Annotated in this window: 48 protein-coding genes (1 of these 48 running past the window's edge); 15 read left to right on the top strand and 33 right to left on the bottom strand. The window is 72.5% G+C overall.

Annotated features, from left to right (window positions below; all coding sequences use genetic code 11):
- Positions 1-75: 75 nt before the first annotated feature.
- Together ACFCXS_RS24730 and ACFCXS_RS24725 are read right to left on the bottom strand one after the other, a co-directional pair.
- Complete coding sequence (locus ACFCXS_RS24730; RefSeq protein WP_376645506.1) at positions 76-1,077, bottom strand: methyltransferase; 1,002 nt, start codon at positions 1,075-1,077, stop codon at positions 76-78.
- A gap of 93 nt (positions 1,078-1,170) precedes the next feature.
- Positions 1,171-2,745, bottom strand: coding sequence for an FAD-dependent monooxygenase (locus ACFCXS_RS24725; RefSeq protein ID WP_376645505.1), 1,575 nt, complete (start codon positions 2,743-2,745; stop codon positions 1,171-1,173).
- Positions 2,746-2,870: 125 nt separating this feature from the next.
- Here ACFCXS_RS24725 and ACFCXS_RS24720 point away from each other — a divergent pair, with 125 nt between their 5' ends.
- Positions 2,871-3,359, top strand: coding sequence for a MarR family winged helix-turn-helix transcriptional regulator (locus ACFCXS_RS24720; protein WP_376645504.1), 489 nt, complete (start codon positions 2,871-2,873; stop codon positions 3,357-3,359).
- A gap of 84 nt (positions 3,360-3,443) precedes the next feature.
- Here ACFCXS_RS24720 and ACFCXS_RS24715 read toward each other — a convergent pair whose 3' ends face one another.
- From ACFCXS_RS24715 to ACFCXS_RS24655, 13 genes are all read right to left on the bottom strand, one after another.
- Entirely contained in the window at positions 3,444-5,102 is a 1,659-nt protein-coding gene (locus ACFCXS_RS24715; RefSeq protein WP_376645503.1) for an FAD-dependent oxidoreductase, read from the bottom strand.
- A gap of 40 nt (positions 5,103-5,142) precedes the next feature.
- A complete protein-coding gene (locus ACFCXS_RS24710; protein WP_376645502.1) occupies positions 5,143-5,982 on the bottom strand; it encodes an ester cyclase family protein in 840 nt (279 codons plus the stop codon).
- 66 nt (positions 5,983-6,048) lie between these two features.
- Positions 6,049-7,011 (bottom strand): GNAT family N-acetyltransferase, encoded by a 963-nt coding sequence (locus ACFCXS_RS24705; RefSeq protein ID WP_376645501.1) that lies wholly within the window; start codon positions 7,009-7,011, stop codon positions 6,049-6,051.
- Between the two features lie 91 nt (positions 7,012-7,102).
- Entirely contained in the window at positions 7,103-7,312 is a 210-nt protein-coding gene (locus ACFCXS_RS24700) for a ferredoxin (protein ID WP_376645500.1), read from the bottom strand.
- A gap of 23 nt (positions 7,313-7,335) precedes the next feature.
- Positions 7,336-8,562 carry a cytochrome P450 gene (locus tag ACFCXS_RS24695; protein ID WP_376645499.1) on the bottom strand — a complete coding sequence of 409 codons (1,227 nt, stop codon included), beginning with the start codon at positions 8,560-8,562 and terminating at the stop codon, positions 7,336-7,338.
- 115 nt (positions 8,563-8,677) lie between these two features.
- Complete coding sequence (locus ACFCXS_RS24690; protein WP_376645498.1) at positions 8,678-9,451, bottom strand: SDR family NAD(P)-dependent oxidoreductase; 774 nt, start codon at positions 9,449-9,451, stop codon at positions 8,678-8,680.
- Positions 9,448-10,896: an FAD-binding oxidoreductase gene (locus tag ACFCXS_RS24685; RefSeq protein ID WP_376645497.1), complete on the bottom strand. Its 1,449-nt coding sequence runs from the start codon at positions 10,894-10,896 to the stop codon at positions 9,448-9,450. Before ACFCXS_RS24685 ends, ACFCXS_RS24690 begins: the two co-directional genes overlap by 4 nt.
- Positions 10,896-11,264 (bottom strand): hypothetical protein, encoded by a 369-nt coding sequence (locus ACFCXS_RS24680; RefSeq protein WP_104783758.1) that lies wholly within the window; start codon positions 11,262-11,264, stop codon positions 10,896-10,898. Before ACFCXS_RS24680 ends, ACFCXS_RS24685 begins: the two co-directional genes overlap by 1 nt.
- A complete protein-coding gene (locus tag ACFCXS_RS24675; protein WP_376645496.1) occupies positions 11,264-11,590 on the bottom strand; it encodes a hypothetical protein in 327 nt (108 codons plus the stop codon). The genes ACFCXS_RS24680 and ACFCXS_RS24675 overlap by 1 nt, the downstream gene beginning before the upstream one ends.
- Before the next feature lie 94 nt (positions 11,591-11,684).
- Entirely contained in the window at positions 11,685-12,245 is a 561-nt protein-coding gene (locus tag ACFCXS_RS24670) for a class I SAM-dependent methyltransferase (RefSeq protein WP_376645495.1), read from the bottom strand.
- Positions 12,246-12,426: 181 nt separating this feature from the next.
- Positions 12,427-12,837 carry a hypothetical protein gene (locus tag ACFCXS_RS24665; RefSeq protein ID WP_376645494.1) on the bottom strand — a complete coding sequence of 137 codons (411 nt, stop codon included), beginning with the start codon at positions 12,835-12,837 and terminating at the stop codon, positions 12,427-12,429.
- 64 nt (positions 12,838-12,901) lie between these two features.
- A complete protein-coding gene (locus ACFCXS_RS24660; protein WP_376645493.1) occupies positions 12,902-13,609 on the bottom strand; it encodes a TIGR03943 family putative permease subunit in 708 nt (235 codons plus the stop codon).
- Positions 13,606-14,649, bottom strand: coding sequence for a permease (locus tag ACFCXS_RS24655; RefSeq protein WP_376645492.1), 1,044 nt, complete (start codon positions 14,647-14,649; stop codon positions 13,606-13,608). The genes ACFCXS_RS24660 and ACFCXS_RS24655 overlap by 4 nt, the downstream gene beginning before the upstream one ends.
- Before the next feature lie 182 nt (positions 14,650-14,831).
- On the opposite strand from ACFCXS_RS24655, the gene ACFCXS_RS24650 reads away from it, so the two are divergent.
- On the top strand, positions 14,832-16,721 hold the full coding sequence (locus ACFCXS_RS24650) for an NAD-binding protein (RefSeq protein WP_376645583.1): 1,890 nt from the start codon (positions 14,832-14,834) through the stop codon (positions 16,719-16,721).
- Positions 16,722-16,844: 123 nt separating this feature from the next.
- Here ACFCXS_RS24650 and ACFCXS_RS24645 read toward each other — a convergent pair whose 3' ends face one another.
- Positions 16,845-18,710, bottom strand: coding sequence for a prolyl oligopeptidase family serine peptidase (locus ACFCXS_RS24645; protein WP_376645491.1), 1,866 nt, complete (start codon positions 18,708-18,710; stop codon positions 16,845-16,847).
- Between the two features lie 103 nt (positions 18,711-18,813).
- Here ACFCXS_RS24645 and ACFCXS_RS24640 point away from each other — a divergent pair, with 103 nt between their 5' ends.
- The gene (locus ACFCXS_RS24640; RefSeq protein WP_376645490.1) at positions 18,814-19,638 is read left to right on the top strand and encodes a class I SAM-dependent methyltransferase; all 825 of its coding nucleotides are present in this window, start codon (positions 18,814-18,816) and stop codon (positions 19,636-19,638) included.
- Between the two features lie 99 nt (positions 19,639-19,737).
- A complete protein-coding gene (locus ACFCXS_RS24635; protein ID WP_376645489.1) occupies positions 19,738-20,532 on the top strand; it encodes an SURF1 family protein in 795 nt (264 codons plus the stop codon).
- Positions 20,533-20,658: 126 nt separating this feature from the next.
- On the opposite strand, the gene ACFCXS_RS24630 is transcribed toward ACFCXS_RS24635, so the two are convergent.
- The 4 genes from ACFCXS_RS24630 to ACFCXS_RS24615 all read right to left on the bottom strand — a co-directional run bounded on the left by ACFCXS_RS24630 (position 20,659) and on the right by ACFCXS_RS24615 (position 25,356).
- Positions 20,659-21,696: a hypothetical protein gene (locus ACFCXS_RS24630; protein ID WP_376645488.1), complete on the bottom strand. Its 1,038-nt coding sequence runs from the start codon at positions 21,694-21,696 to the stop codon at positions 20,659-20,661.
- A gap of 128 nt (positions 21,697-21,824) precedes the next feature.
- On the bottom strand, positions 21,825-22,400 hold the full coding sequence (locus ACFCXS_RS24625; RefSeq protein ID WP_376645487.1) for a SigE family RNA polymerase sigma factor: 576 nt from the start codon (positions 22,398-22,400) through the stop codon (positions 21,825-21,827).
- Positions 22,401-22,981: 581 nt separating this feature from the next.
- Entirely contained in the window at positions 22,982-24,067 is a 1,086-nt protein-coding gene (locus ACFCXS_RS24620) for an aspartate-semialdehyde dehydrogenase (protein ID WP_376645486.1), read from the bottom strand.
- Positions 24,067-25,356 carry an aspartate kinase gene (locus ACFCXS_RS24615; protein WP_376645485.1) on the bottom strand — a complete coding sequence of 430 codons (1,290 nt, stop codon included), beginning with the start codon at positions 25,354-25,356 and terminating at the stop codon, positions 24,067-24,069. The genes ACFCXS_RS24620 and ACFCXS_RS24615 overlap by 1 nt, the downstream gene beginning before the upstream one ends.
- A gap of 235 nt (positions 25,357-25,591) precedes the next feature.
- Here ACFCXS_RS24615 and ACFCXS_RS24610 point away from each other — a divergent pair, with 235 nt between their 5' ends.
- Positions 25,592-26,308: a response regulator transcription factor gene (locus ACFCXS_RS24610; RefSeq protein WP_376645484.1), complete on the top strand. Its 717-nt coding sequence runs from the start codon at positions 25,592-25,594 to the stop codon at positions 26,306-26,308.
- Entirely contained in the window at positions 26,305-27,666 is a 1,362-nt protein-coding gene (locus ACFCXS_RS24605; RefSeq protein ID WP_376645483.1) for a sensor histidine kinase, read from the top strand. Before ACFCXS_RS24610 ends, ACFCXS_RS24605 begins: the two co-directional genes overlap by 4 nt.
- A 6-nt stretch (positions 27,667-27,672) precedes the next feature.
- Here ACFCXS_RS24605 and ACFCXS_RS24600 read toward each other — a convergent pair whose 3' ends face one another.
- Positions 27,673-28,197: an SgcJ/EcaC family oxidoreductase gene (locus ACFCXS_RS24600; RefSeq protein WP_376645482.1), complete on the bottom strand. Its 525-nt coding sequence runs from the start codon at positions 28,195-28,197 to the stop codon at positions 27,673-27,675.
- A 171-nt stretch (positions 28,198-28,368) separates the two neighbouring features.
- On the opposite strand from ACFCXS_RS24600, the gene ACFCXS_RS24595 reads away from it, so the two are divergent.
- Positions 28,369-29,205: a PhzF family phenazine biosynthesis protein gene (locus ACFCXS_RS24595; protein WP_376645481.1), complete on the top strand. Its 837-nt coding sequence runs from the start codon at positions 28,369-28,371 to the stop codon at positions 29,203-29,205.
- A gap of 3 nt (positions 29,206-29,208) precedes the next feature.
- Here ACFCXS_RS24595 and ACFCXS_RS24590 read toward each other — a convergent pair whose 3' ends face one another.
- Positions 29,209-29,409, bottom strand: coding sequence for a DUF397 domain-containing protein (locus tag ACFCXS_RS24590; protein WP_376645480.1), 201 nt, complete (start codon positions 29,407-29,409; stop codon positions 29,209-29,211).
- Positions 29,406-30,221 carry a helix-turn-helix domain-containing protein gene (locus ACFCXS_RS24585; RefSeq protein WP_376645479.1) on the bottom strand — a complete coding sequence of 272 codons (816 nt, stop codon included), beginning with the start codon at positions 30,219-30,221 and terminating at the stop codon, positions 29,406-29,408. The genes ACFCXS_RS24590 and ACFCXS_RS24585 overlap by 4 nt, the downstream gene beginning before the upstream one ends.
- 78 nt (positions 30,222-30,299) lie before the next feature.
- On the opposite strand from ACFCXS_RS24585, the gene ACFCXS_RS24580 reads away from it, so the two are divergent.
- Positions 30,300-30,707, top strand: a complete 408-nt coding sequence (locus tag ACFCXS_RS24580; protein WP_376645478.1) for a hypothetical protein — start codon at positions 30,300-30,302, stop codon at positions 30,705-30,707.
- A 25-nt stretch (positions 30,708-30,732) separates the two neighbouring features.
- On the opposite strand, the gene ACFCXS_RS24575 is transcribed toward ACFCXS_RS24580, so the two are convergent.
- The 3 genes from ACFCXS_RS24575 to ACFCXS_RS24565 form a co-directional block, all read right to left on the bottom strand.
- Positions 30,733-31,392 (bottom strand): DUF5063 domain-containing protein, encoded by a 660-nt coding sequence (locus ACFCXS_RS24575; RefSeq protein ID WP_376645477.1) that lies wholly within the window; start codon positions 31,390-31,392, stop codon positions 30,733-30,735.
- On the bottom strand, positions 31,385-31,984 hold the full coding sequence (gene recR / locus ACFCXS_RS24570) for a recombination mediator RecR (protein WP_003991835.1): 600 nt from the start codon (positions 31,982-31,984) through the stop codon (positions 31,385-31,387). Before recR ends, ACFCXS_RS24575 begins: the two co-directional genes overlap by 8 nt.
- 93 nt (positions 31,985-32,077) lie before the next feature.
- On the bottom strand, positions 32,078-32,437 hold the full coding sequence (locus ACFCXS_RS24565) for a YbaB/EbfC family nucleoid-associated protein (protein WP_344461247.1): 360 nt from the start codon (positions 32,435-32,437) through the stop codon (positions 32,078-32,080).
- Positions 32,438-32,712: 275 nt separating this feature from the next.
- Between ACFCXS_RS24565 and ACFCXS_RS24560 the strand changes: the two genes are divergently transcribed.
- Positions 32,713-33,471: an SLATT domain-containing protein gene (locus ACFCXS_RS24560; RefSeq protein ID WP_376645476.1), complete on the top strand. Its 759-nt coding sequence runs from the start codon at positions 32,713-32,715 to the stop codon at positions 33,469-33,471.
- 210 nt (positions 33,472-33,681) lie between these two features.
- Here the strand turns inward: ACFCXS_RS24560 and ACFCXS_RS24555 are convergent, their stop codons facing one another.
- The 3 genes from ACFCXS_RS24555 to ACFCXS_RS24545 all read right to left on the bottom strand — a co-directional run bounded on the left by ACFCXS_RS24555 (position 33,682) and on the right by ACFCXS_RS24545 (position 36,969).
- Complete coding sequence (locus tag ACFCXS_RS24555) at positions 33,682-35,811, bottom strand: protein kinase (protein WP_376645475.1); 2,130 nt, start codon at positions 35,809-35,811, stop codon at positions 33,682-33,684.
- Between the two features lie 79 nt (positions 35,812-35,890).
- Positions 35,891-36,367, bottom strand: a complete 477-nt coding sequence (locus tag ACFCXS_RS24550; protein WP_376645474.1) for a MarR family winged helix-turn-helix transcriptional regulator — start codon at positions 36,365-36,367, stop codon at positions 35,891-35,893.
- The gene (locus ACFCXS_RS24545; protein WP_376645473.1) at positions 36,364-36,969 is read right to left on the bottom strand and encodes a DJ-1/PfpI family protein; all 606 of its coding nucleotides are present in this window, start codon (positions 36,967-36,969) and stop codon (positions 36,364-36,366) included. Before ACFCXS_RS24545 ends, ACFCXS_RS24550 begins: the two co-directional genes overlap by 4 nt.
- Positions 36,970-37,137: 168 nt before the next feature.
- On the opposite strand from ACFCXS_RS24545, the gene ACFCXS_RS24540 reads away from it, so the two are divergent.
- From ACFCXS_RS24540 to ACFCXS_RS24530, 3 genes are all read left to right on the top strand, one after another.
- Positions 37,138-38,493 carry an aspartate aminotransferase family protein gene (locus tag ACFCXS_RS24540; RefSeq protein ID WP_376645472.1) on the top strand — a complete coding sequence of 452 codons (1,356 nt, stop codon included), beginning with the start codon at positions 37,138-37,140 and terminating at the stop codon, positions 38,491-38,493.
- A 224-nt stretch (positions 38,494-38,717) separates the two neighbouring features.
- Positions 38,718-39,419, top strand: a complete 702-nt coding sequence (locus ACFCXS_RS24535) for a GntR family transcriptional regulator (RefSeq protein WP_376645471.1) — start codon at positions 38,718-38,720, stop codon at positions 39,417-39,419.
- Positions 39,420-39,539: 120 nt separating this feature from the next.
- A complete protein-coding gene (locus tag ACFCXS_RS24530) occupies positions 39,540-40,190 on the top strand; it encodes a hypothetical protein (RefSeq protein ID WP_376645470.1) in 651 nt (216 codons plus the stop codon).
- A 29-nt stretch (positions 40,191-40,219) separates the two neighbouring features.
- Here the strand turns inward: ACFCXS_RS24530 and ACFCXS_RS24525 are convergent, their stop codons facing one another.
- Together ACFCXS_RS24525 and ACFCXS_RS24520 are read right to left on the bottom strand one after the other, a co-directional pair.
- Positions 40,220-40,513, bottom strand: a complete 294-nt coding sequence (locus ACFCXS_RS24525) for a hypothetical protein (protein WP_376645469.1) — start codon at positions 40,511-40,513, stop codon at positions 40,220-40,222.
- 135 nt (positions 40,514-40,648) lie between these two features.
- Positions 40,649-41,932 (bottom strand): adenylosuccinate synthase, encoded by a 1,284-nt coding sequence (locus ACFCXS_RS24520; RefSeq protein WP_376645468.1) that lies wholly within the window; start codon positions 41,930-41,932, stop codon positions 40,649-40,651.
- Positions 41,933-42,115: 183 nt separating this feature from the next.
- On the opposite strand from ACFCXS_RS24520, the gene ACFCXS_RS24515 reads away from it, so the two are divergent.
- Positions 42,116-42,997 (top strand): diacylglycerol kinase family protein, encoded by an 882-nt coding sequence (locus tag ACFCXS_RS24515; protein ID WP_376645467.1) that lies wholly within the window; start codon positions 42,116-42,118, stop codon positions 42,995-42,997.
- Position 42,998: 1 nt separating this feature from the next.
- On the opposite strand, the gene ACFCXS_RS24510 is transcribed toward ACFCXS_RS24515, so the two are convergent.
- Complete coding sequence (locus ACFCXS_RS24510) at positions 42,999-43,598, bottom strand: Uma2 family endonuclease (protein WP_376645466.1); 600 nt, start codon at positions 43,596-43,598, stop codon at positions 42,999-43,001.
- A gap of 53 nt (positions 43,599-43,651) precedes the next feature.
- On the bottom strand, positions 43,652-44,149 hold the full coding sequence (locus ACFCXS_RS24505; RefSeq protein WP_376645465.1) for a GbsR/MarR family transcriptional regulator: 498 nt from the start codon (positions 44,147-44,149) through the stop codon (positions 43,652-43,654).
- A 74-nt stretch (positions 44,150-44,223) separates the two neighbouring features.
- On the opposite strand from ACFCXS_RS24505, the gene ACFCXS_RS24500 reads away from it, so the two are divergent.
- Both ACFCXS_RS24500 and ACFCXS_RS24495 read left to right on the top strand, forming a co-directional pair.
- A complete protein-coding gene (locus tag ACFCXS_RS24500; protein WP_376645464.1) occupies positions 44,224-45,138 on the top strand; it encodes an ATP-binding cassette domain-containing protein in 915 nt (304 codons plus the stop codon).
- Positions 45,135-46,251: the 5' portion of an ABC transporter permease gene (locus ACFCXS_RS24495; protein ID WP_376645463.1), read on the top strand. The gene runs 482 nt beyond the window's last position; 1,117 of the gene's 1,599 nt are visible here — the first part of the coding sequence; its start codon is at positions 45,135-45,137; its stop codon lies beyond the right edge, outside the window. Before ACFCXS_RS24500 ends, ACFCXS_RS24495 begins: the two co-directional genes overlap by 4 nt.

The raw sequence follows: 46,251 nt of genomic DNA, 5'->3' as shown, positions 1-46,251 counted from the left end.
GCCCGGGGCGATGAGGAGGGTCGCGGCGCCCGGGCCCGCGGGGGGCCCCCCCGGGGGGGGAGGGAGCGGGCCGGTTCAGGCCCGGGTGAGTTCGACGAGCGAGCGCACCGGTCCCAGGTCGACCACGCGGCGCAGGGCGAGGCCGGCATCGGCCGCCAGCCCGCGCAGCTGCTCGGTGGTGCGCATCCGCCCGCCCAGGTAGATGAGCATCCGCAGGTCCAGATCCGTCTGGTCGGTCTGCACGTCGAGCAGACCCTCCAGGACCATGATCCGGCCGCCCGGACGGACGGCCTCCGCACAGCGCCGCAGGATCTCGACCGCCCGCTCGTCGGGCCAGTTGAGCAGGACGTTGGAGAGCAGGTACACGTCGCCGTCGGCGGGCAGCGGATCGAAGAAGCTGCCGACCACCGCCCGGCAGCGCTCCTCCAGGCCGGCGTCCGCGAAGTCCCGCTCGGCCGCCGCCGCGGGCGCTTCCAGATCGAGCAGGGTGCCTCGTGCGCCCGGGGTGGCGTCGACCACGGCCGCGAGCAGGTCACCGCTGCCGCCGCCCACGTCCACGACGTGACGGACGTCCTGCCAGTCGCCCCGGGCCAGCAGTTCGGGGACGACCCAGCGCATGCTCGACGCCATCCGCCGGGCGAATGCCTCCGCGAGCGCGCCGTCGGACTCGACGTCCGTCCAGAACTCCTGTCCGTACAGCGCGGAGTAGACCGGTCCGCCGGTGCGCACCGCGTCGAGCAGGCGGAACACCGCGGCCTCGCCCCGGCCGGTCGGGCCGTCCAGGCGGAGCCAGTCCCGGCCCGACTGCGGGACGTCGTCGCGCAGCAGGACACCGAGGTCGGTCGGTTCGTAGCCCCCGTCGGGGAGGGTGCGGTAGATCCCGGCGTTGACCAGGTGACCGAGGAGCCGTCCCAGAGCGGTCGCGTCCACGTTCACCTCCCGGGCCAGCGACTCGACCGTGACCGCACCGGCGGCCATGTGGTCGGAGAGTCCGAGGGTGGCGGCCACTCTGATGGCCATGGGGGTGATCAGATCGCTCTTTTCCAGCAACTCCTGCGACCAGGGGGGATTGCTCACTGCTTCCTCTCACGTGCACAAGCGATGTGGGGGGGTGGGGAAAGTGCCGTGGCGGCCGGAGGGAGGCGCCCCCTCCGGCCGGGCGGCCCTTCGTCAGACCGTGCCGAACCAGGTGGTGACGGCCGCGGTCAGCGATTCGCGCAGCTCCGGCTCGGGCATGTCCCGGTCCGCGGCCCAGGCGACATAGCCGTCGGGGCGGACCAGCAGACCGGCCAGCTGCGGCTCTTCGGCGCACTCGGCCCGCACGTGCTGGAGCCGGCCGTCCCAGGAGACGCCCGCGGCCCACTTCTCGTGGACCTGGCCGATCAGCGAGTCCCCGGTCAGGTCGAGCAGCAGACCGGTGCCGCGCTTCAGGTACTTGGGGAGGGGCCGGACGCCGTCCTCAATCTTCAGTTCCAGGTCGCGGGCGAAGTCGCCGAGCAGCCGGTGCTCGGGGCCGTCGATCGCGTAGCGGACGGTGACGCCGCTGAGCATCTCGGCGAGGTACCGGTTCACCTGCTCGGTGCGCATGAGGTCGGTGAACAGCTCGCGCAGCGGGGTGACGTAGGGGTCCGGGTTCATCAGCGCGATCTGGGCGCGGGTGTTGGCCAGCACCTTGCGGGCCGGGGCCTGGCGTTCGCGGTCGTAGCTGTCGAGCAGGTCCTCGGAAGCCCAGCCGTGCACCGCGGCGGCGAGCTTCCAGCCGAGGTTGAAGGCGTCCTGGAGGCCGAGGTTGACGCCCTGGCCGCCGACCGGGAAGTGGGTGTGGGCGGCATCGCCCGCGATCAGCAGCCGCCCCTCGCGGTAGCGGTCCGCCTGGCACGCGGAGTCGGTGAAGACGGAGAGCCAGCGCGGTGCGTGCGCGCCGAGGTCGTCGCCCCAGATCTCGCGCAGGCTGGCGGTCAGCTCGTCCAGCGTGAGCTCCGCACCGGGCTCCCGGTCGGCCTCGAAGTCGAACGTGGAGACGCGGTGGTAGGTGTCGTCGAGCGGGACGCAGAACAGCAGGCCGCGCTCGGTGCGCTCCATGCCCATGGGGGCGTTCTCGCGGTCGGCGAGGATCACGTCGCCGAGCCGGGCGGTGACCCGTCCGCCGGTGCCGGGGAAGGCGATGCCGGCTTCCCGCCGCACCAGGCTGCGGGCGCCGTCGCAGCCGACGGCGTACCGGGCGCGCAGCGTGTAGGTGCCGTCGGGGCCGGTCACCTCGGCGTCGACGCCGTCGGCGTCCTGGCGTATCGCGGTGACCTCGTGACCGCGCCGGATCTCGGCGCCGAGCTCGGCGGCACGCTCCTCCAGCAGCCGTTCGGTCCGGGTCTGCTCGGAGAGCAGGGCATAGCCGTGCGCGCTGTCGAGGGTGGAGAAGTCGACCCACTCGTCGAGGCCGGCGAAGTGGCCGTTGTTCCAGGAGCGGGCCCCCTCGCGGAACCTCTTGAGCAGGCCGCGCCGGTCGAGGGACTCCAGGGAGCGGGCGTGCAGCCCGAAGGCCTTGGAGTGTGGGGTGCGCTCGGGCAGCCGCTCCAGCACCACCGCCCGTACGCGGGAGATCCGGAGTTCCGCGGCGAGCAGCATGCCGACGGGGCCGCCGCCGACGATCAGCACGTCGAAGTCGACGTCGGTGTCGTGGGCGATCTCGACGCCGCGATCGGAGTGCTCGGAGGGCCCGGAGTGCTCGGGTGGCACGGACTGGGACATGAGGTTCCCCCTCGGTGGATGCGTGAGATAGATGTTAGCTCACAGGTATATGCTTAATGTCATGCAGTCGATTGTGAGCATACAGATGCTCGTCTGTCGTAATCAACTCGATTAGAATGTGGGCCATGGACACTTCGACTCAGCCCCCGCCGCGGGCGGCGGATCTGCTCGACGCCGTCGGCCCCGCCTTCTCCCGGCTGCGGCGTGCGCAGGCGCTGAACGTGGAGAAGCAGGTGTCCCGCAAGGACTTCACCAGGACGCTGGTGCTCAACATCGTGCAGGACGGGCCCGACCAGGAGGGTCAGGAGATCACCGTCGGTGTCGTGGGCGAGCGGCTCGCCGTGGACCCCTCCGTGGCGAGCCGGATGGTCTCCGACTGCATCTCCGCCGGCTATCTGATCCGCGCGGCCTCACAGCGCGACGGCCGTCGTACGATCCTGCAGCTCACACCGGAGGGGCACGAGACGCTCGCCCGCTTCCGCAGCCACCAGCGGGCGGCCTTCGAGCGCATCACGCAGGACTGGCCCGAGGACGAGCGGCTCGAGTTCGCCCGGCTGCTCATCAAGTACGTGGACTCCGTGGGCGAGTTGCAGCACGAGTCGGGCTCCGCCTGACCCTCCGGCGCCCCGGCCGGGTTCGCGGCCCGGCCGTCCGCACGGAAGAGGTCCGCGGCGGTGACCGCCACGGACCCCGGCCCGCTACCTCCCGCCCGTGCGGGAACCTCGTGCGAGGACGCCGCGCAGCACCGCTGTCAGCACCGGGGTCTCCTCGCCTTCCGGGTCCGCGCCCGGCGACCGCCACGCGACGACGCCGTCCGGCCGTACCAGCACGGCCCCTTCGGGGCGCAGACCGCCGTAGCGCTCGGACCAGGTGCCGTCCGGATCGGCCAGGGTGCCCGCCCCGGCGTCCGTCCCCGGCACCACCCGGCGGGCCGTGATCTTCAGGCCCAGTGCGGCGGAGACGGCGACCGCCGCCGAGATCCACTCGCGGCCGTTCTCTCCGGTCAGCAGGACGAAGTCCCGCCCGAACAGGTCGAGTGTGGACACCGGTTCACCGCCGCGCACGAGCTCCACGTACGGCGCCCGGGTGCCCGGTGCCCCGCGCAGCGCGCGCGGATCGGAGGCCACCGGGAGGTCCGCGCCGCCCGGCTCCGCCACCACCGCGGCGGACCGGTAGGCCTGACCCGACGTCACCGTCACCGCGTCCGCGACGGCCGCCCGCTGCTCCGGGGTCGCCGTGCCGGAACGCAGCGCCAGCTGGAGGGACCCCTGCTCGGCCGTGTACAGAGCCACGGGACGCCGCTCGGCGTCGTACGTCTCCACCAGGCCGGCCCCCGCGACGCCCCCGGCCACCAGGGCGAGCTTCCAGGCGAGGTTGTGGGCGTCGGCGATACCGGTATTGGCCCCGTAGCCCCCGGTCGGCGGCACCACGTGCGCCGCGTCCCCGGCCAGCAGCACCCTGCCGTGCACGAACCTCTCGGCCACCTGCTCCGCCATGTCCCAGGGGAAGCGCGAGCGGATCGTCACGTCGGTCCCCGGTGCTCCCACCGCGGCCCTCACCAGCTCGGCGCAGCGGTCGTCGGTGAAGTCCTCCAGGCTCTCCCCGTCCTCGGGCCGGTACCCGACGATGAGCGTGCCCCCGGTCAAGGTGTCGTCATGCACCAGGATGCCCGTGACCTGCGGGTTCTGTATGTGGACCACGCTGTAGCGGCGGTCCCCCAGCACCGGGCGCAGATCCGCGCCGAACGCGATGCTCACATGGCGGGACAGCACCCCGCGCCCCTGCCGGGGCACCTTCAGCGCCTCCCGGACGGTACTGCGCGGCCCGTCGCAGGCCACCAGGTAGGAGCTGCGGAAGGTGCGGGTGCCGCCGGCGCCGTCGTCGAGGACGGCGGTGACCCCCTCCGGGTCCTCCGCGAAGGAGACCAGCTCCGTGCCGAACCTGAGGTCGGCACCGAGCTCCACGGCCCTCTCCCGCAGCAGCGGCTCCAGCCGGTCCTGCGGCAGCAGGAGCAGCCGGGACGGGGTGAGGTCGCCCAGGTCGTCGTCGCCTTCCAGCTCCTCCTTGCTGAACAGCACCTCACCGGCCAGCGAGGTCACTCCGGCCCGGGTGCGGTGCGTGGCGAAGCCGGACGCCTCCCGCACGGCGGCGTCCTCGACCCCCGCCTGGCGCAGCAGTTCCCCGGTGCGGGGGTAGTAGCCGACGGCCCTCGGATGGATCGACGTGCTCGGACGGCGCTCGACGAGGGTGCAGCGGACCCCGTGCCGGGCGAGGAACAGGGCGGTGGACAGCCCCACGAGGCTGCCGCCGACGATCAGTACGGGCGCGCTGCCGGAACGGTCGGAAGCGGAGGTCATCACACGGTCCCTCTCTGGGTGATCAGGCTCGGGCACGGGTTCACGGGGTCGGCAGTCCGGCCCGTCCCAGGGCCAGGTAGTCCACGACCTCCCAGTGCTCCGCGACCTTCCCGCGCTCGATCCGGAACTGGTCGCAGGTACGCATCTCCAGGGGCAGCCCGGACGGGCCGCCTCCGCTCCACGCGCCGGTGAGCGTGCCGGTCCAGGTCACGAAGACCATCACCCGGTCGTCGGCGGCGACGATGTGGTCGACGGTGGTGACCAGGTCGGGGAAGGCGGCGATGTTGTCGGCGAAGAACGCCTTGAACGCGTCGAGCCCGTCCGGCACCGCGTCCGTACGCATGTTGTGGTGCCGGTAGTCCTGGTGGTAGTAGTGCTCGGCCATGTCCAGCCGGTGCTCGCTGAAGACGTCGCGATACGCGCCGAGGACCAGCTCCGCGTTGGCCCGCTCGGTGTCGCTGTGCGGGCCGTGCAGCCCGGGTGCGGCCGGCTGGCCGCTGCGGTCCGGTCCGCCGTCCACGCCGTGCGCGACGAGCACGTCACGGTCCACCACGTTCCAGTGCTCGGCCACCCTGCCGTCCGCCAGGCGGTACAGCTCGGCCGTGTGCAACCGCAGTTCGGCGCCCGACCGGGAGCGTCCGGTCCAGGTCGCGAAGAGCATCACCCGGTCGTTCCCGGCCACCAGGTGGTCGATGTCCGCGCGCAGCGCCGGGAACGTACGGTCCGATGTCCGCCAGTCGGCCGGGTCGTGTTCCAGGCAGTCGGTGTGGAAGAAGCGGCCTGCCTCCTCCGAGCGGCGCTCGCGGTAGAGCGTTCCGTACAGCTCGCGGATCAGCTCGGCGTTGCGCGTGCGCTGCCCGGCAGGGATCACGGTGGTCATGGGTTCCTCTCGCTCGGCTGTTGCCAGGGGTTCGGGAAGGGGGCCGGATCAGGCGGTGCCGGCCGCTCAGGCCTTGAGCGCGTAGGTCGACCAGTGGGAGTCGGCCTCGAAGCCGAGCTTGCGGTTGAGCGCGACCACGGCCGTGTCTGCGGTGTCGTTGAAGACCTGGACCAGCGCGAGCCGGCCGTTCTCCCGGGCGGCCCCGAGCAGCAGCTCGCTCTTCAGCCAGGTGGCCAGACCGCGCCGCCGGTGCTGCGGAAGCACCAGCGTCTCGCCGCCGTCGGCCATCGGGCTGTTGCGCACGAACAAGGTGGCGTACCCGACGATCGCGGTGCCGTGCTCGGGCAGCGCCGCCACCACATGGGGCAGATGCCCGGCCCGCTCCGCCTCGGCCTCCCGCGCCCGTACGTCGTCGGCGGACGGACGCCGGATCCTGGCCTGGCCGTTGACCCGCTCCTCCAGCCCGCTCCAGGCCCGCGCGTAGGAACCGACGAGGTCGTCGGGGCAGGGCCCCTGCCACCGCACCAGCCGGTAGCCGGGCACCGGCCGGGCCGCCGCGGCCTGAAGCACCGCGCGGGCGGGCCCGGCCAGGCGGAGCCGGTGGCGCACGCTCTCGCCGATGAGTTCGGCTCCGAGCCCGGCCGCGAACCGCTCACCGGCCACCGCCCTCGGCGCGTCGGCCAGCAGCAGGTCCCGCCCCCGCTCCCGCAGGGCAGCCAGCCCCGCGGCCGCCAGTGCCCGCCCGGCACCGCGCCGCCGGAAGCCGGGGAACACCCACAGCGAACCGTGTCCCGGCCCGCCCGGGTCCCCCAGGTCCAGGCCGAGCTTCAGCACACCGGCCGGGGTGCCGCCGTCGTACGCGGCCAGCACGATCCGTTCCGTCCCGTGCCGCCGCTGGAACAGCCGTGCCAGCAGGGCCTCGGTCACCGGCGGATCGCCGGGCAGCTCCAGGCTCATGGTGTCCCGGAACCCGGGAAGCAACGCGGCGATGGTCGCCGGCTCATCGCCGTCGAGGCTACGAATCTCCATGCCCCACACGGTGACCCGGACCTCTCGAAGCACCGTCGAGGACAGCTCGACATCGGCACAAGGGGACGGAACCCAGGGCCTGTCATTCGGATCAGGTCGGCCGAGAGTGACTGCGCCTGCCCTGGTCGTGCAGGATGATGGCCTGGACCGGGCAGGCCCTGGCCGCCTCCTTCACCATGGGGTCCCCGGCGCGTTCCGCTCCGCCGGGCAGCAGTTGCCCCACCCCGTCGTCGTCCTGGGTGAACACCTCGGGCGCCGTCATCGCGCACATGGCGGCGCCGATGCACCGGTCCGTCGCCACGCTGACACCCGTCCGGGGCCCGCTCACCACTCGACGGGGAGTTCGGCGACGCCCTGAAGCACGTACGGGGCGTTCAGCGGCAGTTCGGTCGACCGGACCGGCACCCGCAGGCCCGGGATGCGCCGGAAGAGGGTGCGGAAAGCGATCTCCATCTCCGCCCGGGCCAGGTTCTGGCCGATGCACTGGTGGATTCCGTAGCCGAAGGCGACATGGCGTCCTGCGGAGCGCCGGACGTCGAAGGAGTCGGGGTCCTCCCATGCCCTCGGGTCCCGGTTCATCAGCATCGTGGACATGGCCACCCCGTCGCCGGCCCTGATGGTGTGCCCCGCGATCTCGATGTCCTCGGCCGCCACCCTCATCAGCACGTCCCCGATGGAGGTGAACCGCATCAGCTCCTCCACCGCGCCGGGCAGCAGGGACTCGTCCGCCCGCAACAGCGCGAGCTGGTCGGGGTGTTCGAGGAGTGTCACGGTCCCCAGCGCGATCATGTTGGAGGTGGTCTCGTGGCCGGAGACGAGCAGCAGCGAGCAGATCATCGCCAGCTCCTGGTGGTCGACCGCTCCCTCCGCGAGCTGATGCGCGATCAGTTCGTCGATCAGGCCGTCGCCCGGCTCCTTCTCCTTCTTCGCGATCAGGTCGAAGAGATAGGCGAGGATCTCGGTGAAGGCCGTCCGGGCCTGCTCCGCCTCGCCCTCCCCCGAGGAGGACAGCACGTGCCGGGAGCGCTCGTCGAAGTACCCGCGGTCCTCGAACGGCACGCCGAGCAGGGCGCAGATCACCGCTGAGGGCAGCGGAAGGGCGTACTGGGACAACAGCTCGGCGGGGCTGCCCCGGCGGAGCATCTCGTCGACGAGTCCCTCGGCGATCCGCTCGATCTCCGGGCGCAGCGCGGCGACCCGCCGGATACCGAAGCCCGGGATCACCATGCGCCGCTGACGCCCGTGCTCGGGGTCGTCCACGCCGACCAGCGGGGGTGCGGCCCGCTGCTGCGTCTGGGCGGCGATCCGCGGCGCCAGGAACGGGAAGCCGGGGTGGAGGACGTCGGAGGACAGCCGGGGGTCGGGGAACAGGGCCCGGCCGACCTCGCTGCCGGTCACCAGCCACACCTGACGGCCGTCGTACAGCGTGACCTTCGTCAGCGGACCGCGCTCGCGCAGTTCCTCGTAGCCGACGGGCATCTGGTAGGGGCAGGCCCGGGTCATCGGGTAGGCCGGAGCCGCGGTGTCCTCGGGTGGTCTGGTGTTCTGCATCGTGTGCCTCCTGGGCCGGTTTCCGACACAGGTCATTGAGCCCCGCCGCTCTCGAGGGCATATGGAGGATCCCTGGAGAGCTGCGGGGCCCGCCGGGCCCGGGGGCCCGGCGGGTTCAGGCGCCCCCGGTGACCCGGAGGGTCTCGCCGTTGGTGTTGCCGTTGGCGGCCGAGCCGAGGAAGGTGACGGCCCGGGCCACGTCCTCGGGCGCGGACATCCGGCCCGACGGCAGGGTCCTGCCCTTCTCCTCCAGGAAGCCCGGCGGCACGTGCGCCCGCACGGTCTCGGTGCTGGTCTGGCCGGGCACCACCATGTTGACCAGGATGCCGTCCGGCCCCAGCTCCCAGGCCAGGCTGCGCATCAGGCCGAACAGCGCGGACTTGCCCGCGCCGTAGGCCCCGGCCCCGGCCTTGCCGGTGTCCGCGAGGCCCGCGCCGATCAGCACGATCCGGCCCCACGGCCGCCCGCGCATCCACGGCAGGACGGCCTGCAGCGTGTGGAACACGGCATCGACCGACGTGCGCAGCACCTCCTGCCACTGCTTCGCCGGGACGTCCTCGAAGCGCGGCACCGGCTGCCCGGGCCGCGGGATCGCCTCGCTCCAGACCACGGCGTTGGCCACCAGCACGTCGATGCCGCCCCACTCCTCGGCGACCCGCCCCACGGCGTCCCGTATGCAGCTCTCGTCCGCGAGGTCGTAGCGCACCACCAGCGGTGTCCCGCCCGCCTCGGTCACCAGGCGGGCCGTCTCCCGGGCCCCGTCCTCGTCGCTGTGGTAGGTGATCGCGACCCTGGCCCCCTCCTCCCCGTAGGCCACGGCCGTCGCCCGGCCGATGCCCGAGGAGGCGCCGGTGACCAGCACGACCTTGTTCCGCAGATCCGTCCTCATGAGTCCACCTCGGTCGTCGGGGCACGGCCGGCGCTCTGCGCGTGCCGGAAGAAGTCGTCCGGGTCGTAGGCCCGCTTCACATCGCGCAGCCGGAACCGGTTGGCGCCGAAGTACTCCTTCTCCCCGTCCTCGTCCACCCGTGAGCTGGGGAAGTTGATGTACGAGCCGCAGGCGAGCGGTGTGAGGGCCGTGGCCGCGCGGTCCGCGAGCTCGGTCAGCCGCTGCGGCGCCGCCGGGTCCGTCGCCGCCTGGCGGCAGGCGAACTGATAGCCGACCAGGAACCGCGCGTCCCGGTGCGCGTAGGCGGTCGCGCCGCTCGGCACCCTGCTCGCGGCACCGCCCAGGGCGATGCACAGCAGATAGCGCTCCTGCCCCGTCGCGTCGAGCGCGGGATCCCAGGCGTCGAGCAGCGCCGCCGATTCCGCCCGGGTCGAGGCCCGGCCGGTGAGCCGGTAACTCTGCCGGGTGTACGGGTGGCGGTGCCCCTCGGCCTCGGGGCCGGTGCCCGTACGACGGCACTGGGACACCGTCTTCGAGCCGCACAGCGCCTCGTGCATCACCTCGGCGTACCCGCCCCGCGCACCGACGGTCCTGCTCAGCGGCTTGCACCCGGCCCGCTCGGCCAGTTCGTCCAGGCCGTCGCGCAGCACCTCGTCCGGCCCCAGGTGCACCCCCCAGACCCGGACCACCGGCCGCCCGCCGGGCCCGAACATGCCCGGCAGCACGACCAGGGAGGTGCCGAGTTCGTCGGGACCGTCGACCGCCCACTCCTGCCAGGCCGTCAGGACCTCCACGGCGTCGTCGTACGCCCACAGCGTCTCGAAGGCGGTCAGGGCGGGCGCGTCGATCGAGCGCACCTCGAACTCGGTGACCACCCCGAAGGTGCCTCCGCCGCCGCCGCGCGTCGCCCAGTACAGGTCGGGCTCCTCGGTCGGCGAGCAGCGGACGGTCCTGCCGTCCGCGAGCACGACGCGCGCCGCGGTGACCCGGTCGCTGCCCAGACCGAACTTGCGTGTCTGCCAGCCGATCCCGCCGCCGGTCAGGAATCCGCCCGCGGCGACCGTGGGAAAGGTCCCGGTGACGATCTGCCGCCCCTGGTCCCGCAGGGCGTCCAGCGCGTCCAGCGACTGCACGCCCGCCCCCAGCCGCACCACGGGCCCCTCGGCGACGACGTGGTTCATCCAGGACAGGTCGACGACGAGCCCCTCACCGGTCGACCAGCCGTTGAAGCTGTGGCCGCCGCCCCGGACGTGCGGCCGCACCCCCCGCTCCCGGGCGTACCGCACGCACAGCGCGACATCCCGCTCGGAGGCGCAGTACGCGACGGCGTACGGCTCGATCGTGTCGTACTCGGTGTTCTGAAGCTGCCGGGCCAGGGCGAAGCCCGCCTCGTCCGGCAGGACCAGATCCCCGTCGAGCCGGTCCCGCAGCGCCGCCGCCCGCATCAGTCGTCGATGCCGAACTTGCCGGCGGTCACCTTGGATCCGGCGTGCCCGCGCAGCTTGGTGCCCTGCGGGTCGAAGAACTCGGCACCGCCGGTGCCCTGCCACTCGGTGTCGGAGACGAACTCGCCCGACACCCGCACATGGGCCTCGCCCACGTGGTTGCCCTCGGGGTCGGCGGCCAGGATGTGGAAGCCGTACTCGAAACTGTCCGGGCCCGTGGCGCGCCAGGTGCCCAGGCCGATGTTCTTGGTGTTGAGCTGGGTGGAGACCACCGTGCCGTCCGCCGAGAAGCTGACGAGCCCGGGGACCGCCTTGCCGTCGTCGTCCAACTGCGTGGTCCAGGTGCCGACCAGCCGTACGTCGCTCATCACAGATCTCCTCGATTCTCCGGGGGAACCGGTGGGTGGGACTGTCCCGGCCAGGCTTCCGGCCCGCTCTCAAGACCCGCTCGAAACGCCCTGTAGCCGGGCGGCGGCTCCTCCCGCGGCGGGCAGCACGCCGGGCCGAGCTCCGGATGCCAGAGCGCGGCCACGTGCACGGAGCCGAGGGCCACGAGCGCGCGGTACGCCGGCAGCAGCAGGTAGCGCACCAACCCGCGCCACACCACACGCGGGGCGGTGACGCGGGGCGGGACGGTCTTCTTGTCGGGGTGTCCCTCGGGCAGGAACCCCGGGTCGAACGGACGAAGGGGCACGGCACTCCTAGGGGACGGCCGGCGAGGTGGCCGACGCGGGTGGTCAGGCGACGCGGATCGTCAGGCGGCGCGAGTCGTCAGGCGGCGCGGATCGTCAGGCGGCGCGGACTGCCATCTCCACGCCGCCGCCGTCGCCGCCGTCGAAGGGAAGGGGCAGCGACACGTAGCCGCCGCCGGAGAACCGGACATGGGCGAGGAACTCCGCACACGCCGACGTCACGTCCCGCACGCCGAGGGCCACCACCACCGCGCCCGGCAGCATCCTGGGTTCCACCAGCTTCAGCAGCGCCAGGAAGGACTCCGGCGGGCCACCGAGCAGCAGCAGGTCCACCGGCCCGGGGACGGTCGCCAGCGCCCGCTCGGGACGGCCCGGCCGTACGTCCGCGTACCGTCCGAGTCCGGCCTTCTCGACCGCCGCGGCGGCGGCCTCGGCACGTACGGCCTCCGGCTCGCAAGCGATGACCCGGCCGTGCCCGTTCTCGCGCATCGCGGCCGCGACACCGGTGGTGAACGACGCGGACGGGCAGCCGATCTGGAGCACGGTCAGCGGCCCGGCCGCCAGCACCAGCTGCCGCAGGAGGGTTCCGGTGGCGGCTTCGAAGGAGGGAACGGCGGCATCGGACGCAGGGTCGGTACAGGAAACGGCACTGGGCATGCGGAACTCCCCGTCACGAGTCTCGAGACGTTCGCGGTCTCTTCGCCGAGAGTTACAGACGCCGTCCCCACGAGCGACGGCCCTGGATGCCTTCGCGAGCGAGACTCCAGCCGCACTCCAAACGGTGGGCCGCGGGCACGGTCCCGGCCCTTCGCTCAGGACCGGTGATCCGGCGGGCCGTCTAGGAGAGCGTCCCCGCCAGCGTCCCCGCCAGGGTGAGGGCGAGGAACGCCGCGCCCCACGTCATCGCGTGCCGTATCCGGCGGTGTTTGACGCGGGTGGTCCGGGTCAGGAGCTGCGGCGGGGTGTCGGCGGCCGGGGCCGGGTGGGGCGTCCTCGCCAGGCTCAGCAGGACCAGGGACGGGGCGCAGGCCGCGCAGCCGGTCCACAGCAGGAGCTGGGGGATCGCGGCGTACTGGGCGGGGGTGATGACGCCGGCGGTGATCGCGGTGAGGAGGGCGGCCAGGGCGGCGCCGAGGGTGGCCAGGGTCAGGCCCGCCCGGTGGTCGGCCCTCGCCAGTTCCTTTCGGACCGCCTCGGGCGGAAGCGGCCGGGCAGGGTCCGCCGTGTGCTCGCCTCGGAGTGTGGTCATGCCTACCCCTCGCTGATCAGCGGTCTCCTCCGAGTACCCCAAAGGGGCTGCCCCACACCGTAGTTCAGGAGTTCCACGTCTCGTCGTACGGGTCGTGCGGGGTGGGGACCGGCCTCGCGGTCGTCACCTCCAGGTAGGGGACGGGGCCGTTGTTGACCGGGTCCTCGGTGCGGCGGGGGCTGTAGGTGCCGGTGACCTCCAGCCAGGTGTCCGGGCTCAGGACCGGCGGGGTGTTGCCCGTCAGGGCGATCTTCACGGGCTGTGCGTCGGCGGCGCAGCAGTTGAGGCCCATGCGGACCAGGTAGGGGGCGCCCGTCCGGTCCAGGGTGACGAAGCCGGTGATCTTCAGCTCGCGGTGGTGGAGGGCGCGGCCGTCGTCGTAGACCGCGCGGGCGGCGTAGTCCGCCACGGCCAGGCGGAGCGGGGCGTCGCCGGTGGGGAGGGCCGGGAAGCCGAAGGGTTTCGTCAGGGCCGTACCGGTGTGCGCCGCGCTGTAGGAGCCCAGGGCCGGCGGGGCGACCAGGATCAGGGCGAGGACCGGGAGCGTGAGCAGCCAGGAGACGCGGGGTTCGCGGTGGTGGTCGTGGGCGGGGGTGCCCCGGCGGTCGTACCAGAGGGTGGCCGCCGCCGTGACGACCAGGACCGCGCCCGCCAGGAGGACCAGGGGACGCAGCCCCTCCTTGACGTACCGCAGGTAGAGGTCGGTCGTGCCGGCGTGCAGGAGGGTCGCGCCGAGCAGGAAGAGGAGGGCCGTCTGGGCCAGGCGGTTCACAGCAGGACCGTTCCGGTCAGGGCCGACACGACGACGGCCAGGACGAAGGTCGCGGGGGCGAAGCGCAGGGCGAAGGAGCGGCCGAAGGTGCCCGCCTGCATCGCGAAGAGCTTCAGGTCGATCATCGGGCCGACGACCAGGAACGTCAGACGGGCCGTCAGGGAGAACTGGGTCAGGGACGCCGCCACGAACGCGTCCGCCTCCGAGCAGATGGAGAGCAGGACGGCCAGGGCCGCGAGGACGAGGACCGACAGCACGGGGTGGCCGGCCGCGAGGCTCAGCCACCCCGCGGGGACGACCGCCTTCAGGGTGGCCGCGGCCATCGCGCCGATCACCAGGAAACCGCCCGCGTGCGTCACGTCGTGGCGGACCGAGCCCCAGAAGGCCGCTCCCCTGCCCAGCCCTTCGTGCGAGGCGCGGGCCGGGGGGCGGATCCAGTCCGTGCGGCCGAGGCGGTGCCAGAGCCAGCCCATCGAGCAGGCCACCAGCAGGCTCGCGACGAAGCGGGCCAGGACCATCTCCGGGTTGCCGGGGAACGCCACGGCCGTCGCCGTCAGCACGATCGGGTTGATGGCGGGCGCCGACAGGAGGAAGGCCAGGGCCGCCGCCGGCGTGACCCCGCGGCGGACCAGGGCGCCGGCCACCGGCACGGACGCGCACTCGCAGCCCGGCAGCACCGCGCCCGCCGCGCCCGCGACCGGCACCGCGAGGGCCGGGTGCTTCGGCAGGGCCCGGGCGAAGAACGACGGCGGCACGAACACCGCGATGGCCGCCGACAGCAGCACCCCGAGCACCAGGAACGGCAGCGCCTGGACCATGACCGCGACGAACACCGTCATCCAGCTCTGCATCACCGGTGCGGCCAGGGCTCCACGGACCGGGTCCTGGAACATCACGGCCGTGAGCAGCAGAAGGGTCAGCAGGAGCGGCGAGTTGAGCCGCCGGGCCTCCTCTTTGTCCGGGCCTGTCCCCGTGCCCCGGTCCTCCCCGGCGTCGCCGTGCTCGCCGCTGTCCTGCGGGGCTCTGTTCGTGATGGCCACGGGCCCGGTACCTCCGGTGGTGCGCGAGGGCTTTGCCCATTCCCTCCCCTTGCGTACGGGCGGCGACGGCCGGGCGTTCACGTCGCGCCGTCCCCTTCTGGAACCGGTCGTCCCGGTGAGGCAGTCTTCTCCTCGTGGGGAGCGTTCCGAACCAAGGTCAGCCGAGTGATCCGGCCACGCACATGATCGTGTGCGGTGACGACGGCCTCGCGCACCGGCTGGCCGCCGAACTCCGTGGCGTCTACGCCGAGCAGGTCACGCTGGTCGTGCCGCCCTCCGGGCGACGGTTGCGGCAGCCCATGGCCGGACGGGCCCGGGCCGCCTCGGCCGCGCTGCTGGACCGGGTCGTGAACGCGGCCGTCAACCGGACCGGCGCGAACGGCGAACCGGCCGCGGGCGAACCGGTCGTGGAGGCACCGGAGATCACCGAGGCGGTGCTCACCGAGGTGGGTGCCGACCGGGCGGCGGCGCTCGCCCTCGTCTTCGACGACGACGAGACCAACATCCGCGCAGCTCTCACCGCCCGCCGCCTCAACCCCCGCATCCGCCTCGTACTGCGGCTCTACAACCGGCGGTTGGGGCAGCACATCGAGGATCTGCTGGACCAGACCGCCGCCCTCGCCTCCGGGGACGGTCGGGGAGAGGGCCTCGACGCGTCCACGACGGTGCTGTCCGACGCCGACACGGCCGCTCCCGCACTGGCCGCCACCGCTCTCGCCGGCACCGGCAAGGTCGTCCAGACGGAAGGGCTGGTGCTGCGGGCGGTGGAACGGCAGCCGCGGCCGGGCGAGGTGGCCGACCCGGGGCTGTGCACCCTGGCGCTGCTGTCCGCCACGAGCAACGATCCGGCCGGCGCGGACGGTTCCGAGGGCAGCGGGGAGCACGGCCCGCGCCTGCTGCCGGACGAGGCGGCGGTGGCGTCGGCGACCGGGCGCGGGACCGTCGTCCTGGAACAGGTGTCGTACTCGGGGTCGTCCCTGCCCGCCGGGCGGGGCGGTGTGCCGCCGTTCGCCTCGCTGTTCTCGCGGCGGCTGCGGTGGTCACTGGCCGGGCTGGTGGGCTGTGTGCTGGCGCTCGCCGTCGCGTTGATGATCGTGGCCGACGAGCATCCGCTGTACGCCACGTACATCACGCTGCTCGATCTCTTCGGCATCAACGATCCCGCGCTCCACCAGTCGACCGCCCGGCAGGTGCTGCAACTGCTGTCCGGCCTGGTGGGGTTGCTGTTGCTGCCCGTGCTGCTGGCGGCGGTGCTGGAAGCGCTGGGCACGTTCCGCAGCGCGTCCGCGCTGCGCAAGCCGCCCCGGGGGCTCGGCGGGCACGTGGTGCTGCTCGGGCTCGGCAAGATCGGGACGCGGGTGCTCACCCGGCTGCGGGAGCTGAACATCCCGGTGGTGTGCGTGGAGTCCGACCCGGACGCGCGGGGTCTGGCCACGGCGCGGCGGCTGCGGGTGCCGGTGGTGCTCGGGGACGTCACGCAGGAGGGCGTACTGGAGGCCGCGAAGATCCACCGCGCCCATGCGCTGCTGGCGCTGACCAGCGCGGACACGACGAATCTGGAGGCGTCGCTGTACGCGCGGTCGGTACGGCCCGACCTGCGGGTCGTACTGCGGCTGTACGACGACGACTTCGCGACGGCCGTGTACCGGACGCTGCGGGCCGCGCACCCGCACGCCCTGACGCGCAGCCGGAGCGTGTCGCATCTGGCCGCGCCCGCGTTCGCCGGGGCGATGATGGGGCGCCAGATCCTGGGCGCGATCCCCGTGGAGCGGCGGGTGCTGCTGTTCGCCGAGGTCGATGTGGCCGGGCATCCGCAGCTGGAGGGGCGGACGGTCGGCGAGGCGTTCCGTGCGGGGGCCTGGCGGGTGCTGGCGCTCAACACGGCGCCTCCCGGGGGACGTCGGGGAGAGGCCGATCCCCCGGGTGAGGAGCGGGTGCCGGCTTCGGGCCTGGTGTGGGATCTGCCTCCTGCGTATGTGCTGAAGGCGGGAGACCGGGTGGTGCTGGCGGCGACGCGGCGGGGGCTCGCGGAGCTGCTGGGACGCAGGCGGCGGGAGCGGGCGGGGGCGTGACGCCGAGCGGGTGTTCCCTGCTCGGCGTCAGACGCCCGAGGGTTGCGGAGCAACCCGAGGGGCGCGGGGAACCGCGCGATCAGCCACCACCCACCCGCAGTCGCCACCGCCCCGCCTCCCGGGCTACCGGGCGCCCGGCACCCCCTTCAGGTACCGCTCCGCGAACTCCAGCTCCAGCCGCACCTGCTTGATCCGTTCGTCCACCACCAGCGACCCGTGCCCGGCGTCGTAGCGGTACACCTCGTGCACCGCGCCCCGCGCCTCCAGGCGCTTGACGTAGTTCTCGATCTGCCGGATCGGGCAGCGGGGGTCGTTCACCCCGGCCGAGATGTACACCGGCGCCTTGACCCGGTCGACGTACGTGAGCGGGGACGAGGCCTCGAAGCGGTCGGGCACCTCCTCCGGCGTGCCGCCCAGGAGCGTGCGGTCCATCGCCTTCAGCGCTTCCATCTCGTCGTGGTACGCCGTGACGTAGTCGGCGACGGGCACCGCCGCGATGCCGAGGGTCCACGCGTCGGGCTGGACGCCGAGACCGAGCAGGGTGAGATAGCCGCCCCAGGAGCCGCCGGTGAGGATCAGGCGGTCGGGGTCGGCGAGGCCGGAGCCGACGGCCCACTCGCGGACCGCGGCGATGTCCTCCAGCTCGATGAGGCCGACGCGGTGCTTCAGGGCGTCCGTCCAGGCACGGCCGTAGCCCGTGGAGCCGCGGTAGTTGACACGGATCACCGCGTAGCCGTGGTCGACCCAGGCCGCGGGGCCCGCCGCGAACGAGTCGCTGTCGTGCCACGTGGGGCCGCCGTGGATGTCGAAGACCGTGGGGAGCGGGCCGGTCACGCCCCGCGGCTTCTGGACGAGGGCGTGGATGCGGCCTCCCGGGCCCTCCACCCACACGTCCTCCACCGGCACCGAGCCGGGCGACTTCATGCCGGGCGGGTCGAGCACGACACCGCCCGTCGTGGAGCGCACCGCCGACGGCTCGGCCGACGAGGACCACAGGAACTCCACGCTGCCGTCGGGCCGGGCCGTCGCACCGGACACCGTGCCCTTCGGGGTCGGGATCTCCGACAGGGCGCGGCCGGACAGGTCGTAACGGAACAGCTCGCTGCGGGCCTCGAAACTGTGGGCGATGAGCAGGCCGCTGCCGTCCGGGTACCACTCGGCGCTGACGTCGCCCGGCAGCTCCAGCGCCAGGTCCGTCTCCTCGCCGGTGGCCACGTCCCACACCAGGGGCTCCCAGCGGCCGCGGCGCTGGTGGCCGATGAGCAGGCGCGTGTCGCCGTCGACGGGGGCGAAGCCGAGGACCTCCAGGCCCAGCTCGCGGGTGCCGCCCTCGGTGTCGTCGAGGTCGGCGACCGCCGTGCCGTCGGGACGCAGGACGCGCAGCGCCGAGTGCATCGCGTCGCCGTGCTCGGTGTGCTCGACGGCGATGAGCGAGCCGTCGTGGGAGAGGTCGCCGACGCCGGCCGACTCGCGGTGGCGGTAGAGCTCCACCGGGTCCTCGCCGGCGCGGACGAGATGGACGGTCGTGCCGTCCTCGTCGGTGGAGCGGCCGACGACCGCCGTGCGCCCGTCGCGGCCGAGGGCGAGGCCCGCCGGGTAGGAGGGCTCCAGGCCCCCGGCGGCCGGTTCGTCGGCGCCGCCCTCGAAGGGCTGGCGGCGCCACACGCCGAACTCGTCGCCGTCCTTGTCGTCGAACCACCAGATCCACGCGCCGTCCGGGGACAGCACGCCGTCCGTCGTGCCGTTGGGCCGGTCCGTCACCTGGCGCTGCTCGCCGGTCGACCGGTCCCAGGCGTACAGCTCGTACGTGCCCGTGGCGTTCGAGACGAACAGGGAGCGGTCCGGCGCGTCCTCCGCCCAGTCGGGCAGGGACACCCGGGGCGCCCGAAAGCGCTTCTCCCAGTCCGGCATCCGCTCCTGCCGCCCCGCCCGTACCGCTTGCTGCTGGTCCCGCTGATCCCGCTCGTCGGACCCGTTGCTCTCAGTCATGGCCCCATACTGCCCGCCCGGGCCGACAATTCGCTCGCGAGGTCCCCAGCCTGTGGATAACCTCCACCAGTCCGCCCTCCGAGCAGGTCAGGAGTCCCGGCCCATGTACTCCCCCACCCCCGCCGACTGGAACGAGGCCAACCGCGCCCACTGGGACGAGCGCGTTCCGCTGCACGTCGCCGGTGACTTCTACGACCTGGACGGCTTCCGGGCCGGTCAGGACCCCTTGCGCGACTTCGAGCTCGCCGAGGTGGGCGAGGTCGGCAACCGCTCTCTGCTGCACCTGCAGTGCCACATCGGCCTCGACACCCTGTCCTGGGCCCGGCACGGCGCCGCCCGGGTCGTCGGCCTCGACTTCTCCGGACCCGCGGTCGACCTGGCCCGCGGTCTCGCGCGCGACCTGGGTCTCGGCCCGGACCGGGCGGCGTTCGTGGCGGCGGACGTGTACGACGCGGCGGCCGCGGTCCCGGACCCGTCGTACGACATCGTGTACACCGGCGGCGGCGCGTTGTGCTGGCTGCCCGACATCGGGCGCTGGGCCCGGACCGCGGCGTCACTGGTGGCGCCCGGCGGGTTCCTCTACCTCGCCGAGTTCCACCCGCTCACCGACGTCCTCGACGACGAGACCGGCTCGCGGATCGTGCACGACTACTTCGCCCGCGACGCCTGGATCGAGGAGAGGGCGGGGTCGTACGCGGCCGAGGACGCCGAGTTCACCCACGGCCGGCGGGTGGAGTGGCAGCATCCGGTCGGCGAGGTCGTCTCGGCGCTCGCGGCGGCCGGGCTGCGGATCGAGTTCCTGCACGAGCACGACGTGTCGCTGTTCCGGCGGTTCGGGAACCTCGAGCGGCGGGACGGCTGCTTCCGCTTCCCCGAGGGCCGGCCGCGGATTCCGCTGATGTACTCGATCCGGGCGCGCAAGGACTGAGCGCGGGGGGGCGCACGGGCGTCAGGAACCGGTCGGCGGCCCCGCTCCGTTGCCCACCCCGCGGGCCGGGGCCGCCCGACACCCCCGTACCGTGGGGGTGTGTACCGGTTTCTGCTGACGCCCCGATGGTGGGGGATCAACGTCTTCGTGCTGTTGTCCATCCCCTTCTGCATCTTCATGGGGTCCTGGCAGCTGAGCCGGTTCGAGGACCGGGTGCAGGACCATCGCACCGCGACCGAGCAGGTCTCCGAGGCCCGGCACGAGGTGCCCCGGCCGCTGAAGGACATGCTGCCGGTGGACAAGGCGACCTCCGGGAAGCCGGTCACCGCGAGCGGGCGGTACGGCAGGCAGCTGCTGGTGCCCGGGCGGGAGCTCGACGGCAAGCAGGGCTTCTACGTGCTGACGCTGCTGCGGACCGACGCGGGCGAGGCGCTGCCGGTGGTGCGCGGATGGCTGCCGGGGACTCCCGGCGCGGCGAAGGTTCCCGCCCCGCCGTCCGGCGAGGTCACGGTCACCGGGGCGCTGCAGGCGTCGGAGACGCCCGGGGACAACGGGGTCAGCGCTCAGGGCGGCCTGCCGGCCGGGCAGACCGCGGCGATCAGCGCCGCGTCCCTGGTCAACCTGGTGCCGTACGACGTGTACGACGCGTGGATCACCCTGTCCAAGGGCGACGCGGGGATGAAGGCGGTGCCCGCTGCCGCGCCGCCGGACTCGGGCCTGGACCTGAAGGCGTTCCAGAACCTGGGCTACACCGCCGAGTGGTTCGCCTTCGTGGGATTCGTGATCTTCATGTGGTTCCGGTTGCTGCGGCGCGAGGTGGAGTTCGCGCGGGACGCCGAGCTGGGCCTGGTCGCGGACGAGGAGCCCGTCACGGTGGACGCCGCTGTGAAGTGAGCGGCGCCTCCGCCCGCGCCGCGTGGGGCCTCAGCCCCTGACGGGCTGCCGGGTAGGGCCGCAGTGCCCGCCGCCGCGACGCGGCTGCCGGGTGGTCCGGGGGCCCCGAGGTGCCGCGCCCTCCGCCTACGATCCCGCCAGCACGCCCGTCCAGTACACCGTGCCCGCGCACGCGTTGGACACCGTCACCGAGCTCGCGCCCGAGCCGGTGACCGGGGTGTACGTCACCGCCACACTGCCGTCGACCGTGCCGTCCTCCCTGACCAGCTGGGGGGCCGTGCCCGTGTCGCCGCCGGTGGAGGTGCCGGCCGTGGTCGTCGGGTCCTCCGACGGGGTCGGGTCCGGGCTGGGGTCGGGGCCGCCGACGCTGCCGCCGGGGGTGGGGCAGGTCTCGGAGGGGACCCAGGCGAACTTCACGTCGTAGCCGATGCCCGGCTGGAGCACCAGCTGAGCGGCCTCCAGGGACGGGTCGGGCAGCAGACCGGCCGCCGCGTCGCCCGCGGTGTGCCGGGACGAACCGACCTTGCCGGCGTCGGCCGCGCCCTGCGGCGACGCGCTGACCGAGCCGGGTCCGGTGACGGTGCAGGCCGCGCCGGAGACGTTGGTGACACGGAAGGAGCCGGAGACCGCGCCCGTGGAGTCGGGGGCGTTGCTGCTTCCGGAGGCGGGGCCGAGCTGGGCGGCGGTGCACGCCGGGATGCCGGCGGCGACGGTCGAGGAGGGGTCGGCGCCCTGGGTCGCGCCGGTGGAGGCGCCGGGTCCCTTGCCCTTGTCCTTCTCCTTCTTCTCGCCCTTCTCCTTGCCCTCGGCCTTGCCGGAGGAGCCGCCCGCGGTGCTCTCGCCACCGTCCGGGCCCTTGCCCTGGCTCGCACCGCCCTGGGCCTGCGAGGTGTGGCCGATGGCGGCCGGGTTGGCCTCGGAGCCGGTGGCGTTGGAGACGTGCACGAGGGCGGGGACGGCCGTGCCGATGAAGAGCGCGGCGGCCGCCATGCCGACGACGGCCTGCCGCTTGCGGGCCCGCCGCTGCGGCACCGCCTTGCGCAGGTAGTCCAGGGTGCCGTCGCGCGGTTCCACCTCCTGCACCACCTGGTGCAGCATCGAGCGCAGGTCCAGCTCGTCCGAGTCGAGCCTGTCGGGGCTCTGGTCGTCGGGGCCGTGGTTCACAGTTCCGTTCCCAGCGTGCGATTGCTTCGGATCTTGCCCGTGCGGTGTTGTCGGCGCCTGCCACTCTCCCAGGCGCCGGACGGGCTCGGGGCCGTCGCGCCCCTTGCCGCCCGTGCCGTTGCCGCCACTCATACCGGCTCCTCCATGGCCACCCGGAGCGCCGCGATGCCGCGCGATCCGTAGGCCTTGACGGAGCCGAGTGATATGCCGAGCGTCTCGGCGACCTGCGCCTCGGTCATGTCGGCGAAGTAGCGCAGCACCAGCACCTCGCGCTGGCGGCGCTGCAGCCCCTTCATCGCCTTGATGAGGGAGTCGCGCTCCAGCTGGTCGTAGGCACCTTCCTCGGCGCTGGCCATGTCGGGCATGGGCTTCGACAGCAGCTTCAGGCCGAGTATGCGGCGGCGCAGCGCGGAACGCGAGAGGTTGACGACGGTCTGGCGCAGGTACGCCAGGGTCTTCTCGGGGTCCCGGACGCGCTTGCGGGCGGAGTGGACACGGATGAACGCCTCCTGGACGACGTCCTCGCAGGAGGCGGTGTCGTCGAGGAGGAGGGCGGCGAGACCCAGCAGCGAGCGGTAGTGCGCGCGGTAGGTCTCGGTGAGGTGGTCGACGGTGGTGCCGGCCGCGAGGCCGTCCTCCGCGCCGTCGCGCTGATTGGGTATGCGGGTCGGCCGCGCTGCGGGCACGGGCGCGATCACCGGCATGCCACCGGGCGTACCGGCCATGCGGGGTCGGAGAGCCGCCGGGCGGGGCGGTCGAAGGACCGTGCCGCGCGCCGCACTGAAGTCGAGTACCTCTGCCACGCCTGTTGGACACGCTGACCCCCGTGAGGGTTGTACGTGCCGGGCATCACTTTCACGCCGACCGTCGCCGTTGCCGGTCTACCCGCGTCAGGCAGCACAGTCGATGGTGCGTTCATGGCCCTCATGCGTCCCGCTCTTCCCTTATATCCAAATGTGAACGGACGTCCCCACGCCCGGTTCCAGGCGTCCCCACGCCTGTAAGCGCTCCCACGGCCGAAGGGCGACCGCAAAGACGCTCCCCGCCCTTCGCGCGGTTGCGGAGAACGGGGAGGTAAATCCTCTGATGTCGAAGCGCCACCGACAAGTGGTCCGGATCATCGATCGGCTCACATGTCGTCCACAGATCCTACAAACCACCTCTGACATCGGCCGGGGAATTCTGCGCGGCGGGACGCGACGGCACCGGGCGGCCCGCGGCCGGGGGTGTCCGCAGTGTGCGCCGGCTCACACGGGCAGGGCAGCCTGCGCGCCGGCTCACACGGTCAGGACAGCTCGGCCGCGACCACCTCGGCGATCTGGGCGGTGTTGAGCGCGGAGCCCTTGCGCAGGTTGTCCCCGCACACGAACAGTTCGAGCGCCGTGGGGTCGTCCAGCGCACGCCGGACCCGCCCGGCCCAGGTCGGGTCCGTGCCGACCACGTCGGCGGGGGTCGGGAACTCCCCCGCGGCCGGATTGTCGAACAGCACCACCCCGGGGGCCGTGGCGAGGATCTCGCGGGCCTTGTCGACGGTGACCTCGCCTTCGAAGCGGGCGTGCACGGTCACCGAGTGCGTGGTGATCACCGGCACCCGGACACAGGTGACGGCCACGGGAAGGCCGGGCAGGCCGAGGATCTTGCGGGCCTCGTCCCGCACCTTCAGCTCCTCCGACGACCAGCCGTCCTCGCACGCCGTACCGGTCCAGGGCACGACGTTCAGTGCGACCGGCTCGGGGAAGGGCCCGGTGTCGTCGCCGACGGCCCGGCGCACGTCACCGGGGTGCACGCCCAGCTCGGTGCCCGCGACCAGGGACACCTGCCGGCGCAGGGTCTCCACCCCGGCACGCCCGGCGCCGCTGACGGCCTGGTACGAGGAGGCGACCAGCTCGCGCAGCCCGAACTCGGCGTGCAGCGCGCCCAGGGCGACGATCATGGAGAGCGTCGTGCAGCTGGGGTTGGCGATGATCCCGCGCGGGCGCATCCGCACGGCGTGCGGGTTGACCTCGGGCACCACGAGCGGCACGTCCGGGTCCATCCGGAACACGCCGGAGTTGTCGACGACCACCGCGCCCTTGGCGGCGGCGACGGGGGCCCACCGCTCGGCGACCTCGTCGGGGACGTCGAACATGGCGACGTCCACCCCGTCGAAGGCCTCCTCGGTGAGCGCGAGGACCTCGGTCTCCTCGCCGCGCACGGTCAGCTTGCGGCCGGCCGAGCGCGGGGAGGCGATGAGCCGGATCTCGCCCCAGACGTCGGCCCGCTGGGACAGGATCCGGAGCATGACCGTGCCGACGGCTCCGGTCGCCCCCACCACGGCAAGCGTCGGACGCCCGGACCGTACGGTCCGGGCGTCCAGTCGGAGGTCGGCCATCAGCGGCCGGTGCCCCCGTAGACGACGGCCTCGTCGCTGTCGGAGTCGAGCCCGAACGCGGAGTGCACGGCGCGGACGGCCTCGGGCACGTCGTCGGCGCGGGTCACGACCGAGATGCGGATCTCGGAGGTCGAGATCAGCTCGATGTTCACACCCGCGTCGGACAGGGCCGTGAAGAAGTCGGCCGTGACGCCCGGGTTGGTCTTCATGCCGGCGCCGACGAGGGAGATCTTGCCGATCTGGTCGTCGTAGCGCAGCGAGTCGAAGCCGATGCCGGCCTTGTTCTTCTCCAGCGCGTCGATGGCCTTGCGGCCCTCGGTCTTCGGCAGCGTGAAGGAGATGTCCGTCAGGCCCGTGGAGGCGGCGGACACGTTCTGCACGACCATGTCGATGTTGATCTCGGCGTTGGCGATCGTGCGGAAGATCGAGGCCGCCTCGCCGGGCTTGTCCGGCACGCCGACGACCGTGACCTTGGCCTCGGAGGTGTCGTGCGCGACACCGGAGATGAGAGCCTGCTCCACCTGCTGTTCCCCTTGCTGTGTCGTGCGAACGACGGGCTCGCTGCTGACCCATGTGCCCTGCAGTCCGCTGAAGCTGGACCGGACGTGGATCGGGATGTTGTACCGGCGGGCGTACTCCACACAGCGGTGGAGCAGCACCTTCGACCCGGAGGCGGCCAGTTCGAGCATGTCCTCGAAGGAGATCCAGTCGATCTTCCGGGCCTTCTTCACCACGCGCGGGTCGGCGGTGAACACGCCGTCGACGTCGGTGTAGATCTCGCAGACGTCGGCGTCCAGGGCGGCGGCGAGGGCCACCGCGGTGGTGTCGGAGCCGCCGCGGCCGAGCGTGGTGATGTCCTTGGTGTCCTGGGAGACGCCCTGGAAACCGGCCACGATCGCGATGTTGCCCTCGTCCACCGAGGTCTTGATCCGGCCCGGCGTGACGTCGATGATCCGGGCCTTGTTGTGGACCGAGTCGGTGATGACACCCGCCTGGCTGCCGGTGAACGACTGGGCCTCGTGGCCCAGCTTTTTGATCGCCATCGCCAGCAGGGCCATGGAGATCCGCTCTCCGGCGGTCAGCAGCATGTCGAGCTCGCGCCCGGCAGGCATCGGGGAAACCTGCTCGGCGAGATCGATCAGCTCGTCCGTCGTGTCGCCCATCGCGGAAACCACGGCAACCACCTGGTTGCCGTTCTGCTTCGCTTCCACGATCCGCTTGGCGACGCGCTTGATGCCCTCGGCATCGGCTACGGAGGAGCCTCCGTACTTCTGCACGACAAGGCCCACGTGCGCTCCTCGCTCAATCCGTCTCTATCCGCTCATACGCATTCGTACCGCGGTCGGCTCAGTCTAACGAGCGTCCGAAAAACCCCTCCGCGATATCGCATGGTGAGATCTCGGGCCGCCCGTCCAGAGTCGCTCATGCCCATCTGGGCACAGGCCACTCGGGAAAGTGCCCGGCGTCACAATCGCACGAGCCACGGCCCCCGGTCGCACAACTTTCAAGCACTAGGGTTCGGCTGTGCGCGTACTCCTGGTGGAAGACGATGAACCGGTCGCCGAGTCCCTGCGCCGTGGCCTCAGGCGCTACGGCTTCGAGGTGGAGTGGGTCACCACGGGCGAGGCCGCCCTCGGGCACGAGGGTCCCTACGACGTCGTCCTGCTGGACCTCGGCCTGCCCGACACCGACGGGCTGGACGTCTGCAAGGCGCTGCGCGAGCGGGGCGACGTCCCGATCATCGTGATCAGCGCCCGCAGCGACGAGACGGACCGGGTGGTCGGGCTGGAGCTCGGCGCGGACGACTACGTCTCCAAGCCGTTCGGCGTCCGGGAGGTCATCGCACGCATACGGGCGGTCATGCGCCGCACGCGGCCCCGCACCCCCACCGGGACGCCCGATCCCGGCCCCGACCGCTACGGCAGCCGCCTGACGATCGACCGCAAGGCGGCCCGGGTACGCCTGGACGGCGAGGAGGTCGCCCTCGCGCCCAAGGAGTACGACCTGCTGACCTTCCTCACCGAGGAGCCCGGGGCGCTGATGTCGCGCGAACAGATCATGGAGGCGGTCTGGGACGCGAACTGGTTCGGCCCGACGAAGACCCTCGACGTCCACGTGGCGGCGCTGCGGCGCAAACTCGCCGGGGCGATCACCATCGAGGCGGTCCGCGGAGTCGGCTTCCGGCTGGAGATCGCCGGGTACGCCGGCACCGACGCGAGCGGGAACGACGCCGCCTCATGATCCGCCAGCTCGTCCGCAGTTACGTGCTGCTCGTCGCGGTCGCCATCGCGCTGTTCACCGTGCCGGTGGCGTTCACGCTCACGGACCAGCTGCGCGACGACACCCGGTCGGCCGTCACGCGTGAGGCCGACGCCATGGCCCTGCTGCTCGGCGACGGCCGCGCCGCCTCCTGCCAGGCGCTGGAGGAGATGGCCAGGGCCTACGACGACGAGATCCAGGTGACCCGCACGGCGGGTTGCCCGGCGGACCTGCCGCGCCCGGCGGCGGACGCGGCACTGACCCGGGCGCTGAAGGAGGGCGCCCCCACGACCGACTGGGGCTCCTCCTTCATCTGGGGCCCCGAGCTGGTGATCACCGTGCCCGCCCGGGCTGCCGGCACGGACCGGGTCGTCGGCGCCGTACGCATCGTCTACTCGACCGGCGAGATGACCAGCCGGCTGTGGCGGATCTGGGGCTTCCGGGCGGTCCTCGCCGTGCTGGTCCTCGGCGTGGCCGCCCTGCTCGGCGTCGCGGTGGCCCGGCGCCTCACCCGGCCGCTGCGCCAGCTCAACGACATGGCCAGCAAGTTCAGCGACGGCGATCTGACCGCCCGCTCCCCCGTGACGGGCCCGCCCGAGACCCAGACCCTGGCGCGCACCCTCAACCAGGGCGCCGAACGCCTGGACACGCTCATCGCGGCCCAGCGCATCTTCGTCGCGGACGCCTCCCACCAACTGCGCACCCCGCTCACGGCGTTGCGGCTGTCCCTGGACAACATCGCCGACGGCGTGGACGACGAGTTCGTGCGGGAGGACGTGGAGCTGGCGACGGCGGAGGTCGTGCGGATGAGCCGCCTGGTCAGCGGGCTGCTGGTGCTGGCCCGGGCCGAGGCGAAGGTGACGGCGGCCGAGCCGCTCCCGCTGCTGGACGTCGTGCGGGAGCGGCTCGCCGTGTGGAGGCCGGCCGCCGACGAGCGCGGTGTCACCATCGCGCTCAGGGGGAGTACCGACGGCCGGCCGTCTGTGCTGTCCAGTCCCGGTCATCTGGACCAGATGCTGGACAACGTGCTCTCCAACGCCCTGGAGGTCTCGCCCGACGGCGGGACGATCACCGTGCGGGTGGAGCCCCGGGGCGAGGTCGTTAAGGTGCGGGTCCTGGACGAGGGGCCCGGTATGTCGGACGCCGAGAAGTCCCGTGCCTTCGACCGGTTCTGGCGGGGCCAGGGCCTGACCGGGAAGTCCGGCTCCGGTCTCGGTCTCGCCGTCGTCAGACAACTGGTGACCGACGACGGCGGGACGGTGGCGCTGACGGACGTGCCGGAGGGCGGCGGCCTGTGCGTGACGATCACGCTGCGGGCGTCCCACCGCGGCGGCGGCTGACCGGGCTCAGCCCTGCGGCATCTTCGAGGAGTGGTGGTTCACGATCAGCCACTTGCCGTTCGGCTGCTTCTCGTAGGCGTAGGTGTAGCGGGCCTCGACGGTGCTCTTCTCGCCCGTCTCGTGGTCGGTGAGCGAGAACTCGTAGACGCCGGTGTCGATGACGGTGTCGCGGTCGAGGACGTTGACGACGGACTCGACCTTCGTCCCGTAGGGCTTGTTCCGCAGGAAGTGCTCGAAGTAGTCGACGATCCCGGCTCTGTCGGTGCGGACCTGGTCGGACACGGTCGGCAGCAGCACCGCGTCCTTCGCGTACAGGTCGGCGACCTTCTTCGGATCGCCGGTCTGCAGCGCGGCGTTCCAGTTGTCGAACAGCCCGAGCACCTGCGCCCTGGTCATCGGCTTGGCGTGCTTCTCGCCCTTGCCCCGCGCGTCCGCTCCGGCGACCCCGGTGCCGAGGGCGAAGGCGCCGGCGGCCAGGACGGCGGTGGCGGTGGCTATGGCTGTGCGCCTGCGGGCGGGGCGGCGGTCCATGACATCTCCATGGGATCGAGGGGAGTCCGCTTCCCTCCGCGTTGTCCGCGGTGGAAGTGACTCCAGCCTCGCGTTCCACCGGCCAGGGCCCGTGCAGCCCACGTACAGGGGACGTACAAGGAGCCTCCAAATCACGCGGTGCGAGCGGGCGTCGGGCGCTACGGTCGGGGCATGGAGACCTTGCGCTACGTGGCGTTCAGCACGGATCCCGAGGGCGGCAACCCCGCGGGGGTGGTGCTCGACGCGGGCGGCGCCGACGACGCGGCGATGCTGGCGACGGCGGCCGAAGTCGGCTACTCGGAGACCGCGTTCGTGACCGGCTCCGGGGAAGGCGCCCTGGACGTGCGGTACTTCAGCCCGCTCGCCGAGGTGCCGTTCTGCGGACACGCGACGATCGCCACGGCCGTGGCGCACGCGGAGCGGCACGGCACCGGACGGCTGCTGCTGCGCACCCAGGCCGGCCCGGTCACCGTCACCACCGACCGGGCGCCGGACGGCAGCCTCGTGGCGACGCTGGTGAGCGTGGCCCCGCGCACGGTCCCCCTCGAAGAGGCCGACTTCAGCGAACTACTGGCGATCCTCGGCTGGTCCGCCGGCGACCTGGACCCGGCGCTGCCGCCCCGGGTCGCCTTCGCCGGGGCCTGGCACCCGGTCATCGCCGCCGCGAGCCGCGAGCGGCTGGCGGACCTGGACTACGACATGGCCGCGCTCGCCGCCCTCATGGCGCGCCGGGACTGGACCACGATCGACCTGGTCCGGCGGGAGTCGCCCACCGTCTTCCACGCCCGCAACCCGTTCCCGCCCGGCGGTGTGGTCGAGGACCCGGCGACGGGGGCGGCGGCCGCCGCGTTCGGCGGCTACCTGCGCGAGTTCGGCCTCGTACCGACCCCTGCCACCCTGACGATTCATCAGGGCGTGGACCTGGGGCGGCCCAGCACGATCACCGTGACGGTACCGGCGGAACCGGGCACGGGCATCGGTGTGACGGGGACGGCCGTACGGCTCTGATCCTCAGCGGCCCAGTGGCCCACGGCTCAACGGCTGAACCGCTGAGACGAAGGCCGCCCAGGCGGGGGCGGGGACGGTGAGTTGGGGGCCTGCGGGGTTCTTGGAGTCGCGGATGTGGATCGCGGCGGACCGGGCGACTTCGAGGCAGGCACCGCCCTCGGAGTCGCTGTAGCTCGACTTGATCCAGCGCTGCTGGTCACTCATGACTGATCCACCATCCGCTCGATGAAACGCACGGACTCGTCCGGACTGAGAGCCTGCGTGCGGATCATGCTAAGCCGCTCCGTGGCGCGACTGACAGCCCCTGGTTCGGTCGTCATGTCGCTCCCCAACTGCCCTTCGGCGTACGCGAAACGCTCGTGGTCACGCGTTTCCAGCAGCACCAGAGGTCCCAAAAGGGCTGCGGTGATGGCTCCTTCGAATGGCAGGACCTGCACCACGACGTTCCTCAGCCGGGAGACCTCCAGCAGGCGGTGCAGCTGCTCCGCGTCCACCTGCGAACTGCGCAGTGCCGCCTCGTAGATGACGAAGCAGAGGGCCACCGGCGGCTTTGGTTCAGTGAGGATCACCTGCCGCTCCAGGCGGGCGGTGATCCGTTCCTCCGTCGTCTCCGCGTCCAGGGGCGGCACATGGTTCTCGATGAGTGTTTGTGCGTAGCGCTTGGTCTGCAACAAGCCTGGGATGTACATGGCTTCGTACCACCAGAGACTGATCGCCTCCCGCTCCCTCTCCATGAAGTCCTGCGCCCGCGCCGGGAACTTCTCCCTCTGCAGGTACTCCTTGGCCGCGCTCAGCAACCCCTCCGCCCGGCACAGCTCGTCAGCCGCGTCGAGAACCCGGGGCGTCGGCATGCGGACGCCCTGTTCCATGGACTTGATCGTGTCCGGGGAGTAGTTGGCGGCGGTGGCCAGTTCCTCACGGCTGACATTTGCCTTGGTGCGCCAGCGCTTCAGCTGGTTGCCGCTGTAGCGCCAGGCGACCGGCGGCTGGGAATTGGAGTTGTACTGGCCCGGCACAGCGCCCACCTCCGACGGTTACATCAGCGTGTGTACCACCACAGTCGCTACCGAGCGTAGCCGGGCGGGCAGCAGAGTGTGGCCATGACGAACGCGATTCACCGCCCTGAGTGGGTTCCGGCAGCAGGTCACCAACTCCACGTGACGGGCGTGCACTTCGACGCGGTGCGGGTCGAGGGCGTGCGGGGGGAGCTGGTCGCCGAGTGGCTGATCGAGGTGTCGGACGGGGACGCGGGGCCGATCGTGTGCGAGGCGAGCCGGCCGCGATGGGTGTACTTCCTGCTCGCCCCCGGGGCGGTACGGAGGCGCGACTGGCCACTCGGCGTACAGCAGTTGGGCGGCCGGGACCCGCGTACGGTCACCGTCACGTACATCGGGATCCCGGCCCTCGAGGGAAACACCTGGCCGCTCAGGTGGTACAGCGAGCCGACGCCGACCGCTCCCTACGTCGACGGGGAGGCCCTGGCCGCCGCCGTGGGCGGGTGAGGGGAACCGGAGGCGACTACTGCGACTACGTGGCCGGGCGCAGCCCCAGCGGCCCCGCGATCTCCTCCGCCATCACCCGGCCCGCCTCGATCTCCAGCGTGTCGTCGCCCATGCCCTGGTCCGTGTCCAGGCCGTCGAGTTCGGCGAGGGGCTGGTCGAGGCGCACGTGGGCGAGGACCGACTGCAGGGCCCGCAGGCTCGCCGAGGCGGTGGAGCCCCAGTTGGAGAAGTAGGAGAACTGCCACCACCACAGGGCCTCCGTGGTGCGGCCCGCCCGGTAGTGGGACATGCCGTGGCGCAGGTCCGTGATGACGTCCGTGAGGTCGTCGGAGATCCGGGCCGGGACCGGGGCCTTGCGCGGCTCGTAGGGGTCGAAGACCTCGGAGTAGACGTCGATCGGGTCCAGCAGGCGGGCCAGGTTCTCGCGGAGTTCGTCGACGTCCGCCTCGGGGCCCGAGTCGGGTTCGTAGCGCTCGTCGGGCACGATGTCCTCGTGCGCGCCGAGCCGGCCGCCGGCCAGCAGGAGCTGGGAGACCTCCAGGAGGAGGAAGGGCACGGCGGATTCCGGCTCGTCGCCCTTGGCGACCTCCGTGACCGCGACCAGGAAGCTCTCGATCTGGTCCGCGATCTGGACCGCGAAATCGTCCGGGTTCTGGTCGGTCGCGTGCAGCGTGGCGTCAGACATCTAGGAGTCGTCTCCCCTCGAAGGCGCGTCCGAGGGTGACCTCGTCCGCGTATTCCAGGTCCCCACCCACCGGGAGGCCGCTGGCCAGGCGGGTGACCTTCAGGCCCATGGGCTTGATCATGCGGGCGAGGTACGTCGCCGTCGCCTCGCCCTCCAGGTTCGGGTCCGTGGCGAGGATCAGCTCGGTGACCGTGCCGTCGGCGAGCCGGGCCAGGAGCTCCCTGATGCGCAGGTCGTCGGGGCCCACCCCGTCGATCGGGCTGATGGCGCCGCCCAGGACGTGGTAGCGGCCCCGGAACTCACGTGTGCGCTCGATCGCCACGACGTCCTTGGGCTCCTCGACCACACAGATGACGGCCGGGTCGCGGCGGGTGTCGCGGCAGATGTTGCACAGCTCCTCCTGTGCGACGTTGCCGCAGGTCGCGCAGAAGCGGACCTTCGCCTTGACCTCCATCAGGGCCTGTGCGAGACGCCGTACGTCCGTCGGCTCGGCCTGCAGGATGTGGAAGGCGATCCGCTGGGCGCTCTTCGGACCGACGCCGGGCAGCCGCCCCAGCTCGTCGATCAGGTCCTGGACCACGCCTTCGTACAACGGACTGCCCTTCCTGGGTCTTCGGGTCGGTGCGTACCGTCCCGTACGTACCGTAGTTGTCTGCCGCCTGTCCGAGGAAGGCGGTGCGCCGGGTCAGAACGGCAGGCCGGGGATGCCTCCGCCGCCAAGGCCCTGGGCGAGCGGGCCCAGCTTCTGCTGCTGGAGCGTCTGCGCGTTCTCGTTGGCGGCCTGGACGGCCGCGACGACCAGGTCGGCGAGGGTCTCGGCCGTCTCCTCGGCGGACGCGGCCTCGGGATCCACCGCCTTGGGGTCGATCTTCAGGGCGCGCAGCTCACCGGCGCCGGTGACGGTGGCCGTCACCAGACCGCCGCCCGCCTGCCCGTCGACCTCCGTCTGCGCCAGTTCCTCCTGCGCCTGCGCCAGGTCCTGTTGCATCTTCTGGGCCTGCTGGAGCAACTGCTGCATGTTGGGCTGGCCACCACCGGGGATCACGATCAGCTCCTTGCTCGGTACGGGTTTTCCCGTTCGGCACGAGCCTACGTGGTCGGGGCTGCCGTCGCCCCAGCACTCTTTCGAGTGAGTCCCCCTCGCGCCCTATACCTGACCAAGGAATACTTCCGGGCGGAAAAGAGGCGAAAGCTACGTCTTCGCCACCCATTGGGAGGTAGGAAGGTCGGGCGCGTTCCGGATGCGGACTTTCGTTCATCGCGCAGCGTGATCGGTGGGTGAACCGTACGTGGTCATTCGTGGTCAGTGAGGAGTGCCGGGTGGGTCAGCCGGAGATGCAGCCCGAGGGGCCGCCTCAGGACGGGCGGGGCGAGCAGGCGGCGGCCGGGCTGCGGCCGGGCGATCTGACCGGGCGGGTCTTCCCGCTCGGGGACTGGGGCGAGCCGGCGGTCCGGCTGGACGAGCTGTACCGGTGGGTGGAGCGCGGGGCGCTGCGGACGGCGGCCTGGTATCTCGTCGACCGGGTGTGGAAGCGGCGCTGCGCGCGGGTGCTGCGCTGCGGGGCCGCGGCCGGGGCGGTCACGGGGGTCGCGCTGCCGCTGCTGGATCTGACCGGGGTCGCGGGCGGGATCGCGCCCTGGGGGTGTCTGACCCTGCTGCTGGGGGTGGCGTGCATGGCGGTCGACCGGTACTTCGGGGTGACGTCCGGCTGGATGCGGGACGTGGCCACCGCGCAGGCCGTGCAGCGACGACTGCAGGCGCTGCAGTTCGACTGGGCGGCGGAGAGCGTGCGGGAGGTGCTGGGGCCGACGGAGGGGACGGCCGGTGAGGCGGCCGAGCGGTGTCTGTCGGTGCTGCGGAGGTTCTCCGAGGACGTGACGGAGCTGGTGCGGGTGGAGACGGCTGACTGGATGGGGGAGTTCCGGTCGGGGTGTGCCGCACCGGCGGGGTTGCAGGCGGTGGTGTTCCCGGCGCCGGGGCGCGGGTCCGAGGTGGGGGTGAACGGACGGTTCACGGTGCCGCCGTCCGGGGGGACCCGCCCGAACATGCCCCGCCAGCGCCCACCCGAGCCGAGGTGAGAGACATGGCCCCGGGCGGCTCCGATCTGCGCCGGCCCGAAGGCGCCTGAGGTCTCGACGGGGCGGAGCCCGACGTGAGTTGGTCACCGCCTCGTGCACGTCAGCCGTTCCCCGCTGCTCGTGTTCACGCGTTCCGGCGTGCCGGCTCCGGTCACCCGTCGGCCCGAAGGCGCCCCGACGTTCGACGGCCCGGCGCCCGAGGCGAGTCGCTCACCGCTTCGTGTAAGCCAGCCGTTCCCCGCTGCTCGTGTTCACGCGTTCCAGCGTGCCGTTCGGGAGGAGGGTCACCTCGCTGGCCGCGCCCGGGGTGCAGGCGGTGCGGGGCTGCCCGACCTTGACGGTGGAGGGGCCGATCTGCAGCGCGCCGCCGGTACCGGGTTCCGCGGTCAACCGCCCCTCGAAGACGCAGTGGTAGGTGCCGCCGACCTTGGTCGGGCCGTCGGCCGCAAGGGACAGGACCGTGTCGCCCGGTTCGCCCTGCCGGAGGGTGAGCGAACGGCTGTGCTCGCCGTCGGCGTTGTCGATGGTCGCGGTCCAGGTGCCGAGGTACCCGGCCGGGATCGGGCCGTCCGCCGGGGAGGCCGAGGTGTCCGGCTGCGAGGTCGCCGGGGACGGGCCCGGGGTGGTCGGGGCCGGACCGGTGCTCTGCGTGCCGCCGCGGCCGTCGTCGGCCCGGTCGTCGCCGCCCTGCATCAGCGCGTACACCGACCCGCCCGCGGCGAGCGCGACGACCAGGGCGATCACGACGAGCAGCACGGTGGAACGGCCGTCCCCCCGCGCCGGCCGGGGCTGCGGGGGCCCGTACGGCGGGATCGTGCCGTAGGGCGGCGGGCCGTACGGCGGGGTGGAGCCGGGGCCGCCGTAGGCGGGGTGCGGCGCGGGACCGCCCGGGGCGCCGGGCTGGGGGTGCTGCTGAGGGTGCTGCTGGGGGTGACCGTATGCCGGATACGTGGGTGTCTGCGGGTGGGGCGGGGCGCCCGGGCCCGGAAGGTGGTGAGGTGCGGGGGATGCGCTCTGCCCGGCGGCCATGGTGGGCAGATGGTTCACCGACGGACCGTCGCCCTGCGGGCCGGGCAGGCCCGGCGGGGGCGACGGGGGCGGGCCGGGGATCGCCGCGGGGGCCGGGGGCAGCGCCGGGCGCGGCGCCGACTCGTCGGCGGCGGGGGCGTGTTCGGGGGCCGGGCCGGGGCCGGGGCCGAACCTGTCCGCAGGGACCGGACCCGGCTGCTGCGCGGCGCCGCTTTCCGGCTGCGGGCCGGTGGGGGCAGGCCGTGCCCGCGCGGCGGAGCCACCCGCGTCGCCGCCCCGAACCCCTGCGGCGGAGCCACCCGCGTCACCGGTCCGGGCCCCTGCGGCGGAGCCAACCGCATCACCGCCCCGGGCCCCTGCGGCGGTGGGCCGGGCCTGGTCCGTCTCCCCCTCCGGATCCTCCGTGTCCAGCAACCGCACCGCGTGCCGCCCCAGTTGGGCCACCAGTGCGCTCGGCAGCCACGGGTCGAGGGCACGGCCGTCGGAGACGGTGTCGTCCGCGCCCGTGCGCTGCAGCACACGGTCGAGGGAGGGCCGGGCGGCGGGATCCTTGCGCAGGCAGTCCCGGACGAGGTCGGCGATGCCCTCGGGGACGCCCTGAAGGTCCGGCTCCTCCTGGGCGATGCGGAACATCAGGGCGTGCACGCCGCTGTTGGCGGTGCCGAACGGCAGGGCGCCGGTGGCGGCGTAGGCGAGGACCGAGCCGAGGCAGAACACGTCGCACGCCGGGGTGATGCGGTCGCCCCGCACCTGCTCGGGCGCCATGAAACCGGGCGACCCGACGAGCGCGCCGGTACGGGTGAGCCCGCCGTCCGTCACGGTCTCCAGGGCTCGGGCGATGCCGAAGTCGATGACGCGCGGGCCGTCGATGGTGACCAGCACGTTGGACGGCTTGAGGTCGCGGTGGACGATGCCGGCCGCGTGGATGTCCTTGAGCGCGTGCGCGAGACCGGCCGCGAGGATGCGGACCGTCCGCTCGGGCAGGGCACCGTGGTCGTGCCCGACGACCTGCTGGAGGCTCGGCCCGGCGACGTACCCGGTGGCGACCCACGGCACGGCCGCCTCGGTGTCGGCGTCCAGCACCGGCGCGGTCCAGTACCCGCCGACCCGTCGCGCGGCCTGCACCTCCTGCCGGAACCGCTCCCGGAACTCCTCCTGCGCGGCGAGCTCCTCACGGACCAGCTTCACGGCGACCGTACGGCCCCGCTCCGAGCGGGCCAGATAGACGTGCCCCATGCCCCCCGCACCGAGCCGCGCCAGCAGCCGGTACGACCCGATGTGCTGCGGATCCCCGGGCCCCAGCTTCTCCATCGCCCCGCCGCCTTCCCCCCACACGTGAGCAACAGACCGAGAATAGTGCGGGGCGGGGGCGGGGCGGCCTGGGCAACCTCTACGGTTCCGTAACAGGCACAGGCGTCGTGCCGGGCGTCCCGACCTGGTCGAGCACCTTCGACAGCCGTTCGAGGATCCGCACCGCTTCCGCCAGCTCCTCCTGACCGAACGCCGCGGCCAGCCGGTCGGCGAACGCCGTGTGCCCGGGGCCGATCCGGGCGATCGCCGCCCGCCCCTGCTCCGTCGGCGCGAGGAGCTTGGCGCGGCGGTGCGCCGGGTTCGGCCGGTACTCGGCGAGGCCCTTGCCGACGAGCAGGTCGGCGATGCGCTGGACGCTCTGCCGGGTGATGCCCATGGCGCGGGCGATGCCGGAGACGGGCAGCGGCTCCCCGAGGACCGCGCCGAGCACCTGCCACCAGGCGGCGGTGAGCCCGGCGGGGCGGGCCAGTTCCTCCGCGACGGTGAGGAACTGGCCGTTGAGCCGGAACACCCCGAGGGCGCTGCTGCTGAGCAGGTCCTGACGCTCCCGGCTCACAGCGCGCCGGCCTTCTCCAGCACCCCGTACGCCGTCGCGTCGGAGTCGTGGAACAGCCGGTACCAGGCGTCCAGCACCTCCCCTTCGTGGACCCCGAGGAGCCGGAGGACCTCCCGGGCGAAGGCGACGGGTTCGGTCGGGCCGGCGGTGACAAGGCCGGCGTCGGTGACGGCGTCGGTGTCGACGTAGCGCCCGCTGCCCGCGTAGCCGGTCGCGGCCAGGTAGAAGGAGACCGCGCTGGTGTGGTCGCGGTCGTCGAGCAGGCCCTCGCGGGCGAGTCCGGCGGTGGCGCCACAGATCGCGGCGACCGGGACGCCCGCGTCGAGGAAGGCCCGGGCGGTGCGGGCGAAGGGGGCGAGGTCGCCCGAGGTGTCCCAGAGGTCGGCGCCCGGGAGGATCAGCAGCGCGCTGTCCTCGGGGCGCAGGTCCCCGAGCGCCAGGTCGGGCTGGATGCGCAGTCCGCCGATGCTGCGCACCGGGGCGGTGGACGGGCCGACGGTGCGGATCTCGTGGCCGGCGCGGGCGAGATGGGCCGCGGCGTGGCCGGTCTCCCAGTCGGCGAGGGTGTCGTAGACGGCGAGATGGACGGGCTTGCGGCTCATGGCTACTCCTCGGCTTCCCTGTATGACAACATGCTGTCGAATAGGCAGCATGTTGTCAATAGGTCCCCCGCCCGCCACCTTCCCGTCGACAACCTGTCGCGGAAACCCGCAGACCTCACACACGACGCCGATTTCCCGCCCCCGCCCGCCATGCCTACGCTCGCCCGCATGACCCCTCAGCCGAATCCCGAAGCCGGCGCCGCCGTCAAGGCCGCCGACCGCGACCACGTGTTCCACTCCTGGTCCGCTCAGGAACTCATCGACCCGCTCGCCGTCGCCGGTGCCGAGGGGTCGTACTTCTGGGACTACGACGGCCGCCGTTACCTCGACTTCTCCAGCGGGCTCGTCTACACGAACGTCGGCTACCAGCACCCGAAGATCGTCGCCGCGATCCAGGAGCAGGCGGCGAAGATGACGACCTTCGCGCCCGCCTTCGCCATCGAGGCGCGCTCGGAGGCGGCCCGGCTGATCGCCGAGCGGACGCCGGGCGACCTGGACAAGATCTTCTTCACCAACGGCGGCGCCGACGCCGTCGAGCACGCCGTCCGCATGGCCCGGCTGCACACGGGCCGCCCGAAGGTGCTCTCGGCGTACCGCTCGTACCACGGTGGCACCCAGCAGGCCGTGAACATCACCGGCGACCCCCGTCGCTGGGCCTCCGACAGCGGCACGGCCGGGGTCGTGCACTTCTGGGCGCCCTACCTGTACCGCTCCCGCTTCTACGCGGAGACCGAGGAGCAGGAGTGCGCGCGGGCGCTGGAGCACCTGGAGACGACGATCCGCTTCGAGGGGCCCTCGACCGTCGCGGCGATCATCCTGGAGACGATCCCGGGCACGGCCGGGATCATGGTCCCGCCGCCCGGCTACCTCGCCGGGGTGCGGGAGCTCTGCGACAAGTACGGGATCGTCTTCGTCCTGGACGAGGTCATGGCCGGCTTCGGACGGACCGGCGAGTGGTTCGCGGCGGACCTGTTCGGCGTCACGCCCGACCTGCTGACCTTCGCCAAGGGCGTGAACAGCGGCTATGTGCCGCTGGGCGGTGTCGCGATCTCCGGCGCGATAGCGGAGACGTTCGGGAAGCGCCCGTACCCCGGCGGTCTGACGTACTCCGGGCACCCGCTGGCGTGCGCGGCCGCGGTGGCGACGATCGACGTCATGGCGGAGGAGGGCGTCGTCGAGAACGCGGCCCGGCTGGGCGCCGACGTCGTCGGGCCGGAGCTGCGGGCGCTGGCCGAGCGGCACCCGAGCGTCGGCGAGGTGCGCGGCACCGGCATGTTCTGGGCGCTGGAGCTGGTGCGCGACCGTGAGACGCGGGAGCCGCTGGTGCCGTACAACGCGGCCGGTGAGGCGAACGCCCCCATGGCCGCCTTCGCCGCCGCCGCGAAGAAGGGCGGGCTGTGGCCCTTCGTGAACATGAACCGGACGCACGTCGTGCCGCCCTGCAACATCAGCGAGGCCGAGCTCAAGGAGGGCCTGGCGACGCTGGACGCGGCGCTCTCGGTGGCGGACGAGCACACGCGGTAGACACGGGGCACCGCCGGAGGGCACCGGACACCCGCCGGTGAGACGGGGCGCCCGCCGGTGGAGACGGGGCGCCCGCCGGTGGAGCCCGGGCACCGGCGGTAAGCGCCTGTAAACCCGTCAGTAACCGACAGACTCGCGCTCCGTTCGAACGCGTAAGGTGGCGTGCTCGTAGACATACATATACGCGCACGCCACCCGAACGCGACGAGGGAGACGCCCTGACCATGCCCGCCAGCTCCGGCAACGGCGCCGTGACGCGCAGCACCCTGCGGCAGCAGATCGCCGACGCGCTTCGTGACGAGGTGCTGGCCGGGCGGCTCCAGCCGGGGCAGGAGTTCACGGTCAAGGAGATCGCCGAGCAGTACGGGGTGTCGGCGACGCCGGTGCGCGAGGCGCTCGTCGACCTCTCCGCGCAGGGACTCCTCGACGCCGACCAGCACCGCGGCTTCCGGGTCCACGAGTACTCGGTCGAGGACTTCCGCGGCATGATCGAGGCGCGCGGGCTGGTCATCGAGGGCATGTTCCTCGCCCTCACCGAGGGGCGCCCCAATGCGGTGCGGCCCGACGATCCCCGGTCCGCCGCCGTCGTCGCCGGGGTCCGCAGGCGCGGCGAGGAGGCGCAGCGGGCCGCCGCGGCCGGTGATCTCAGTGTCCTCATCGGTTACGACCTGCGCTTCTGGCGCGAGCTCGGAGCCTGCTTCGGCAATCCCTACCTCGCCGACTTCCTCAACCGGCTGCGCGTCCAGACCTGGGTCTGCGCGGTGCAGCACCTGCGCCGGCTCACCGATCTGCGCGGCGAGCTGTGGGCGGGTCACACCCAGCTGGTCGACGCCCTGATCGACCGCGACAACGACGCCGCCCGGGCGATCATCGCCGCGTACAACGCGCACTCGCTCACCCTGATCGAGCGGCTCGCCGCCGGATGACCCGCGTCGCCGCTGCCGGTATGGGTATGGGACATGCACGGCGGGAGCCGTGACCGCGGCGCACCGCTACCCTTCTTGACCACGTGTTACCCGACGACCGCGCTGAGCGAGGAGCCTTCTTTGGCCTGTGACCTGTGGCTGGTACCGCTCGTCGACGTGTTGTGCCACACGCCGGACAACCCCTTCGCCGAGGAACTCGCGCAATACAACAAGGTGCTCGCCGAGGCCGGTCTGCCACCGGTGCCGGTGTACCAGTACATGCCGGGCCTGACCGGCGACGTCGCCCCGGTCGCGGGCTTCGACTACGACGCGCTGCACTTCCTGCGCCGCGCCTACCTGCTCCAGGTCTGCGGCCTGCCGGTGACGCCCGTGGACGAGCTGGGCGGCGACTACGAGCAGTTGCTGGAGATGTTCGAGTCGACGGCCCAGCAGTCGCACCTGGTCTGGCACTACGACCACGCGGGCGCCTACGTCCCCGTCGACTTCCCCGGCCCGCTCGCCGACGACGATCTCCTCGCCGGCGGCGGCCCCCTGGGCTCCTCGCACGCCCTGCTGCGGGAGCTGGAGGTGGTCGCCCCGGCCATCGGGATCGACCCGGCCAACCCGCCGACAGCCCCCCAGCCGCCGCTCGCCCCTACAGAACTGGAGGAACCCGCCGTCCCCGCCCCGTACGATCCGAGCCCGTTCGCCCGGGAGCGCCACGTCTGGCTCGGCCTGCACGCGGCGGTGACCCGCAGCCTGGCTCAGGGGTCGATGATCGTCTTCAGCTGAGTCCGGTCGTCGTCGGCCGGGCCCGCGACTCACCGTCCCAGCTGAGAGAGGCCCTTCTGCACGTCCTCCATGTTCATCACGGGCGTGTAGGAGACCTCCGCGTCCAGCTGGAGGAAGAAGGGCTCGCTGATGACCGGCATCTGCCAGCTGTCCTGCATGTCGAAGACCACGTAGGCGGTGCGCTTGCCGTGGTCGGTGGTGAAGTAGGCCGCTTCGGGCTTGATCTGTTCCATCGACTCCTGGATCAGCTTCGTCAGGGTGCCGTTCCGGATGGCCTCGTTGGCCTTCTCCGTGTCCATGGAAGCCTTGAACAGTACGCGCATCGCACTCACCTTCTCCTGGCCGACGCGCATGGGGGTACGGCTTCAGCGTATGCCCGTTCCCGCGAAGTCTCCCGGCGGACGAGAGCGGGCCGCCCCCCGTGTGCACGAGGAGCGGCCCGCCGACGTCGGGACCGGTCAGAGGAACGAGTTGATCTCGATCGTCTCGTCCCGGCCCGGGCCCACGCCGATCGCGGAGATCGGGGCGCCGGACATCTCCTCCAGCGCCTTCACGTACGCCTGGGCGTTCTTCGGCAGGTCGCTGAAGGACTTGGCCTTGGAGATGTCCTCGCTCCAGCCCGGCAGCATCTCGTAGACCGGCTTCGCGTGGTGGAAGTCGGTCTGCGAGTAGGGCAGCTCCTCGACGCGCTTGCCGTCGATCTCGTACGCCACGCAGACCGGGATCTGCTCCCAGCCGGTGAGGACGTCGAGCTTGGTGAGGAAGAAGTCCGTCAGGCCGTTCACGCGGGTCGCGTAGCGGGCGATGACCGCGTCGAACCAGCCGCAGCGGCGGTCACGGCCGGTGGTGACACCGCGCTCGCCGCCGATCCGGCGCAGCGCCTCGCCGTCCTCGTCGAACAGCTCCGTCGGGAACGGGCCGGCGCCGACGCGGGTCGTGTACGCCTTGAGGATGCCGATGACCCGGCTGATCTTCGTCGGGCCCACGCCGGCGCCGGTGCAGGCGCCGCCCGCGGTCGGGTTCGACGAGGTGACGAAGGGGTACGTGCCGTGGTCGATGTCCAGCAGCGTGCCCTGGCCGCCCTCGAACAGGACGACCTTGTCGTCCTCCAGCGCCTGGTTGAGCACCAGGACGGTGTCGGAGACGTACGGCGCGAGCTTGTCGGCGTAGGCCAGCAGCTCCTCGACCACCTGGTCCACGGCGATCGCGCGCCGGTTGAAGAGCTTGGTGAGGACCTGGTTCTTGACGTCGAGGGCCGCCTCGACCTTCTGCGTGAGGATCGACTCGTCGTACAGGTCCTGCACCCGGATGCCGACCCGGTTGATCTTGTCGGCGTAGGTCGGGCCGATGCCGCGGCCGGTGGTGCCGATCTTCCGCTTGCCGAGGAAGCGCTCGGTCACCTTGTCCATCGTCACGTTGTAAGGCGTGATGATGTGCGCGTTTCCGCTGAGGAGGAGCTTGGACGTGTCGACGCCACGCTCGTTCAGACCGCTCAGCTCGGAGAGCAGGACCGACGGGTCGACGACGACGCCGTTTCCGATGACCGGCGTACAGCCGGGAGACAGGATTCCGGAAGGGAGGAGGTGCAGTGCGTACTTCTGGTCACCCACGACCACCGTGTGGCCGGCGTTGTTGCCGCCCTGGTAGCGCACCACATAGTCCACGGAGCCACCGAGAAGGTCGGTGGCCTTTCCCTTGCCTTCGTCACCCCACTGAGCACCGAGCAGCACAAGTGCGGGCACGCGCGTACACCCCTTCCGGGCGGGGCATGTCCATGGTCGAGGGCGTACGCGGGTTCACAGCCGCGTGCACCGCGACCGCCGTTGGCCGCCAACCGTCGGACCGGATGCCCCGGAATAGACGAAGCCCCTGGCGCAATAGCGCAAGGGGCTCTTGCACAAAGATGCTACCCGAGGAAGCGAGGCATGGCCGAGGTGGCGACTTCCGCGACGTCCGAGCAGCTGCTGGTGGTGGTCGACCCGGTCGCCCGTAGATCGGACGGCGAGTCCGTCCGGATCGCGAAAGACGTGCTCGGAGCGGGTGCGGGCATGAAGCTGTGTCTGCCGGACGGGCCGGAGGAGTTCGCCCGGGCGCTGGCCCGGCGGGGCTCGCGGCGGCCGGTGGTGGTGGGCGACGACCGGACCCTGATCCGCGCGGTGGCGCTGCTGCACCGTCACCGGGAGCTGGCCGGATGTGCGCTGTCGGTGGTGCCGGTCGGGGGCGCGCTGTCCCTGGCCCGGTCGCTGGGGGTCCCCACGGGGACGGTGGCGGCGGCGCGGGCGGTGCTCGACGGGGTCGAGCGGCGCATGGACCTGATGGTCGACGACAGCGACGGGGTGGTGCTGGGCGCGCTGCGCATACCGCCGCTGCGGCCCGCCCCGGCCGCGACGGGCCCCGAAGCCGCGCCGGACCCGGGCGAGGTGCCGGGCCGCCCCTGGCTGCGGACCTGCCAGTCCCTGGTCCGGACGCTGGTTCCGGCGGGCCGCCCGTCCCGGCTCACCGCCGCGCCCGAGCCGGGCCCGTCCCGGCTGCGGGTCGAGGTGGACGGGGAGACCCTCGTCGATCTGGACCAGCCGGTGGAGGCGGTGTCGGTGGCACCGTCCGCGGCGGGGGTCGCGTCGGTGGAGGTCAGACCGGTGTCGGTGGGCGCGGAGGCCTCGCCGCTGCTGGCACGGGGCCGGACGGTGAGGGTGTCCGGGGCGCACTTCCGTTACCGCGCGGACACGGTGGTGTCGGGCCCGGTACGGACCCGGACGTGGGTGGTGCGGGAGGGTGCGTGGGGGCTGACGGTGCCGGCGGTGTCGTGAGTCAGTTCTCGGGAGCCAGGAATCCGGCGGTGTCGAGGGTGCAGCCGAACGGGTCCGGGATGTCGAGCTTCTCACCGAAGGGCTTGGAGAGGCGCAGCTCGTACCCCTTCGCCGACGGCGCCCCGTAGACGACGGCCTGCTGCTCCTGCATGTCGAGGATCAGGTAGACGGCGACGCCCGCCTTGGCGTAGACGTCGACCTTGTCGGTCAGGTCGTCGGTTCGGGTGGAGGGGGAGGTCAGCTCGGCGACGAAGGACAGGGCCTCACCGTCGAGGTGGGTGCTCGTGGTCTCGAAGACACGCTCATGCGCCGCGTGGATGTCCGGTCCGAAGGCCCGCTCGTGCTCCGGGAAGACGTAGAGGAACGGCGAACGCTCGATCACATGCTCTTCGGGAAGATGCGGCTCCAGTTGGCTGCACACCAGCCGCATGACGCGGCGGTAGTACCCCTTCGACCACGGCGACACGACGATGCTCCCTCTGACGATCTCGGCCTTGTAGCCGTCGGGCACGTTCAGCTCGTCGACGAGGTCCAGAAGCTCCTCGAAATCACTGCGGGGCCTGGTGCCGTTCATCACCGGTCGCTCTGCCATGAGTGTCATGATGCGCCCTCCCCTTGGATGCGAGCCATCCGCCACCCAGTGTAGTCAGTTGATCACCCAGGCCCGAACGTCTTCTCGCGGTGCTCCCGCCAGCGCTCCATCAGCGCGGCGAGTTCACCGTCGAGGAACTCGAAGAACGCCAGCGTCTCGGCCATGCGGCGACCCGCCGGGGTCTCCGCGCCGAGGCTGGTGATGCCCTCGCGCAGGGCGCCCTCCCACCGCTTGAGGACGGTGTCGCGGTTGGTCAGGGCCTCGTACCACTGGTCGCCGTGCACCCGGTAGCGCTCCCGGCGCGAGCCCGGCTCGCGTTCGCGGGAGACCATGTGCGTCTGGGCCAGGTACCGCACCGCCCCGGACACCGCCGCGGGGCTGATCCGCAGCTGCTCCCCCAGCTCGGCGGAGGTCATCGAGCCCGCGTCGGAGGACAGGAGCGCGGCGAAGACCCGGGCGGGCATGCGCGTCATCCCCGCCTCGACGAGCTGGGCCGCGAAGGACTCCACGAACCTCGACACGGCCTGCGGGTCCCGGCCGCTTCCGGCTGATCCGTTCATGGGGCTCATCCTATTCGCGCTTCACATGATTCCTTAACTTCACAAATTTCTGAAAGAAGCGTACGTTCTGAAACATGACGAAGGCCATCACCGTCTCCGGACTGCACAAGTCCTTCGGGCGGACGCATGCTCTCGACGGGCTCGACCTGGAGGTCGCCGCCGGCGAGGTCCACGGCTTCCTCGGCCCCAACGGCGCCGGGAAGTCCACCACCATCCGGGTCCTGCTCGGCCTGCTGCGCGCCGACTCGGGCGCCGCGCAGGTGCTCGGCCGCGACCCGTGGGCGGACGCCGTGGAGGTGCACCGCCGGATCGCCTACGTCCCCGGGGACGTGACGCTGTGGCGCAACCTGTCCGGCGGCGAGGTCATCGACCTCTACGGCCGGCTGCGCGGCGGGCTCGACACGAGGCGACGTACGGAGCTGGTCGAGCGCTTCGAACTCGACCCCACCAAGAAGGGCCGCACCTACTCCAAGGGCAACCGGCAGAAGGTCGCCCTGGTCGCCGCGTTCGCCTCGGACGTCGACCTGCTGATCCTGGACGAACCGACCTCGGGCCTGGACCCGCTGATGGAGGAGGTCTTCCAGCGCTGCGTCCGGGAGGAGCGCGACCGGGGCCGCACCGTCCTGCTCTCCTCCCACATCCTCAGCGAGGTCGAGGAGCTGTGCGACCGGGTGAGCATCATCCGCGGCGGCCGCACGGTCGAGAGCGGTTCGCTCGCCGACCTGCGCCACCTCACCCGCACCAGCGTCGTCGCCGAGCTCGCGGGGTCGCCCGACGGCCTGGCGGAACTGCCCGGCGTGCACGACCTCGACGTGCGGGGGCACCGCGTCCGGCTCCAGGTCGACACCGACCGGCTGAACGCCGTCCTGCGGTCGCTGAGCGACTCGGGCGTACGGTCGCTGACGTCGACACCGCCCACGTTGGAGGAGCTGTTCCTGCGGCACTACCAGGAGGAGACGGCCGAGCCGGACGCGGCGGTGGCCCGATGACCACGGTCGCGGTACGGCCCGGCAGTTCACGCCAACTGGCCGGCACGGGAACCCTGCTGCGGTTCGCCCTGCGCCGCGACCGGCTGCTGATCCCCGTGTGGATCGCGGTGAACGCGCTGATGGTCCTCTCCATGCCGGGCACCCTGGAGGGCCTGTACGGCACCCCGGCCGAACGCGCCGGCCTGATCCGGCAGATGGAGACCAACTCCTCGCTGCGCGCGATGGTCGGCCCGGTCTTCGGCGACTCGCTGGGCGCCCTGACAGCCTGGCGCGTGGGCATCTACGCCGGTGCCCTGGCGGCCGTGATGAGCCTGCTGATCGTCGTGCGGCACACCCGGGACGAGGAGGAGAGCGGCCGTCAGGAGCTGGTGGCGTCCGGCATGGTGGGCCGCCGGGCCTCCCTGACCGCGGCCCTGCTCGCGGCGGCGGTCGCGAACGGGGTCCTGGCGCTGCTGGTGACGGCCGGGCTGGCCGGGCAGGGCACGACCGGCGCCCTGGCCCTCGGGCTCGGGATCGCCGCCGTCGGGACGGTCTTCGCCACGACGGCCGCGATCGTCGCGCAGCTGACGGAGAGCGCGCGGCTGTCACGCGGTCTGACGGCGGCGGTGCTCGGAGCCGCGTTCGTCCTGCGCGCGGCGGGCGACTCGGCCACCGACGACGGTTCGTCGGTCCTGACCTGGCTGTCGCCGCTGGGCTGGCTGGAGAACCTGCGGCCGTACGCGTCCGAGCGCTGGTGGGTGCTGGTCCTGCTCGCCGGGGCGGTGGCCCTCCAGGGCGCGGTGGCCTACGCCCTGGCCGGGCGCCGGGACCTCGGCATGAGCTTCCTGCCGACCCGGCCGGGCCCGGCGTCCGGCCGGGTCGGCACCGCGGGCGCCCTGGCCTGGCGGCTGCAGCGGGGCGGTGTGCTGGGCTGGAGCATCGGGTTCTTCCTGGCCGGCGTCGTCTACGGCGGTATGACCGAGGGTGCGGCGGACCTGGTCGGCGACAACGAGGGCGCCCGGCGGATCATCGAGCGGATGGGCGGGCAGTCCGGCCTGACGGACGCGTTCCTGGCGTCCATGATCGGCATGCTCGGCCTGGTCGCGGCGCTGTACATCGTCTCCTCGGTGCTGC

This window comes from Streptomyces sp. NPDC056373 (assembly GCF_042262425.1).
Lineage (GTDB): Bacteria > Actinomycetota > Actinomycetes > Streptomycetales > Streptomycetaceae > Streptomyces.
Note: the sequence above shows the minus strand (reverse complement) of the source record. Positions and strands in the feature narration are given on the sequence as shown.

What these genes read in the sequence shown, in the direction of transcription:
- ACFCXS_RS24725 (WP_376645505.1), bottom strand. Translation starts at nt 2,745, where the DNA reads ATGTCCCAGTCCGTGCCACCCGAGCACTCCGGGCCCTCCGAGCACTCC.
- ACFCXS_RS24720 (WP_376645504.1), top strand. Translation starts at nt 2,871, where the DNA reads ATGGACACTTCGACTCAGCCCCCGCCGCGGGCGGCGGATCTGCTCGAC.
- ACFCXS_RS24715 (WP_376645503.1), bottom strand. Translation starts at nt 5,102, where the DNA reads ATGACCTCCGCTTCCGACCGTTCCGGCAGCGCGCCCGTACTGATCGTC.
- ACFCXS_RS24710 (WP_376645502.1), bottom strand. Translation starts at nt 5,982, where the DNA reads ATGACCACCGTGATCCCTGCCGGGCAGCGCACGCGCAACGCCGAGCTG.
- ACFCXS_RS24705 (WP_376645501.1), bottom strand. Translation starts at nt 7,011, where the DNA reads ATGGAGATTCGTAGCCTCGACGGCGATGAGCCGGCGACCATCGCCGCG.
- ACFCXS_RS24695 (WP_376645499.1), bottom strand. Translation starts at nt 8,562, where the DNA reads ATGCAGAACACCAGACCACCCGAGGACACCGCGGCTCCGGCCTACCCG.
- ACFCXS_RS24690 (WP_376645498.1), bottom strand. Translation starts at nt 9,451, where the DNA reads ATGAGGACGGATCTGCGGAACAAGGTCGTGCTGGTCACCGGCGCCTCC.
- ACFCXS_RS24685 (WP_376645497.1), bottom strand. Translation starts at nt 10,896, where the DNA reads ATGCGGGCGGCGGCGCTGCGGGACCGGCTCGACGGGGATCTGGTCCTG.
- ACFCXS_RS24680 (WP_104783758.1), bottom strand. Translation starts at nt 11,264, where the DNA reads ATGAGCGACGTACGGCTGGTCGGCACCTGGACCACGCAGTTGGACGAC.
- ACFCXS_RS24670 (WP_376645495.1), bottom strand. Translation starts at nt 12,245, where the DNA reads ATGCCCAGTGCCGTTTCCTGTACCGACCCTGCGTCCGATGCCGCCGTT.
- ACFCXS_RS24665 (WP_376645494.1), bottom strand. Translation starts at nt 12,837, where the DNA reads ATGACCACACTCCGAGGCGAGCACACGGCGGACCCTGCCCGGCCGCTT.
- ACFCXS_RS24650 (WP_376645583.1), top strand. Translation starts at nt 14,832, where the DNA reads ATGATCGTGTGCGGTGACGACGGCCTCGCGCACCGGCTGGCCGCCGAA.
- ACFCXS_RS24645 (WP_376645491.1), bottom strand. Translation starts at nt 18,710, where the DNA reads ATGACTGAGAGCAACGGGTCCGACGAGCGGGATCAGCGGGACCAGCAG.
- ACFCXS_RS24640 (WP_376645490.1), top strand. Translation starts at nt 18,814, where the DNA reads ATGTACTCCCCCACCCCCGCCGACTGGAACGAGGCCAACCGCGCCCAC.
- ACFCXS_RS24625 (WP_376645487.1), bottom strand. Translation starts at nt 22,400, where the DNA reads ATGCCGGTGATCGCGCCCGTGCCCGCAGCGCGGCCGACCCGCATACCC.
- ACFCXS_RS24620 (WP_376645486.1), bottom strand. Translation starts at nt 24,067, where the DNA reads ATGGCCGACCTCCGACTGGACGCCCGGACCGTACGGTCCGGGCGTCCG.
- ACFCXS_RS24605 (WP_376645483.1), top strand. Translation starts at nt 26,305, where the DNA reads ATGATCCGCCAGCTCGTCCGCAGTTACGTGCTGCTCGTCGCGGTCGCC.
- ACFCXS_RS24600 (WP_376645482.1), bottom strand. Translation starts at nt 28,197, where the DNA reads ATGGACCGCCGCCCCGCCCGCAGGCGCACAGCCATAGCCACCGCCACC.
- ACFCXS_RS24595 (WP_376645481.1), top strand. Translation starts at nt 28,369, where the DNA reads ATGGAGACCTTGCGCTACGTGGCGTTCAGCACGGATCCCGAGGGCGGC.
- ACFCXS_RS24590 (WP_376645480.1), bottom strand. Translation starts at nt 29,409, where the DNA reads ATGAGTGACCAGCAGCGCTGGATCAAGTCGAGCTACAGCGACTCCGAG.
- ACFCXS_RS24575 (WP_376645477.1), bottom strand. Translation starts at nt 31,392, where the DNA reads ATGTCTGACGCCACGCTGCACGCGACCGACCAGAACCCGGACGATTTC.
- ACFCXS_RS24555 (WP_376645475.1), bottom strand. Translation starts at nt 35,811, where the DNA reads ATGGAGAAGCTGGGGCCCGGGGATCCGCAGCACATCGGGTCGTACCGG.
- ACFCXS_RS24545 (WP_376645473.1), bottom strand. Translation starts at nt 36,969, where the DNA reads ATGAGCCGCAAGCCCGTCCATCTCGCCGTCTACGACACCCTCGCCGAC.
- ACFCXS_RS24540 (WP_376645472.1), top strand. Translation starts at nt 37,138, where the DNA reads ATGACCCCTCAGCCGAATCCCGAAGCCGGCGCCGCCGTCAAGGCCGCC.
- ACFCXS_RS24535 (WP_376645471.1), top strand. Translation starts at nt 38,718, where the DNA reads ATGCCCGCCAGCTCCGGCAACGGCGCCGTGACGCGCAGCACCCTGCGG.
- ACFCXS_RS24525 (WP_376645469.1), bottom strand. Translation starts at nt 40,513, where the DNA reads ATGCGCGTACTGTTCAAGGCTTCCATGGACACGGAGAAGGCCAACGAG.
- ACFCXS_RS24515 (WP_376645467.1), top strand. Translation starts at nt 42,116, where the DNA reads ATGGCCGAGGTGGCGACTTCCGCGACGTCCGAGCAGCTGCTGGTGGTG.
- ACFCXS_RS24510 (WP_376645466.1), bottom strand. Translation starts at nt 43,598, where the DNA reads ATGACACTCATGGCAGAGCGACCGGTGATGAACGGCACCAGGCCCCGC.
- ACFCXS_RS24505 (WP_376645465.1), bottom strand. Translation starts at nt 44,149, where the DNA reads ATGAACGGATCAGCCGGAAGCGGCCGGGACCCGCAGGCCGTGTCGAGG.
- ACFCXS_RS24500 (WP_376645464.1), top strand. Translation starts at nt 44,224, where the DNA reads ATGACGAAGGCCATCACCGTCTCCGGACTGCACAAGTCCTTCGGGCGG.